This is a genomic window from Acidithiobacillus albertensis (genome assembly GCF_001931655.1).
GTDB lineage: Bacteria > Pseudomonadota > Gammaproteobacteria > Acidithiobacillales > Acidithiobacillaceae > Acidithiobacillus > Acidithiobacillus thiooxidans.
The window spans coordinates 722,214-779,884 of sequence record NZ_MOAD01000001.1 but is presented as its reverse complement, the minus strand read 5'-3'; the positions used below and the strand labels follow the sequence as shown (position 1 = coordinate 779,884).

Annotated in this window: 60 protein-coding genes and 1 pseudogene; 34 read left to right on the top strand and 27 right to left on the bottom strand. The window is 51.1% G+C overall.

What is annotated here, in order from left to right; all coding sequences use genetic code 11:
- The first annotated feature begins 32 nt into the window (after nt 1–32).
- The 12 genes from BLW97_RS18945 (at nt 33) to BLW97_RS04045 (ending at nt 10,787) form a co-directional block, all read left to right on the top strand.
- A complete protein-coding gene (locus BLW97_RS18945) occupies nt 33–314 on the top strand; it encodes a hypothetical protein (RefSeq protein WP_143214839.1) in 282 nt (93 codons plus the stop codon).
- Entirely contained in the window at nt 305–670 is a 366-nt protein-coding gene (locus tag BLW97_RS19365; protein ID WP_075322416.1) for a hypothetical protein, read from the top strand. The genes BLW97_RS18945 and BLW97_RS19365 overlap by 10 nt, the downstream gene beginning before the upstream one ends.
- Before the next feature lie 104 nt (nt 671–774).
- A complete protein-coding gene (locus tag BLW97_RS04090; protein WP_075322415.1) occupies nt 775–1,446 on the top strand; it encodes a VirB8 family type IV secretion system protein in 672 nt (223 codons plus the stop codon).
- 12 nt (nt 1,447–1,458) lie between these two features.
- On the top strand, nt 1,459–2,595 hold the full coding sequence (locus BLW97_RS04085) for a TrbG/VirB9 family P-type conjugative transfer protein (RefSeq protein WP_075322414.1): 1,137 nt from the start codon (nt 1,459–1,461) through the stop codon (nt 2,593–2,595).
- The gene (locus tag BLW97_RS04080; protein ID WP_075322413.1) at nt 2,588–3,556 is read left to right on the top strand and encodes a TrbG/VirB9 family P-type conjugative transfer protein; all 969 of its coding nucleotides are present in this window, start codon (nt 2,588–2,590) and stop codon (nt 3,554–3,556) included. Before BLW97_RS04085 ends, BLW97_RS04080 begins: the two co-directional genes overlap by 8 nt.
- Nucleotides 3,553–4,875 (top strand): TraB/TrbI/VirB10 family type IV secretion system protein, encoded by a 1,323-nt coding sequence (locus tag BLW97_RS04075; protein WP_075322412.1) that lies wholly within the window; start codon nt 3,553–3,555, stop codon nt 4,873–4,875. The genes BLW97_RS04080 and BLW97_RS04075 overlap by 4 nt, the downstream gene beginning before the upstream one ends.
- A 12-nt stretch (nt 4,876–4,887) precedes the next feature.
- Nucleotides 4,888–5,178: a hypothetical protein gene (locus BLW97_RS04070; protein ID WP_075322411.1), complete on the top strand. Its 291-nt coding sequence runs from the start codon at nt 4,888–4,890 to the stop codon at nt 5,176–5,178.
- Nucleotides 5,178–7,271, top strand: a complete 2,094-nt coding sequence (locus tag BLW97_RS04065; RefSeq protein WP_075322410.1) for a DNA topoisomerase 3 — start codon at nt 5,178–5,180, stop codon at nt 7,269–7,271. Before BLW97_RS04070 ends, BLW97_RS04065 begins: the two co-directional genes overlap by 1 nt.
- A 141-nt stretch (nt 7,272–7,412) precedes the next feature.
- Nucleotides 7,413–7,670: a hypothetical protein gene (locus BLW97_RS04060; RefSeq protein WP_024893847.1), complete on the top strand. Its 258-nt coding sequence runs from the start codon at nt 7,413–7,415 to the stop codon at nt 7,668–7,670.
- Nucleotides 7,670–8,254 carry a lytic transglycosylase domain-containing protein gene (locus BLW97_RS04055; protein ID WP_075322409.1) on the top strand — a complete coding sequence of 195 codons (585 nt, stop codon included), beginning with the start codon at nt 7,670–7,672 and terminating at the stop codon, nt 8,252–8,254. Before BLW97_RS04060 ends, BLW97_RS04055 begins: the two co-directional genes overlap by 1 nt.
- Entirely contained in the window at nt 8,251–8,436 is a 186-nt protein-coding gene (locus BLW97_RS04050; protein ID WP_075322408.1) for a hypothetical protein, read from the top strand. The genes BLW97_RS04055 and BLW97_RS04050 overlap by 4 nt, the downstream gene beginning before the upstream one ends.
- Nucleotides 8,433–10,787, top strand: coding sequence for a type IV secretory system conjugative DNA transfer family protein (locus BLW97_RS04045; protein ID WP_075322407.1), 2,355 nt, complete (start codon nt 8,433–8,435; stop codon nt 10,785–10,787). Before BLW97_RS04050 ends, BLW97_RS04045 begins: the two co-directional genes overlap by 4 nt.
- Nucleotides 10,788–11,458: 671 nt before the next feature.
- Here the strand turns inward: BLW97_RS04045 and BLW97_RS19730 are convergent.
- The 5 genes from BLW97_RS19730 to BLW97_RS04015 form a co-directional block, all read right to left on the bottom strand.
- Complete coding sequence (locus tag BLW97_RS19730) at nt 11,459–11,743, bottom strand: hypothetical protein (RefSeq protein WP_207650547.1); 285 nt, start codon at nt 11,741–11,743, stop codon at nt 11,459–11,461.
- Between the two features lie 51 nt (nt 11,744–11,794).
- The gene (locus tag BLW97_RS19725) at nt 11,795–12,067 is read right to left on the bottom strand and encodes an alpha/beta fold hydrolase (RefSeq protein ID WP_207650546.1); all 273 of its coding nucleotides are present in this window, start codon (nt 12,065–12,067) and stop codon (nt 11,795–11,797) included.
- A 42-nt stretch (nt 12,068–12,109) separates the two neighbouring features.
- Nucleotides 12,110–12,463, bottom strand: coding sequence for a GNAT family N-acetyltransferase (locus BLW97_RS04030; protein WP_242947689.1), 354 nt, complete (start codon nt 12,461–12,463; stop codon nt 12,110–12,112).
- A 124-nt stretch (nt 12,464–12,587) separates the two neighbouring features.
- Nucleotides 12,588–14,111 carry a transposase gene (locus BLW97_RS04020; RefSeq protein WP_075322405.1) on the bottom strand — a complete coding sequence of 508 codons (1,524 nt, stop codon included), beginning with the start codon at nt 14,109–14,111 and terminating at the stop codon, nt 12,588–12,590.
- A gap of 164 nt (nt 14,112–14,275) precedes the next feature.
- Nucleotides 14,276–14,833, bottom strand: coding sequence for an FMN-binding negative transcriptional regulator (locus BLW97_RS04015; protein WP_242947687.1), 558 nt, complete (start codon nt 14,831–14,833; stop codon nt 14,276–14,278).
- A 26-nt stretch (nt 14,834–14,859) separates the two neighbouring features.
- On the opposite strand from BLW97_RS04015, the gene BLW97_RS04010 reads away from it, so the two are divergent.
- From BLW97_RS04010 to BLW97_RS04000, 4 genes are all read left to right on the top strand, one after another.
- Nucleotides 14,860–15,321 carry a lysozyme inhibitor LprI family protein gene (locus BLW97_RS04010; RefSeq protein WP_075322403.1) on the top strand — a complete coding sequence of 154 codons (462 nt, stop codon included), beginning with the start codon at nt 14,860–14,862 and terminating at the stop codon, nt 15,319–15,321.
- Between the two features lie 255 nt (nt 15,322–15,576).
- Nucleotides 15,577–15,999 (top strand): lysozyme family protein, encoded by a 423-nt coding sequence (locus BLW97_RS18940; protein WP_143214836.1) that lies wholly within the window; start codon nt 15,577–15,579, stop codon nt 15,997–15,999.
- Nucleotides 16,000–16,028: 29 nt separating this feature from the next.
- Nucleotides 16,029–16,877 carry a hypothetical protein gene (locus BLW97_RS04005; RefSeq protein ID WP_075322402.1) on the top strand — a complete coding sequence of 283 codons (849 nt, stop codon included), beginning with the start codon at nt 16,029–16,031 and terminating at the stop codon, nt 16,875–16,877.
- A gap of 307 nt (nt 16,878–17,184) precedes the next feature.
- Complete coding sequence (locus tag BLW97_RS04000; protein WP_075322401.1) at nt 17,185–17,688, top strand: hypothetical protein; 504 nt, start codon at nt 17,185–17,187, stop codon at nt 17,686–17,688.
- A gap of 595 nt (nt 17,689–18,283) precedes the next feature.
- On the opposite strand, the gene BLW97_RS03995 is transcribed toward BLW97_RS04000, so the two are convergent.
- Complete coding sequence (locus BLW97_RS03995) at nt 18,284–18,652, bottom strand: DUF3617 family protein (protein ID WP_075322400.1); 369 nt, start codon at nt 18,650–18,652, stop codon at nt 18,284–18,286.
- Nucleotides 18,653–18,849: 197 nt separating this feature from the next.
- On the opposite strand from BLW97_RS03995, the gene BLW97_RS03990 reads away from it, so the two are divergent.
- From BLW97_RS03990 to BLW97_RS03965, 6 genes are all read left to right on the top strand, one after another.
- Nucleotides 18,850–19,569 (top strand): hypothetical protein, encoded by a 720-nt coding sequence (locus BLW97_RS03990; protein WP_158025110.1) that lies wholly within the window; start codon nt 18,850–18,852, stop codon nt 19,567–19,569.
- Between the two features lie 444 nt (nt 19,570–20,013).
- Nucleotides 20,014–21,018: a 3-oxoacyl-[acyl-carrier-protein] synthase III C-terminal domain-containing protein gene (locus BLW97_RS03985; RefSeq protein WP_075322398.1), complete on the top strand. Its 1,005-nt coding sequence runs from the start codon at nt 20,014–20,016 to the stop codon at nt 21,016–21,018.
- Entirely contained in the window at nt 21,012–22,010 is a 999-nt protein-coding gene (locus BLW97_RS03980) for an NAD-dependent epimerase/dehydratase family protein (RefSeq protein ID WP_075322397.1), read from the top strand. Before BLW97_RS03985 ends, BLW97_RS03980 begins: the two co-directional genes overlap by 7 nt.
- Nucleotides 22,011–22,051: 41 nt before the next feature.
- Complete coding sequence (locus tag BLW97_RS03975) at nt 22,052–22,837, top strand: MBL fold metallo-hydrolase (protein WP_207650545.1); 786 nt, start codon at nt 22,052–22,054, stop codon at nt 22,835–22,837.
- The gene (locus BLW97_RS03970; RefSeq protein ID WP_075322395.1) at nt 22,834–23,976 is read left to right on the top strand and encodes an ATP-grasp domain-containing protein; all 1,143 of its coding nucleotides are present in this window, start codon (nt 22,834–22,836) and stop codon (nt 23,974–23,976) included. Before BLW97_RS03975 ends, BLW97_RS03970 begins: the two co-directional genes overlap by 4 nt.
- Entirely contained in the window at nt 23,973–25,094 is a 1,122-nt protein-coding gene (locus tag BLW97_RS03965) for a hypothetical protein (RefSeq protein WP_075322394.1), read from the top strand. The genes BLW97_RS03970 and BLW97_RS03965 overlap by 4 nt, the downstream gene beginning before the upstream one ends.
- Nucleotides 25,095–25,128: 34 nt before the next feature.
- Here BLW97_RS03965 and BLW97_RS03960 read toward each other — a convergent pair whose 3' ends face one another.
- Together BLW97_RS03960 and BLW97_RS19720 are read right to left on the bottom strand one after the other, a co-directional pair.
- The gene (locus tag BLW97_RS03960) at nt 25,129–26,415 is read right to left on the bottom strand and encodes a F390 synthetase-related protein (protein ID WP_075322393.1); all 1,287 of its coding nucleotides are present in this window, start codon (nt 26,413–26,415) and stop codon (nt 25,129–25,131) included.
- Nucleotides 26,415–26,642 (bottom strand): hypothetical protein, encoded by a 228-nt coding sequence (locus BLW97_RS19720; protein ID WP_075322392.1) that lies wholly within the window; start codon nt 26,640–26,642, stop codon nt 26,415–26,417. The genes BLW97_RS03960 and BLW97_RS19720 overlap by 1 nt, the downstream gene beginning before the upstream one ends.
- Nucleotides 26,643–26,724: 82 nt before the next feature.
- Between BLW97_RS19720 and BLW97_RS03950 the strand changes: the two genes are divergently transcribed.
- The 3 genes from BLW97_RS03950 (at nt 26,725) to BLW97_RS03940 (ending at nt 28,770) form a co-directional block, all read left to right on the top strand.
- A complete protein-coding gene (locus BLW97_RS03950) occupies nt 26,725–27,441 on the top strand; it encodes a hypothetical protein (protein WP_075322391.1) in 717 nt (238 codons plus the stop codon).
- 261 nt (nt 27,442–27,702) lie between these two features.
- Nucleotides 27,703–28,293, top strand: coding sequence for a lysozyme inhibitor LprI family protein (locus BLW97_RS03945; protein ID WP_158025108.1), 591 nt, complete (start codon nt 27,703–27,705; stop codon nt 28,291–28,293).
- Between the two features lie 3 nt (nt 28,294–28,296).
- Nucleotides 28,297–28,770 carry a hypothetical protein gene (locus BLW97_RS03940; protein ID WP_075322389.1) on the top strand — a complete coding sequence of 158 codons (474 nt, stop codon included), beginning with the start codon at nt 28,297–28,299 and terminating at the stop codon, nt 28,768–28,770.
- 230 nt (nt 28,771–29,000) lie between these two features.
- On the opposite strand, the gene BLW97_RS03935 is transcribed toward BLW97_RS03940, so the two are convergent.
- The 6 genes from BLW97_RS03935 to BLW97_RS03910 form a co-directional block, all read right to left on the bottom strand.
- Nucleotides 29,001–29,888 (bottom strand): lysozyme inhibitor LprI family protein, encoded by an 888-nt coding sequence (locus BLW97_RS03935; protein WP_075322388.1) that lies wholly within the window; start codon nt 29,886–29,888, stop codon nt 29,001–29,003.
- Nucleotides 29,872–30,705, bottom strand: a complete 834-nt coding sequence (locus tag BLW97_RS03930) for a lysozyme inhibitor LprI family protein (RefSeq protein WP_158025106.1) — start codon at nt 30,703–30,705, stop codon at nt 29,872–29,874. The genes BLW97_RS03935 and BLW97_RS03930 overlap by 17 nt, the downstream gene beginning before the upstream one ends.
- Before the next feature lie 230 nt (nt 30,706–30,935).
- Entirely contained in the window at nt 30,936–31,586 is a 651-nt protein-coding gene (locus BLW97_RS03925; protein ID WP_075322386.1) for a TrmH family RNA methyltransferase, read from the bottom strand.
- A gap of 288 nt (nt 31,587–31,874) precedes the next feature.
- Nucleotides 31,875–32,240 carry a tetratricopeptide repeat protein gene (locus BLW97_RS03920; protein ID WP_278278521.1) on the bottom strand — a complete coding sequence of 122 codons (366 nt, stop codon included), beginning with the start codon at nt 32,238–32,240 and terminating at the stop codon, nt 31,875–31,877.
- A gap of 122 nt (nt 32,241–32,362) precedes the next feature.
- Entirely contained in the window at nt 32,363–33,715 is a 1,353-nt protein-coding gene (locus BLW97_RS03915; RefSeq protein WP_075322384.1) for an IS1182 family transposase, read from the bottom strand.
- 31 nt (nt 33,716–33,746) lie between these two features.
- Nucleotides 33,747–34,391 (bottom strand): tetratricopeptide repeat protein, encoded by a 645-nt coding sequence (locus BLW97_RS03910; protein ID WP_075322383.1) that lies wholly within the window; start codon nt 34,389–34,391, stop codon nt 33,747–33,749.
- 873 nt (nt 34,392–35,264) lie between these two features.
- Between BLW97_RS03910 and BLW97_RS03905 the strand changes: the two genes are divergently transcribed.
- The 9 genes from BLW97_RS03905 to BLW97_RS03865 all read left to right on the top strand — a co-directional run bounded on the left by BLW97_RS03905 (nt 35,265) and on the right by BLW97_RS03865 (nt 46,596).
- A complete protein-coding gene (locus tag BLW97_RS03905; protein WP_010636975.1) occupies nt 35,265–35,501 on the top strand; it encodes an AbrB/MazE/SpoVT family DNA-binding domain-containing protein in 237 nt (78 codons plus the stop codon).
- Nucleotides 35,502–35,924, top strand: coding sequence for a type II toxin-antitoxin system VapC family toxin (locus tag BLW97_RS03900; RefSeq protein ID WP_341465662.1), 423 nt, complete (start codon nt 35,502–35,504; stop codon nt 35,922–35,924).
- A gap of 64 nt (nt 35,925–35,988) precedes the next feature.
- Nucleotides 35,989–37,446, top strand: a complete 1,458-nt coding sequence (locus BLW97_RS03895; protein ID WP_075322381.1) for a DUF3375 domain-containing protein — start codon at nt 35,989–35,991, stop codon at nt 37,444–37,446.
- A 34-nt stretch (nt 37,447–37,480) separates the two neighbouring features.
- Complete coding sequence (locus BLW97_RS03890) at nt 37,481–38,137, top strand: DUF4194 domain-containing protein (RefSeq protein WP_242947681.1); 657 nt, start codon at nt 37,481–37,483, stop codon at nt 38,135–38,137.
- A complete protein-coding gene (locus BLW97_RS03885; protein ID WP_075322379.1) occupies nt 38,130–41,522 on the top strand; it encodes an ATP-binding protein in 3,393 nt (1,130 codons plus the stop codon). Before BLW97_RS03890 ends, BLW97_RS03885 begins: the two co-directional genes overlap by 8 nt.
- Complete coding sequence (locus tag BLW97_RS03880; RefSeq protein ID WP_075322378.1) at nt 41,519–42,736, top strand: DUF3322 domain-containing protein; 1,218 nt, start codon at nt 41,519–41,521, stop codon at nt 42,734–42,736. The genes BLW97_RS03885 and BLW97_RS03880 overlap by 4 nt, the downstream gene beginning before the upstream one ends.
- Before the next feature lie 65 nt (nt 42,737–42,801).
- A complete protein-coding gene (locus BLW97_RS03875; protein WP_075322377.1) occupies nt 42,802–43,371 on the top strand; it encodes a phosphoribosyltransferase family protein in 570 nt (189 codons plus the stop codon).
- A gap of 10 nt (nt 43,372–43,381) precedes the next feature.
- The gene (sat, locus tag BLW97_RS03870; RefSeq protein ID WP_075322376.1) at nt 43,382–45,037 is read left to right on the top strand and encodes a sulfate adenylyltransferase; all 1,656 of its coding nucleotides are present in this window, start codon (nt 43,382–43,384) and stop codon (nt 45,035–45,037) included.
- An 11-nt stretch (nt 45,038–45,048) separates the two neighbouring features.
- Nucleotides 45,049–46,596: an NFACT RNA binding domain-containing protein gene (locus BLW97_RS03865; RefSeq protein WP_075322375.1), complete on the top strand. Its 1,548-nt coding sequence runs from the start codon at nt 45,049–45,051 to the stop codon at nt 46,594–46,596.
- 230 nt (nt 46,597–46,826) lie between these two features.
- On the opposite strand, the gene BLW97_RS03860 is transcribed toward BLW97_RS03865, so the two are convergent.
- The 13 genes and pseudogenes from BLW97_RS03860 to BLW97_RS03800 form a co-directional block, all read right to left on the bottom strand.
- A complete protein-coding gene (locus BLW97_RS03860) occupies nt 46,827–47,252 on the bottom strand; it encodes an RrF2 family transcriptional regulator (protein WP_010636822.1) in 426 nt (141 codons plus the stop codon).
- A gap of 118 nt (nt 47,253–47,370) precedes the next feature.
- Complete coding sequence (locus BLW97_RS03855) at nt 47,371–47,988, bottom strand: hypothetical protein (protein ID WP_010636824.1); 618 nt, start codon at nt 47,986–47,988, stop codon at nt 47,371–47,373.
- Nucleotides 47,989–48,282: 294 nt separating this feature from the next.
- Entirely contained in the window at nt 48,283–49,464 is a 1,182-nt protein-coding gene (gene ccsB / locus BLW97_RS03850; protein WP_065973627.1) for a c-type cytochrome biogenesis protein CcsB, read from the bottom strand.
- Nucleotides 49,465–49,532: 68 nt separating this feature from the next.
- On the bottom strand, nt 49,533–50,396 hold the full coding sequence (gene soxA, locus BLW97_RS03845) for a sulfur oxidation c-type cytochrome SoxA (protein WP_024895118.1): 864 nt from the start codon (nt 50,394–50,396) through the stop codon (nt 49,533–49,535).
- Nucleotides 50,397–50,424: 28 nt separating this feature from the next.
- On the bottom strand, nt 50,425–50,808 hold the full coding sequence (gene soxX / locus BLW97_RS03840; RefSeq protein ID WP_010636830.1) for a sulfur oxidation c-type cytochrome SoxX: 384 nt from the start codon (nt 50,806–50,808) through the stop codon (nt 50,425–50,427).
- A 47-nt stretch (nt 50,809–50,855) separates the two neighbouring features.
- Nucleotides 50,856–52,670, bottom strand: a complete 1,815-nt coding sequence (locus tag BLW97_RS03835) for a cytochrome c biogenesis protein ResB (RefSeq protein ID WP_077218202.1) — start codon at nt 52,668–52,670, stop codon at nt 50,856–50,858.
- A 10-nt stretch (nt 52,671–52,680) separates the two neighbouring features.
- Complete coding sequence (locus BLW97_RS03830) at nt 52,681–53,412, bottom strand: hypothetical protein (protein ID WP_075322374.1); 732 nt, start codon at nt 53,410–53,412, stop codon at nt 52,681–52,683.
- 42 nt (nt 53,413–53,454) lie between these two features.
- Complete coding sequence (gene soxB, locus BLW97_RS03825) at nt 53,455–55,188, bottom strand: thiosulfohydrolase SoxB (RefSeq protein WP_207650544.1); 1,734 nt, start codon at nt 55,186–55,188, stop codon at nt 53,455–53,457.
- Nucleotides 55,189–55,229: 41 nt separating this feature from the next.
- Entirely contained in the window at nt 55,230–55,559 is a 330-nt protein-coding gene (gene soxZ, locus BLW97_RS03820; RefSeq protein ID WP_065973623.1) for a thiosulfate oxidation carrier complex protein SoxZ, read from the bottom strand.
- Nucleotides 55,560–55,605: 46 nt separating this feature from the next.
- The gene (soxY, locus tag BLW97_RS03815) at nt 55,606–56,109 is read right to left on the bottom strand and encodes a thiosulfate oxidation carrier protein SoxY (protein WP_010636838.1); all 504 of its coding nucleotides are present in this window, start codon (nt 56,107–56,109) and stop codon (nt 55,606–55,608) included.
- Between the two features lie 35 nt (nt 56,110–56,144).
- Entirely contained in the window at nt 56,145–56,657 is a 513-nt protein-coding gene (locus tag BLW97_RS03810) for a hypothetical protein (protein WP_010636839.1), read from the bottom strand.
- A gap of 390 nt (nt 56,658–57,047) precedes the next feature.
- On the bottom strand, nt 57,048–57,473 hold the full coding sequence (locus BLW97_RS03805; RefSeq protein WP_075322373.1) for an RrF2 family transcriptional regulator: 426 nt from the start codon (nt 57,471–57,473) through the stop codon (nt 57,048–57,050).
- Nucleotides 57,474–57,487: 14 nt separating this feature from the next.
- A pseudogene (locus tag BLW97_RS03800) lies at nt 57,488–57,671 on the bottom strand (heme o synthase); the annotation flags it as partial.

The window sequence follows — 57,671 nt, the reverse complement described above, 5'->3', positions numbered from 1 at the left end:
AATTTATTTTTAATCATTAACGGTGCCAATCAATGACGCTTCCTGCCGAAGAAACCAACAACCCGATAAAATATAACGAGCAAACAGCGGCAGCAGTCTCTTTAGCTATCTCTCATCTTGTAGACAATAATTACTTAGTGTTAGGGAGCAAGATCAGATCTATTCATGGATGCGTAGTTCACACTTTGATCACATCCGCAAGCCCAGATGATCTAGCAAACATGGAATATAGTTTAACTGAACAACTGGTAGATAAAAATTTAGATTTAGATGGTTTAGCTATTTGCTATTCGGGGAACGACACATGGCAGTAGTCCCCATTGATTTTCTAAATTTCTCTACATCTATTCTCAACAATAACAGTTCAGAAATTATCCGTAGGAATGCCATATCAAGGTCTTACTATGCTGTGTATACAAACGCAATAAACCTTAAAAATAAGTTTGGTTTACCCACCTACAGCGACCATCGAAGCCATTCAGCTTTGCAAACGGCACTTAAAAATCATTCGGACAGAAGACTCAAGCTTTTAAGCGCAAGAATAAAAATCGCGCATAGCAAGCGCATCATATGCGACTACAAACTTGACGAAAACGTCACAATGTCTGATGCTCGCCAGTCTTTGGTCTTTAATCAAAAAATTTTTAATGATATAACATCAATGCTTTAGACACCAAGACTCGGCATCGATCTTCAGTCTCTCCATCCCCTTCAAACAACCTCCCTCCCCTCTGTGCTATACCACAATGAACGATCATCATTCGGAGTGGAAGCATGTCAGAACAACCTGATTATCTGGCCGCACGGCGTGAATGGATGGAGCGGTACGGCTCTTACATTTCCCAGGCGAAGAACTGGCGTATTGCCGCCATCTCTGCCATAGGCATTGCGGCACTGTTTGGTGCCGGTATGGTTTATGAAGCAGATAGAGTGCATGTAGTCCCTTACGTGGTAGAAGTCAGCAAACTCGGGAAAACGGTTGAACTGGCACAAGCCGTAAAAGCCGGGGCTTATGCCCAACCAGTGGTCCGGCATATCGTCTCCCGATTCTCCTGGCTACTCTTTAGCCGGAGTCCGGATACTGCCGTGCAAAAACACTGGATTGACCAGTCTTACGCCTATATCGCCAACACCGGCGAGGCGAGCCTGAATGCATTTTACAGTCGGCACCATCCTTATTCCGCCTATGAAAATAGCACAGGTGGACAGGTCGTCACTATTCAGTCTGCAGAGCCACTTGGGAAGCTCACGGAAAGCGGTGGATCATTCATCATTGATTTTTCGGTTAAGAAATACGGGAAACACGGCGGCATCCACGGTGAACAAAACTGGCAAGGCACTATTACCTACGCCAATGTGGGACCCTCCAACAATCCCAACATACTGAATGGTAATCCCTTCGGGATTTACATTACCCATTTCGCTTTCAGTCGCCAACTGGGATAAGGATATTCGACCATGCACATCCATAAACTCATCCTTCTGGTCCTTCTAGTAGCTGTACCGACCGTGATCTTTTCTGCAAATGCGATAGCAGGCGTGGTAACCCCTGCGGGACTGCCATCTCTTAACCTGGGCGCTCCACAACAGGGTCCAGCGAAAAGCGATACGGCACCCACCAAGAGTGCCGATCAGCAAGCGACCAAGCATCATGTGGTACCGGGTATTCATGGAAAGCAGCTACCGCCCCCGCCGACACCTGCGGAGATTTTCCAGCATGCGATTACCACCCCTCCGGAAGGGCCAGAGTCACAGCGCGTTCACCAACTCGCTGAAGACGCTCTGGCCGCATCCCAACAAAGTAAGGTCAACATCCCCATGTTGCCAGAACATAACGGGGGCATAGCAACGACCAGCGCCGGCGAGTCAGTGCTGGTTTGTGCGCCACTGCATACCTGCGTTATCGCCTTGCCGGATGGCGTAAAACCCGTGACGACTGTGGGTGTATCTCCTGCGGAATGGCAGGTTCAACAGGCGATGGTTGGCAAACAGCCGGAGATTTTCCTGAGTCCGAAATTCAAAGGATTACATCAAAACATTGTCATTGCGGCTACGGACCACAAAAAAGCGGTCAACTATCAGGTCCATCTGGTTTCCGATGCGAACCGATATATTCCGATCCTGAAAATACAGGGCATTGCAGGCCCAGTTACCCGTGCCTGGTCCCCTGCAGAAAAGGCCATGATTCGCGGGCACTCGCCCATGATGACAGGAACATCGCCAATATCCAGGCCGGTTCAAGCCAGCAGCCAAGTGCTGCCTTTACCGCGTGTGCCGATCGAGAAGATTCAGACGGACTGGTCCATTCACTGTGGCGGCGGGGGATGGTTTTCCGAAAGCAGTTGCACGCCGATTCGTCCACTACGTGTCTATGACGATGGAACACACACTTTTATTGATATGCCCAAAGGATTATCCAGCCATGGTGGATATCCGATTGTTCAGGGATTCAATCGGTCTGGGAAGGAAATTGGCATAGACACAGAAATTCGTAACCGCCAGATCGTTGTGAACTCTGTGCCCGCCAGCATCAAACTGCGATTGGGAACCCAGGTCGTCGATATCAAACGTAAAAAGGAGAACGTCGGTGCGTAAAAATCTGAAACCCATTTTAATGTTGGCTGGAATGTTGCCAACCATGGCCTTTGCTGCCCCTCTGGAAGCCCCCCAGATAGGAGGGCAGGGATTCGTGTCAGGCATATCCATAAATACAGCGGACGCCTGGGAAACCACCAAGAATGCGGATAATTTTGTGGGCTATAATCTGCCGCTCAAAATTGAGGAACAATCTCTTTGGAATGCCTGGAAGCATGGGCACATTCGCCAACTGCCGTACCTGGCGCAATCCGATGGTGCTGTGATTTATCCGTTAGGACAGATCACCCCTATACTGCAAACCTGCCCGGGTAATTACTCACTGATCGTGCTGAATCGCGGGGCCGTTCCGGAAAAAATGCTGGGAGCCCCCTCCGGCTTCTGGAATGTGGAGACAGGCGTCGCGGGAGATCATGCCATTATTGCCGTGTCACCAATTTATCCTGGACTGAAAAGCAATTTGCAGGTTATGGCGACCGGCCCTCATGGCAATCTGATCACATACAGCGTGGATCTTACTTCGGGCAAAACCCGATATACCCCCAAATTATCGTTTTATCGTGCGGAACATAGACTGATCAAACGACCGATTCCAATCCTGCTGAAGCAGAACGAAAGTTTGCCACATACTGTCATTGCAGATACCTCTCCGGATGCTGTGCATCTTTCTGTCAATTGGAAAATGCAGTGTGTGACGGGTCGCTGCCAGGACATCATGCCCGTCGTTGTGGCGAACACCCCGCAGAAAACGTTTGTACATTTCCGGCATGCACAAAAAACAGCACCGATGATTCTGCCCAGAAACCGATCTGGTGCCAGTTGGTATGCACCAAGCTATCTTGAAAATGGTGGAAAAACGTTGGTGATAGAGGGGAATCCCTATCAGGTGGATCTTCTGGAAGAAGGCCATAAGGGGATCGTCTCTGAAGTCCGGCTGACGCAAGAAGGGAGTGCAAAATGAGCTTCTTCAGTAGAAAAAACGGAAAGGCATCCAACCCCTCTGCACCCGATAGCAGTAACGAGCCTTCTTTGGGGTCGCCATTGCAGGGTGCAACCCCTATCAATGTGAAGCCGGACGCCAACAAACAAAGTACCCGCATATCCAAGCGAGCGATGTATACCGGCGTTGCCATTCTCGGGCTGGCCGGACTGGGCGGCTTTGAATATGTGCAGCATCATCCGATTTTCGCGAATACCAAAAAAGTGGCCACGACCACAAAAGTAGGCCCTGCCAAGACGCCTGAAACGTCCACGATTCCGGTAAAACACCGACCGTCCAAACCAAAAAACCCCGAGGCATCATCGAACAATAGCAACGATGATTACTCATCTAGCGGGAAAACATCGGGTAAGTCTACTTCAAACCATCAGCCTCCAGCAAAGCCCAAGAAAAACCCTTATGCCGCTCAGGATACGGCATTTCAGGCGACTCTCGGTGAGAGCACAAGCGGAGGGTCAGGATCCAATGCGCTCGGCTGGAAAACGGGCAGCACGGCTTCCCGCACCCCGCTGACCCAACAGGCCAACAAGCCAACGACGTTGCCGGTGGCGACATCAAGCAAAGACAGCAAAAAGAAACGGGAGTCAGACATCTCAAACGACCTGGTCAAGCGGGAAGTCAGTCCCTATGAACTCTTGCAGGGATCCGTCATTCCAGCGGTACTGCAAACGGGCATTAAAAGCTATTTGCCGGGCGAGTTGACCGCCGTGGTGAGCGATAATGTCTATTCCAGCGTGAATGGTGCGAGCCTACTGGTTCCCGCCGGGAGTAAGTTAATTGGCACATACAATACCAGCACTACATTGGGTGTGAATCGGCTGGCAGTCGCGTGGACCCGCATTGAATTCCCGAATGGTACCTACATCAATCTACCGGGTTTCAATGGTGCTGGTGGACAAGGATACAGTGGGTTTTCGGGTGAGGTGAATGACCATACCTGGCTCATTTTCAAAAATGCACTGCTGATGTCCATTGTGGATGCAGGTATGGCAATCGCCTCTCCATCATCCAGTACCAGTGCTACCGGGCAGATATCCGGTAATACGGCGCTTCAGGATAGCGAGCAATCGTTGGCGCAGACCTTTGGACAGGCGGAGTCGCAATTACTGGAAAAGTATATTGATATAGCCCCTACCATCACGATCAAGCCAGGATATGTTTTCCAGGTGGTGGCAACGCAAGATATGGTCTTCCCTGGCCCTTACAATCCGCAAATGCAGACGGGTTCTGGCAAAGTGAAACAGCCGAAACAGCCTACAGAAGCAAATCCCTACAGCTAAGGAAATCACAGGATGTTAGGAAACATATTGGTGCGCATTGAAAATCACGGAATCCCGGCTGAAGAACGTCAGCAGCGATTGTTACGGGCACTGGAAAAATACGATGACGCACAGCTATTGAGCCTCGCCAGTCGCCGTGATCGACAGGAACCAAAACGCGATTTGCGTGCGGTCATGATTGCGCTGCCGCCTGCAGCGATGCAACGCATTCTCCGTCTACCCGACGGAGAATGGCATGTCAGTGTTTCTGCCCTGGTGGATAGACTGCTGGAGCAGAAACCTGCAAGAACAGGGGATAAATAATGCGTTTGTTTATTGCAGAAAAGCCATCTCTGGGTAAAGGGATCGCGGAGTATTTGCCGGGCAGTAAAGCCAAGGGGAATGGCTGCATTACCTGTGGAGACACGGTGGTCACCTGGTGCTTTGGTCATATTTTTGAGCAGGAAGAACCTGATTTTTATACATCAGCTACGGTGCCAACAACGCCAAAAGGCAAAAAGAAATGGCGATTCGATGAATTGCCCATCTTTCCGCAGGAATGGAAGCGCAAACCCAAAGAGGATGCCAAAGGCCAGATCAAGATTATCCGTGATCTGCTCAAAAAGGCAGACCTTGTGGTCAATGCCGGCGATCCTGATCGTGAAGGGCAACTGCTGGTCGATGAAGTGCTGGAGGAATTGGGTTGGAAAGGACCCACACAGCGTATCTGGTTGGCAGCACTGGATGAACAATCCGTCAAAAAAGCGCTGGGCAACCTCAAAGATAATAAAGCATATCGTCTACTACGCGACTCCGCAGAAGCGCGTGGCCGTGCAGACTGGCTAACCGGCATGAATCTCACCCGGGCATTCACGTTACGCAACACCGGATCCGGGGTTTTATCGGTCGGTCGCGTTCAAACCCCGACGCTGGCTCTTATCGTCGCACGCGATGAAAAGATTGAGCACTTCAAACCCAAGGATTTCTTCATTCCGCGCATCCAGGCATCGCCGAATGCCTCTGCGGGTACTGCATTCTGGGCCAACTGGATGTTGCGTGAAGATGCCGATGGCGTGGACGCTGAAGGCTATCTGACTGACAAAAAAGCCGCAGACACGTTAGCCCGCCAGGCGCAAGCAGCAGGTAAAGCCGTGGTCACGGCTTTTGAGAGCAGTGAAAAACAGCAAGGCGCTCCGTTGGGGTTCTCACTGGCCGAACTGCAAAAGACCTGTTCGGCCAAGTTCGGGATGAGCGCACAGGCAGTACTGGATGCCGCTCAGGCTTTGTACGAGACGCACAAGGCGGCGACTTACCCACGGACTGATTGCCGTTATCTGCCCGAAGAGCAGTTGGGAGAAGCAGGTGCCATCGTCCAGAAGCTATCCCGGCTTGGCTTCGCCAAAGAGGCCCAAGGGGCAGATCCTGCGCGTAAGAGTGCAATCTGGAATACCGGCAAGGTGACCGCGCACCATGCCATCATTCCGACAGGTTCCATGCAAGGACAAATGGATGAATCCGTGGCCAAGGTCTATGACCTGATCGTGCGGGGGTATTTAGCCCAGTTCTATCCACCTTTTGTCTATCGGGCGACGAAAGTCGTTCTGGATTGCACGAAAGAATCCTGGGTGGCTACGGCCAAAGTGCCGGTAAAACCCGGTTGGAAGGCTGTTTATGGCGGCAGCCTGCAAGGCACGGGCGACGAAGAAGGGGATGAAGAGTCCGGATCCGGTACCATCCCAGTTCTGCAGAAGGGGCAAACCCTGACTGTAGTCACTGCTGATGTGCAGAGCAAACAGACCAAGCCCCCTGCCCGCTTCAATGACGGCACCCTCATTGAAGCGATGTCGAATATCCATAAGGTCGTGGATGACCCTGAAGCGAAGAAAAAGCTCAAGGAGACTTCAGGCCTTGGCACAGAAGCGACTCGTGCGAATACGATAGAGACGTTATTGACCCGTGGATTCATCGAGCGCAAAGGCAAACAAATCATTTCCACCCAGGCGGGACGCGGGCTGATCCATGTTCTTCCCAAGGAATTGACGGATCCGGTTTTGACGGCTCGATGGGAAGATGCGCTTTCGGGCATATCGGAAGGTCGAGTAAGTCTGGAGCAATTTGAAGCCGCCCAACAGAAGGCCGTAGCCCGGCTGGTTGAAACGGCAAAGACCCTGCAGGTGTCGGTAGGACAGGCACGACCGACCGGTGCGGGTGGAAAAGGTGGCAAGGGCGGCAAACCCGGACAGGGTGGCAAATCGTCCGGTAAGGGGCCGCAATGCCCATCCTGCAAAAAGCCGACCATCACCCTGAAGACCAAAAAAGGCAGCGCATTTTTCAAGTGTGAAGGATGCAGCGCTTGCTGGTGGCCGGAGAAAAACGACCCCAAAAAACTGGGGACAAAATGGGAAGCGAGGAACTGATGCGTCCCCGTTTCAAAAAGAGGGTTGGAAGGCCCTCTTTGCGCATGGCGCTTATCACGCTTTTTCAGACCGGCAAACAGACTTATTTACACGGTATTTGTCGGTTCAATCACTACCGTTAATCGTCACAAGGAGAACAGCATGTTTGGATTCGGAGAGCACGCACAGGAACAGGTTCAGCAACAGTCTTGCCCACGTTGCCAGACAGCTATGCAGTATCTGGGAGATCACGGCATTCGCATGGGTGGACTGACGGGGCTCGGCGGCGCTGCTGCCGGTGCCATTTTCGGACAACTCGCAACGGATGGAGAAGAAGCCTTTGAAAAGAAAATGGCGGTACAGGTCCACGTTTGCCCACAATGCTCGGAAGTGTCCCTGAAGTACCGTGGCGGACTGTGATGCTTGCCGTCCCGATCACGCAGGCTGTGGCGCGATGTGCGCCACAGGTCAATCCCGATACGCTGGCGGCCATCATCCGCGTTGAATCGGGTGGTGATCCACTGGCCTTGCACGACAATAGTAATGGGCGCACCTATCATCCAAAAACCCGGGCGCAAGCCATTCAGATTCTAACAGCGTTAATGGCCTCTGGTGCCCGTGTGGACGTTGGCCTGGGCCAGGTCGATACAGAGAATTTTGCCCGTTATGGATTGACGCCCCAAAACGCCTTCAATGCGTGTCATAACGTCCGGGTAGCGGGAAAAATCCTCACCGTAGACTATCAGTTGGCAAAGATGACCTACCCTGCCGGCCAATCGGCGCTTTATCATACTTTTGAATTGTACAATTCGGGCAACACCAGTGGAGATGCCGGGTATGCCGACCGGATTCTGGCCGCAGCCGGGTATCCGGTTTATCTGGAGGCGCAAGGCAAAACGCCGGGCACCCCAGATACTACCCGGAATAATTTCCCCCAATACCGATGGACAGGCGCCCAAAGTGAATCGCGGTTGCAATCCGTGTCCTGGTCGATCCTGCCATGAAAGATTCAAGCGCCCTGATGCCAGAGCACTGGCAAATGGACAAATCCGTACCAGCAGGGGCATTTGAGAATACCCAAACAGAAAGGCTCTGGGAAGATTGTTGCAATCAGTCTCCAGAAGACCCCATCACCTTGTGGCATCAGCGTAAAAACCAATCCAACATGGGAGAAGACCTCCAATGAGCATACTCAGTGGCAGAAAGCAGCCTACCCCCACCTTGCACCGACCGAACCAGAAACTCCTGGATTACAAGACACAGCGTCTGGCGCGTGGTGGTGGTCTCAAGACCCTGATTGGTGGATTGGCTGCCGGATCCATCGGCGTAGTGCTGGGCACAGCTTATGTGGCGCGGGAGATGTTCCCGCACTACGCTGGCTATGGCGTTTATTATTACCTGGATGCCGGTTTTCTGAAAAACATGCATGCATGGTGGTTCCAGGTGCATGGATGGCGGATCTATAACCCGCTCGAATTCATTCGTCCGTTATTTCTGTTGCATGACAACAATGAACGGATGAAGCTGATTGAATGGATGTTTGGTCCAGGAATGGTCCTGGGACTGGTTACGGGCACGGTGCTGGGCTTCAAACATAAAGATGCCAAGCAGGATGTGATGGAGAACCAGGTGCATGGATCTGCGCACTGGGCCAGCGCCAAGGAAGTTGCTGATATGGCCTTATTGCCTCCGCCCGGCGATAAGAAATCCGTGATCCCTGCAACAGCCTTACCCAGTGACCCCGAGGAGATAACAGCCAACACACCAGCAAGCTGGATCAAGTTCGATTCCAAGCATATCTGCTATGTTGGCGCCTATGTAGAGAAAGGGAAACCCACCTATTTGCAGCATACCGGTGCTGAACACATTATTGCTTTTGCACCTACGCGATCCGGCAAGGGCGTGGGATTGGTCCTGCCCACCTTACTGGATGGCTGGATGGACTCGGCGGTAGTCCATGATATCAAGGGGGAGAACTATCTTTTGACGGCGGGTTATCGTCGTCAGCAAGGTCATCAAATCCTGAAATTCAATCCCGGTGATCCATCTCCCGATGGTTGCCACTTCAATCCACTGGATGCAGTACGCATTGGTACCGACTTTGAAGTCAAAGACACCATGAATATTGCCACCATGATTGTGGATCCGGACGGTAAGGGATTAAACGATCACTGGCAAAAGACCGGTTTTGCGTTACTGACATCCGTGATTCTGCACATTCTCTACGCTTTGCCGGACAAAACGCTGCGAGGAGTCGCCGCCTTTTTGAACGACCCGACACTGAATAGTGTGGATGAAGCTTTTGAGCGCATGTTGACCACGGAACATGATCCTTCTGGTCGATTTGGCTGGAAGGACCTTATGGGCAAGCCTACCAAAGTCCACCAGGCTATCGCTCAGTCTGCGAAAGAAATGATCAATAAGGCAGACAATGAGAAATCTGGTGTCATCTCGACGATGATGAGTTTTCTATCTATCTATCGTGATCCCATCATCGCTAAATGGACGGAAAAATCAGACTTCAACATTATTGATCTGCAGGATGGGGATGCCCCTGTTTCCTTGTATCTAGTGACCAGTCCGGAAGACAAGAACCGATTGAAACCGTTGATCCGACTGGTTCTTAACTTGGTCGCTTCGCAATTCACGTCAGCCGACAGACTGGTTTCCGAGGCGGGACGCATGGTCTGCAAGGGAAAACACCGCTTGTTGATGCTCCTGGATGAATTCCCATCTTTGGGGAAGATGGACATCTTCCAGGATTCCATTGCCTTTTTAGCAGGATACAACGTCAAGCTGTACCTGATTACCCAGGATTATGCCCAGTTGGAAGATGAGGGGCACGGATACGGCAAATCCGGTGCAAAGGCTATTGTGGGTAACTGCCATATCCGGGTGGCCTATGCTCCCAACCAGATTGAAACGGCGGAATGGTTATCCAAAATGCTGGGGACAACCACTATCACCCTGGAGAACGATAACCAGACTTATGACGCGGGCATGCTGGGTACCAATAAGGGTTATTCTACGAGCATTAACTATCAGCCCAGAGCCCTTTTGACCGGTGATGAAGTCATGCGCCTGAGAGGCCCGCTGAAAGAAGGATCGAACATTAAGGAGCCGGGTGATCTGTTGGTATTTGTGGCCGGTTTTGCACCCGTTTATGGACAACAAATGCTGTACTTCAAATTGCCGCAACTGCTGAAGCGTGCGCAGGTCACCTGCCCTGCCACCAGCGATAAGCTGCAGGATGGAAAAGATTACAGCAAGGTCTTTCCGGATCATGGTGGAATTTTACAAGCGCCCCAGCCACCCCCCATGGAAGACGATGATCCGCTGGCGGAGGCAGAAGATACTAAACCCAAAACCGTGGCTTCTACTGAGCCGATCGAGAAGCCTATGGATGACGATGAAATCTCTGAACTGGAAGGGATGGTCAACCAGGCCACGGATGAGGACGGCGATGCATCTGGTGGCAAATATGACACCAGCGAACGGGATACTGATCGGAAACAGATCGGAGGACTGATGGGATGACTACTTTGAACCAGGTTATTGCGACAACATCCTCTTACTTGTTTTCAAAGGCAAGTGCGATCATACACGTTCTGTCTGGCGATCTGCATTGCACGACCGGACATTTGGAGCTAGCGTTGTCTATGCTTGCCCTCATTCTCGTGTCCCTATACGTTTTAAGCGGGGTTCTCGCCATGATAAATGCAGTGCTTGGCAAGGTGGTCGTTGAGGAAGCTATGTGCCCACCATGCGCACGATGGACTAGATCTGGCGCTCAGTCAGATCAATCTGTAACAGTGCGTAGTAAGATAAGTGAAGAGAGTTGTTCTCAACACAATGGCGAGATGGGCTGACATGATTAACCTCCACCACAATCCTGTGGCATTACATTTGACCGGACTGCTGCCCAAACTGCATCATGATGCACAAATGATGCAGTGGAACATCAACGAAAAGCAAAAAAAGATGATTCAATAATACGTTATTGTACTGTTTTTTAATATGTATTTTTATTCTGCGTTTGATTCTAAAAACCATCTTATCCCATTCGCAATGCGAAGGTCGGGAGTTCGATCCTCCTCCGCTCCACCAATTAAATCAATAGGTTACAGCCTAGCAATAACCCCTATTTGCTTTTATGATGCACTTGAGTGCATCAAAAATTGATCGTAACAGGTTGATCATGGCATCATTCACTCCCAGAAAAGACTCGGATGGGCACCTGATCGGGTATCTGGTGCTATCAGCAACGCCTGATCCTGTACACTCATTTTTTCTGCAAGCTTTGCGATAAACCGCTCCGGATTTTGGCGTACACCCCACATACTCAAACGCAGCACCAGAGAGAACAACCAAGGACTGCGACGCGCGAGCGTAAACAGCAGATGGTCCTGACGACGCAGCGCAGAACAGATTTCCGGAATATCCACAGGCCCCAGACTGCTGACGATATGGGCTGCGGTTACACGATCCGGCATTGTCTGTGCACACGCTAGGGCGTAAGGCCCACCTCCTGAAAATCCCAAAACCTAAAATGAATCTATACCCAAATAATCCGTGCAGTCACTCACTGTTGCGGTGACGTCTGCCATGCTTAATCCCTGACAACGCGATGACTCGCCATAACCCGGCCTGTCTATCGCAATCCAGTGCACATTTTCCAATAAGGCAGCCGGTAACAAATCCAACTGGAAGCGTGAACCGGGGGTGCCATGAAAGAAGAACACCGGCGGATCACCTGGATTTCCGTGCTCTTGATAAGTAATAGTCCGTCCTGTTTTTGTAACCAATGATTGCTTCATCGCTTATTCGACTCCCCTCATATTCGCCAATTAGCCCCCTGATCACAATGATTTGACAAAATGATGTCCAAGCACCTGATAATCCATTCGCTCATAAAAACGGCGTGCCGAATGGTTGGTGACGTATGCATCCAACACCATGATTTTGCAGCCTTGCTGACGAGCATATTGTTCTACCCAGTCCATAAGCTGCCGTCCTATCCCAGAACCGCGATATGCAGGGTCAACGACCACGTTGTCCACATCCAGATAACGACCACACCAAAAGCGCGTTCCCAGCCAAATACCCGCCACCCCGACACAATCATCATCCGAAAAAGCGGCAACACATTGATAGCCTTGCTCAACCATATCCTGAAGCCGTGATCCCGGCTCCGCCGGGAATACAGAGAACATCCACTGGCGGCCCTTCGTCCAGTGTGGTTGTCGGGTAAAAGCGCATACCCGTCGAACAAGCCACTGATTCCCGGGTTTTCCAGAACAGGTGGATCTCGCAATCCGATAAACCTAGAAAAAGCAGTTACGGTCCGACAAGGGCTGGGAAAGCCCCGGGTGGCACCCATGGTTTTTGGGTAATTTGGGCGACGATGTAGCTGACAAGAAGGTCCCAAGGATTTGCTCCCAGCAACCGCTCCGCAGTCTGCTGGATGGTCTTTAACCCATTGCAAATATTTTCGATTCCGCGTTCGATCTTTTTTTGTGCGGCGTGCATCGGGATCAAATACAGATGGGTCTGTCCCGCGTGTTTGGTGCTCCGGCCGATGGCGGACAACAGTAATGGGTGACTGGTGATAGCCTCCTTCCGCATTTCCGGGAAGGCCAGCCGGGTGTACCAACTCCACCAGTTATACACCAGTCCCATCGCCCGGGCAGAGAGTCGGCAACGCGCCAGATCCCGGGTGGTGTAGCCACCCCATCCCCATTGATTCTTCAGTTCATCAAAGCCGTTCTCGGCATCTGCCCGGTCACGATACATCTGTGCGACACTCAAAACGCCGTCGGAGAGATCGGTCACCAAGACGGCATATTCATAAACCTTGGTCTGGCGTCGGTCCACAAAGGCAAAGGCCAGTTGACCGCGCTGTTCCTGGGTGGCGATCAGGTTTTCTTTCAGCAAGCGCCGCAGGATCACGACCCGCCGATCTTGCTGCCATCCAGCCAGTTGAATCCGATCCTCACGGCCTTCCCAGCCTTGTCCCGCATCTACCCAGTCCCGACGGGTGAAAACCCGCTGCAGCAGGCGCTTCACACGCGGGGACTGGCGCAATTTGAACAGGTACGGTTGCTGCCGGGACTCCATTTCCCGAATCACGGCGTCATTGCCAAAGCCGCAGTCGCCACGGACCAGATAGGGACGCTGTTCAGCACGCAGGGCATCCAGGACGCGATTCAAGCCGGGCTGGGCATGATTGGACGCGGTGGTATTTCCCGCCGTGACTTCCACATCGAGCAGCAGACGCAGATTGCCCATCCAGTAGGCGTGATACGCATGGGACGGTCGTCCAGGCTTGTGCGGATTGTAACCCACTTCTGCCCCTTCCTGACGCCCAAACAGGGGCTTGACGGTGGTGTCGATATCGAGAATCCAGGGGGTCTTGCAGGCCTCTACCACGCTTTTGAGCAGATGCTTGCGCATCCATTCCGTCCCTTCGGCTTCGGGGATTTTGCCTAACGCCCGGCGTAGGGCATCTTCACTGACGATCTTGTGCATCCCCAGAATATTGGGACTCACGCCATCACTGCGTAACGCCGTGACGTGGGCATAGCGACGGTGACCCGCCAGAATAGAGAGGAACAAGGTCCCCAGCATGTCCCGTTTCTGTGGGGCATTGGGGCTGGTGTAATGCAAGGGACTCTCTTCCACCCAAGTGTCAAACAGACCCGTGGTCTCCAGATAGGCGGCAAAAAACACCATCTGGCCCATGGGCGTTGCCGCAGATTCCTGGTCCCAGGATACCTGAATACGACCGCCCAGGGTGTCTACTATCATGGTCTGCACCGCCGCCGGAATAGCCTTCTGCGGGTGTTTTTCTGCTTCACCCATCGGGTGAACCTCCATCATCAGGAAAAACCTCATCCTATCAGATGGATAAGGTCATTTCAGCAGGGGAAACTGCTGTTTTTAGGATAAAGCGGCAAACATCTCATAAGGTCCGGCCAGATCCAGCAGTTACAGTCCGGGAAACACTAAAAAGCCTACCGTCAAATTCATTGGGAAGACCCATTTTTACTGCCTTCCAGGCGGGTCCGAACCTGTTCGGCCATGGCTTCTGAGTCCGGTTGATGGCACTGCTCAAGATGTGTCAGCACACTATCTCGGTTAAGACGTGGCTGGTTCTGGCTGACTTTCCACTTGCCCTGCCAGCGGGTGATGGGAATTTCTATCCCCACTACCTGCTGAATGAGCTGTTCCGTAAAGTCATGGGGGGCATCCTCCACCTGCCAGGGCAAAGGCAAATTCTTTTCCTGCTGCGCCGTGAGCGCAGACATCTGTTGTCGTATCCACGCCGGATCATCCCGGACCTGCAGAGGGCCATAGGCATGGATCACCACATAGTTCCAGGTGGGCACCACCTTGCCGGTTTCTGCCTTGGTCACGTACCAGGAGGGGCTGATGTACTGTTCTGGCCCCTGAAAGATTGCCAAAACTTCTGCGTTCAAATGGACTTCTTGCCACATTGGGTTGGCGCGGGCGACATGCCCCTGCAGGACTGGTTCCGATCCTGTATCTGGAGCAAGGTACAGGGGAATATGATTGGCCTCCAAACCATGGCCGCCCAGGCCGACCAGCGTTGCCAGAGGATGCGACTGGATACGAAAACAGTCAGCTCACGAAAGACTACAACCAGCTGTTTTCCGTATCCCAGCCCTCTGCCCGACGTCAACTCAGTGCGCAGGAAATCGCCTGGATTCAGGAAAAACGCGCCGCTTGCGGTACGGTGGCCAAGGCACAGCATAGTACCCAGGGTCTGGGCTGCCTGATTCAGCATAGCGACCAGCGCATCGTACAGAAACGGCAACAGGAATACTGTCCCGGTTCAAACGGCTCTCCGGCAGCACCGCCTACTACCTCCACTACCGCACCTACGGCATCCACCACCAGCGCGGTCTTTTTGGCCCCCTGTCCTACTCCGGGCACGAGTGCTTCCGGAGGCATCAACTGGAACTCCATGCAGTCCATTGAGCAATACTTCAAGACGCACGAGACAGCCGCACCCCATCCCGCATCAGCAGCCTGCCCCGCAGGCAGCTGATGCGTCAAAACCTCCGCACTCCCCGAACAACAGGCCGCGCAAACACAGTGCACTCCCGCTGCTGCACCTACGGCTTCGACAACATCAATTTGCACGAAGCTGCCTAAAGGTCAATCCGCAACTGGTACGATCAACAAAAAAGGGATAAAGTTTATTGAAGCACACGAGGGGTACGCCAAATGGCCATATATCGGAGGCAGCAATGGCAATGTCAATTGGGGATTCGGTAATAATAAGGGACTAATCAGTACATCAATGGCAAAGGAGGAGTTCTGTGCAAAATATCCAAACGGACTATCTTTTGCTCAAGCAGGGCATTTTGTCAAAAAGTTCGCTGATGCTAGGCTTGCGACCGTCTTAAAAAATATACATGTCCAACTTAATCAAAATCAGATAAATGCGCTAGCAGACATAATATATAACTTTTATGGATTAAATAGTGCTAATGATAAATTAATAGAAGATATAAATAATTGTTCATTACCTTCAATTATGTCTGGGTCAACTGGATTTTTATTTTATGATCTACCAACAACTATAACGAATCGACACAAAGAAGAGGCGGACCTATGGAACTCCGGAAATTATGGGAATGATACCATCAATAGCGTACCGACAAGTAGATATCTATTTACATCATGCAAACCCTTAAAAAAATCATCACCAAAAAAGCCATAAACATTTATGTTAAGAGAAGGGGTCTGCCAATGAAATTCAGCAAGAAAATCTCCCTGTCATTAGCAATGCTGATTATTATTGTCGGTAACATTTGTACAGTATACGCTTCTAGCATTGATACACCAAAAATTATTACGTCTACCACAGCCCTTTCCGAAACGATAAAAGCAAACGCTTTTACTGATAATTCAAAAAAATATAACCAACTTATTATTGGCGGTAAAGGTGAAATATCATATAATCCACTTTCTACCGAATCTATCAAATATGATAGTAAATACTACCAAGTTTTGTTGTTTTCTAGCTATAAAAAAGACTGCCCGGCCTTTGATCCTGCCATCATAGGCGGAAGCGTTTTTTTATGGAACAAAGATCGGTGGAAGCTAATCAGCGTTCAGCCACTAATAATGAAACTTGGTCAATATTGCCAAATAAACAAACCCAAAACAGTAGCGCTTGGGCTAGGCCATGTAGGCTTTTTATTTGTAAATAAAGGATGGAGCACAGGAGTATATAGCAAAAGCGCTGTTCTTGTTGCGTTTTCAACTTCGTTTCAGCGCAACCATCAGATACGAGTTGCGTGGGCAGATAAGGGTATTTCAGGGGCATGCAAAGGGGAGTCTTGTAAAATGCAAGGAACTTCTCATTATGCATTTCATGGAAAAATTTCATTTGTTAAAGTTCTTGGAAAATCATGGTATAATGTGCATATCAAAAGAATAGGAACCTGTCCAGATTGGAAAAATGCGAAATTCGATAAAGTGACCAAAAGCATTTCCGTGAATATCGTTCATTGCCCAAGTTCCGTGACCGTCAGCCTCCCTGTTCTAAAATATTTAAAAGAAAATGCCTTTTCACCACAGTTTCCTTGGGGATAATAAATTTTGGTAAATGCTCAAGACTCCAGCGCACTGCGCGTTCCTTTGATGTAAAACCGTCGTGAGTTGTCGGGAGTCAGCGGAGGTGTCCAACCAATTTTTGCCCAAGTATTGATTTCGCAGAAAACAGGAAGTTATACAAACACTGCAAATGCAATAAAGAATAGAGGATTCGGAGTGCCGAACCGAGAACGACGAGAATCAAAGATATTTGATTCATCAACCCCCAACGTGCGCAATCATAACAACGCATCAGATCTGTGTGAATGATATGCGTAAATTTTCAATTTACCAGAAAGGAAGCGGGATGAAAAAATCTATTTTTACGATTTCTATAACGTGCTGTTTGCTTTTTTATGGAACCAGCAATGCTGATGTCATTAAGCCAGGATGGTGGAGTACAGGGCATGGCTTTGGGTATTGCGTTGAAGCTGGAAATGCCGTTCCAACTCTGCGTTTTTTAGAATTAGAGGTTAGGAAAACTCAAACAGGTGCTTCTCAGTATACGACATGCAATCACGGTAAGTGGCTCACGAATAATACTTATGGCTACCAAGCTAAATTAACCTGCAAGACAATGGGGATAAATGGTCAATACGCGACTCAAACATTTAAAGTAACCTTCCACAAGAAAGATAAAAATAATTTCTATGTTAAAATAAACGGAGAATATTTTACAAAATATAAATCAACCAGAAAAAAATGTATAATTAGTAAACATCCCTGGGCTTACACCGAACTTAACCCGGGCGTTCCTATTCCATTACGGCGTCAGAATATGCTACTAAAAAAATTACACGGCGGCCAATAAAAGATGAAATTATTGTGAAAAGAGATATTACCGGTGATCATTTTCTGACAAATAGACAACCAAAATGTCAAAGCTAATATTTTTTTGCAGTTCAGGTATGCCTTATTTCCGCTCTGGTTGCGCCATACTATCCTAAAACAAAACAGGAACCTGATTATAATAACTGGAGTAAACCATTCTCAAAAGCTAACATTGATGATAAGACATGTATTGGGAAGGTGGTCAAGCTTAAGAAATTTGTTAGCGCTCTTTTTGCGGTTCCACCGCAAACTGCAAAGGAAATAGCTGTGCAAAACGGCCAGGCCCATATTTTGCCAATCCGCGTCGGGTTACCCGCAGTACTGATTCCGCCTCCTTCCTAGCCAGTGGTCAGGCCCCCATTCCTGTGAGCACAGGTCACAGTGGTGTTACTATTGATACGTGAATTGATCTCGGCGGCGTGATAGCGAGCCAACCATTTGGTAATGGAATGACAGTCGCCAAACATCCGCGTAGAACGATTGAAAGCATACCTAAGATTGCAAGGGCGGACTGCATTATTCTACCTAGACGCCGCCCGTTGACCCTCTTGTCAACCCTGCGCTTCGGGGAATCATCAGCCACCGTGGCGACAAGCCCCTACGTAACGCCCAGTTACCGTGTCGTTGATTGGAAAGTCATAGCCATCCGCATTTCCCTGCCCCGTGATGGTAGACTGAAAAGCACGCCCCGCATCAGTTACCGCCAGATGAACCGTCATGTGCATATGCGCAGCACCACCCTGCGGTTGCTTCGAAAGGCAGTTTTCCTGAAAAACGGCCTGCCCGTCCCCTTCGATAACTGGTACCCCCGTAGTCGTACAGGTTGATCCCTGCTTTGACATCATCCAGGAGGTAAAGGCCTGACCGTGATTGCAGACGGTATAGGTATCCTTGATGCCCCGTCCGGTGGCAATGCTTGTCTCTTTCCATTCGCCGCGTTTCATGTGCGGCAATCCTTGCGCGAACGCCCCCGTTGAAAACGCTGTCACACAAGCGATCAGTACTATTTGACGAATACGCATAATTTCTCCGAAACTGAGTCATAAAAAACAAACGGACCACTATTTTCCCGTGCTACAGGAAAGGTTGTCCAGTACTACCCACCGAATTTTGGAGGATATCCATGCACATGAAGGTCAAAATGATGCTGGCAGGCGTGACCGCATTGGCGATACTATCTGCACTGCTGGTCCATGTTGGATTAGCGCATGCGCGTTCAGCAGCCGCCGGAGACTTTCCTGGGGCTTACGGATTTCGACCCGGCGAATGGCAATATATCACGACCACCAAGAGTCCCTTGCTCGGCACCTCCCGAACTACTTCTATGCGGTGTTCCCATAGCCTCTATCAACCCCAGGATACGGCCCACGCCACACTCACCACCCCCGGTTCCTCTCCTGGGACTGTGCATTGTGTGACGTCGCATCCATCCCTGCATGCGACCGTGCGGAATTGCAAGACCATTTCCATCGGGAATGAAAATGCTACGAAAGTTACCGATGTAATGACGTCTCACACGCAATACACTGGGAACGGCAAGCATTTCCAGATGCAGGAACACTTCAGTTGGGTCGACAATGGACAACTTTTTGAATCAGGTATAGTGCACGGCAAATGGTTGAGCAAAACCTGTCTGGCCCATCAGCCAGCATCCATCACGAAACAGATCAGCCCTTCAAAACAGATGCAATGGCTTGCAGCGCAAGAGGCACAATCCAAGGCTGAGGCAGCCCAGATAAAAAAGACGTTACCAGCGGAAGAAGCGCAAGCCAACGCGAACATTGCTACCATGAATGCTCGCATCGCCAAATTGGAGGCAAAGGATGCTCGCGCGGGCATTACCATTCCCGCATCACCTTGATTGGCTACTCTTCTGCTTGATACATCCGGATAGCAGTCGGTCTTGCAGCTGTGGTCTTTCGTGGCATTCAATCGCTCGGGCCCAAGGTCCATTAAATACTACCGTCAGGCGTTTTGAAAAAAATGAAATTGTTGGCAAATGCGAGGCAAGAGTTTAGCCTGTCAGGCAGGATCAATTCCTTGAGTGGCCAGCAATCTGTCTTGCCTCGCTCCGAGGATAATCCGAAAAGTACCAGTTTGTACTAACTGGTTTTAAAAACGTAAGGTAGTAAACGAATGACGTTTGATAACGTGGAATTTTCAATCAATATGAAAACAATAGGATGACTACAGACAAACACCGAAATCCTGCGAGACTGGAAACGTCACCATCTAAAATCATGCGTATCAATTCACGCCTCAGCGTGGGTTGTGCAGATCATCCTTAAGCAAAAAGGTAGGGAGCATGGTCGAACCCAAAGGCTTTCGTGCTTTCGGCATCGCGGGCAGCGCCGTTTATCTTCCTCGCCGAGAAGTTTCAGCCTGTGAATTGGCCAGATATGCCCAGATTAACGAACACGCAGTCCATCGACGTTTCCGCATTGCCAAGCGCCATTGGGCGAATGCAGAGGAAACAAGTTCTGCGATGGGCGCTCTGGCCGCGCAAGGTGCTTTGAAACAGGCGGGCTGGCGCGCCAATGATCTGGATGTGCTGATAGGTGCCTGTGGCGTGATGGAGCAGCCAATCCCTGGCACATCTGTACTCATTCAACGCCGCTTAGGGCTTGGTAATACAGGAATCCCTGCGTTTGATATCAATGCTACCTGCCTGTCCTTTCTAGTAGCTTTCGACCGCGTGCTGGCAGGATTTGCACTCGGCGAATGGCAACGTGCATTGATTGTCTCGGCAGACATAGCTTCAGCGGCCCTCGACTTTGCTGCGCCTGAAACCTCTCTGCTGTTTGGCGATGGTGCAGCGGCCTTCGCGCTAGAAGCCAATGGCCCGCACAGGCGTCTCGCCTATCGTTTTGCGACCTATGGTGAAGCAGCTGATACCTGTCGCTTAGAAGCGGGCGGCACGCGCCTGCGCCCGCATGAGGATCTCGCCGGGTTTCTCGCACGGTCTCGTTTTGTCATGGATGGCCGTGCCGTCTTTCGTGCCGTTAGTCATATCCTACCGGATTTTTTGGCCAGATTACTTGCTGACGCAGGAGTTTGTGCAGAAGCACTCAATCTCGTTATCCCCCATCAAGCCAGTGCCGCCGCACTGGAACATCTCAAGCGGGCGATTCCGCAAGGCCACGCCAAAACCATCGATATCTATGCTGATGTGGGAAACCAGATTGCCACCAGCCTACCTTTTGCGCTTCACCAGGCGCGCCAAATGGGGCGCGTCAAAACAGGCGAAACTGCTCTCATGATCGGCAGCGCTGCTGGCGTTTCACTGGGTGGGGCAGTTATAAGATGGTAAAGCCATCCATACTCGTGACAGGGGCCACGGGCGGACTCGGGCGGGTATTGGTTGCTGAGTTATTGGCGCGGGGGAACAAAGTGATCGCCACTGGGCGCAATCAACGCATTGGAGCGCTGCTCGAAGCGACCGGTGCGCAGTTTGTACCCGCTGATTTAGCCCACGATGATCTGTCGCCCATGATGCATGATGTCACTAGTGTGTTTCACCTTGCAGCCCTTTCGGCACCTTTTGGACGGACACAGGATTTTATATCCGCCAATATCACCGCTACTGAGCGACTCCTGGATGCATCCCGCAAGGCCTCATGTAGCCGTTTTATCTTTACGTCGACGCCATCTATTTATGCACAGCCGCAAGATCAGATCGCCATCACCGAGGCTACCGCTCTGCCAGTGAAGCTTGCCAATGGCTATGCTCATACCAAGCTGGAGGCCGAGCGTGCAGTGCTCTCAAATCATTGCAGCTCCATGGCCTGCATTGCGCTACGACCGCGTGCGATCCTTTCACCCTGTGACACCGCGCTATTGCCCCGTTTATTGCGTGCGGCAGAAATGGGCGTAATGCCTTTGCCTTATGCTGGCCGGGCGTTGATCGAACCTACCGATGCGCGCGACGTAGTGGAGGCTCTGCTGGCTGCGCAGGCAGTTGCGCCCGAAGCGGGCGGGCGTGCCTATAACATTTCGAGTGGAACTGCGGTTTACCTGCGTGATTTGCTCACACATCTGTTTCAACATCTGGGGAAGGATGTACACTTATTACCCGTTCCGCGCCGCGCACTCCTGGCTGTCGGCACTTTGCTTGAGCATCTCTCTATTGCCTCGCGGACATCCGAGCCACCGATCACGGCCTATGGTGCACTTATTCTGGGCTGGTCCCAGACCTTCGATCTCACGGCCGCACGTACAGCACTGGGTTGGATACCGCGTCATCATCCGTTTGATTCCATCCAGTGGGCGCTGTCTGAAAGGCCATTATGCGACAAGTCATAACCCGCGCATTTAATACCGGCAAATGCCGGCACCCGCAAATAATGACTATGCGCGGAGGCACCTGGCGCGTCGTGGATTTCCCCTCGATAGCCACGTTGATCCTGCATCCCGAGGAAGGCCCGATCCTGTTCGATACTGGCTACGATCCCTCTTTTCTAACTGCTACGGAGCCTTTTCCTGAGCGATTTTACCGCTGGACCACCCCAGTCGAAATTCGGGAACGGCACGATGCCGCCAGCCAGTGTCGCGCTGCTGGTGTAGATCCCAACGAAGTACGTCATGTCGTCGTTTCGCATTTCCACGGCGACCATGTGGCAGGCCTGCACGCGTTTCCCAGAGCTACAGTTTACTGCGCCCGTAGCGGGTTGGAAGATCTTCGGCGATGCTCGCGGTTTGCCGCTACCCGGCGCGGCTTTTTGCCCAATCTGTTGCCTCCCGACCTGACCGTGCGCACAAGTTTTTTCGAGGACAGTGCGCGAGTTACACTACCCTCAAGCTGTGCGCCCTTTGAATATGGTGTCGATCTCTTGGGTGATGGATCCCTGCTAGCCATCGAACTACCCGGCCATTGCCCGGGGCATTGGGGTTTGCTGCTCAATGATGCACATTGGGGATTGCATTTTCTCGTTGCCGATGCCGCATGGTCGAGCGATGCTATCCGGCGTAATACCCCGCCACCGGCGATCACGACAGCCTTTCTGGGAAACACTCATAGCGTACGGACAACACTTGGGAAACTACATTTACTGCAATCCTGCAATCCCGAAATACGTTTGTCTCCTTCCCATTGTGCGGAGCGCGCTGCCGAGATCGGAACAGCGTCATGAAGGTGCTGATTACGGGTGCACGTGCCCCTGTCGCCATTGATCTTCTTCGGGCGTTTCGGGCAGCTGGAGATGTGGTAGAACTTGCCGATTGCATTCACCCTTGGGCAGCATACACATTACGTCCCTCCGCAAAAATTCACCGATATCCTGCACCGGCGCGGGAATTCGACGCTTTTGCAACGACGATCACCGAACTGGTTGAGCGGCACGAGTTTGAACTGGTCGTGCCTACATGTGAGGAGGTTTTTTGGCTGGCGGCTGCAGCAGCGAGAGGGCAATGGGGCAATCGCCTGTTTGCGCCGGATCTGGGCTTGTTGAGGCGACTCCATTCAAAGCTCGAATTCCCTAGGCTGCTCACTGAATGTGGTTTGATGGCTCCGCAAACCCAGTGTCTGGAAGGTCCACCTGATCCTGAACAATTGCCTCCGCTGGAATCGCTAGTATTCAAACCGGAATTTTCGCGTTTTGGCACCCACACGCTGATAAGTCCGCTAGCAGCATCATTAACACGGGTGAACGCGTCTTCATCCCTTCGCTGGGCGGCGCAAGAAAAGATTAATGGTGTGGAGATCTGCAGTTGGGCAGTTCTAAATCACGGCAAGATAGTAGCCCATGTGACCTATCGCCCGCGCTGGCGGTACAGGCATACTGCTGCTTATGGTATGGAAGCTATTGATTGTCCTGCAGCAGAGGCCGTGGCGAAACGTATTGGCGAGATGACCAGCATGACCGGTCAAATTGCTTTTGACTTCATAATCGACCACAGCGGGCAGGTTTGGCCGATTGAATGTAACCCGCGTTCAGTCAGTGGCCTACACTTCTTCGATGCCGACGCGACCCTGGCCAAAGCGATTGCCTGTGGGCGTAAGGTACCTTCTCCCGCCAGCGGTCTGCTACGCCATATGACACCAGCCATGGTTTTTTTGGGTATACCCTCTGCTATTGCTGCAGGACGACTTGGCGTATTGTGGGCCGACTGGTGCAAAGGTTGTGATGTCATCGCACGGGGCCACCCACAGGTAGGTCTGGGAAGCCTGATTGATGCAACCTATTTTGCCGGACTCGCACTGGTTAAGCGGATGTCACCAACAGGTGCAACCACCGATGGGATTGAATGGAACGGCCAGGCGATACCATGACCTGCCACCTGATCGAACATCCCGAAGATTCTGGCATGCATAGCTTGTCCGCAGACTATGCTTCCGCCTTTGCAAGGGCAGGCACGCACCATTGGATCGAAAATGTTAGTTCGCGCATGCTACTGGCGCAATGCGAGGGACACGATCTTCCCGTGACAGTGGATAATGGTGGTTACGGTCTGTCTTATGTTGCCAATCCGCACAGTGCATATGCGCTTTATGCAAAACGTGAAATCGAACTGGTGAAGATGCGTCGTGGGCGATCGATAGCGCTGGGAAGCATAACCCTGCTTGATGGCTTGCTGCGATGGGCAGGTATTGCGAAAATTGTTCACATCGACAACTGGCTACTGTCTACCAACTTGCATGGGGCGTGGCAGGGCGAAGGCCTGACAGCGCTGCGTAATCTACTGGTCCGAAGGTTTCCAGAACACTTTCTGGCACTACGCTCGCTCGACGCCTGGTCATCTCCTGACCTGCTCAAACAAGTACGTGCGGATGGTTGGCTGCTATTACCTGCAAGACAAATCTGGGTCGTGGATGATCTCGCCCGTCAATGGAGAAATCACAACAATGCCGCCAATGACCGTCGCGCGCTGGCCCGTTCGGGGCTGAGCATCGAGAAACCAAAAGCACTTTTACCCACTGATGCAGCGCGTATCGCAGCTCTCTATCGCCAGCTGTATGTACAGAAATATTCCACGCTCAATCCAATATTTACTTCTAACTTTGTAAGTCTGACGCAACACAACGGTTTGATGGACTATCGTCTTGCACGAAATTCACGCGGCGAGATCATGGCAGTAGCAGGCATGTTGGTGCGCGATGGCATAATGACCCCAAGTGTGGTTGGTTATGACACTTCCCGACCGCCCCGGGAAGCACTATACCGCATAGCCTATTACCTGTTTTGTGAAGCTGCAGAGGAGGCGGGCTGGCGGCTCCACGCATCGGCAGGTGCGGCTGATTTTAAAAGGGCACGTGGTGCGCACGGGGTGATTGAATATATGGCCATCCATGCCAGCCATCTCGCTGCTCCTCAGCGTGCAGTGATTCATGCGCTTGCAAGCATCCTTGAGCGCTGGATCGTGCCAATGATGCAAAGGGAGGGTTGGTGATGGCATGGCCTACGCCAAGCCTGAACCGAATGACCTATGGATTCAGTGTCTGATGTCGGAAAACTCGTCGTAATTTGTGATCGAAAGCTGTTTGAATTCCGAAGCTGCAGGAGATGCTCGGAGCGACACCCAGCACTGACAGGCGCGTTGCAAGCATTGTTGTGACAGCGGTGACAACTTTGGCCTCTGTTGGGTCTGGCAAGTACACAATCATGGCATTGGGTGCGATTTGTACCACGCGGAAATCACTGATTGATGGGTGTGCATCGACGATAGCATTGCGCAACACATCAGGCGTGATCAATCTTAAGCGCCCACTGGCATCAACGAATTCCAGACAATCGTCCCGCCGCCCTACAATTCGTCGTACCGGCTGGTAAACAGATCCACAACGACAGTCTGAATCTTCGAGTTCCATAAGATCGTTCATGCGGTATCGGATCATCGCCTGTGCGCGTCGAGTGAAATCCGTTACGACCGGAGACATCAGCCTACTGCCTTCAGCGACGGTTTCCCATTCAAAATGTACGACATCTTCGGCAAGATGCAGCGTGCCGTGCTTGCAAGACACCGCAAACAACCCTTCTGTAGCCATGTAAATTTCTCGTAATGGGCGACAGCTTTTTGACTCAATCGCAGCACGATCCAGTGGGTCCAGAACCTCAGCAGCACTAAATAGTTGGGCATCTGGTAAGCAATTTTGGTCAGCCAGCCAGCGTAAGACCTTTGGAGGCGCGACTATTGTATCCGGCCTGAACTGCACCAAATCCTGCGCCCAACTTTCGACACCAAGCGCAAGGTCAAAGAAGCGCAAAGTAATCTGGCCACTTTGCGATGCAGTCTGATAGAGAGCCGCCAGGTTCGGCATGACCAAGGCCACCCGGTGACTGGCCCAAAGGGCATCTGGTAAGGCTTTCGCGAGAATTGTGCCGAGCCAAACGAACCGCTCCCTCTCGGAAATCAGGTAGTAGCCGCGATTACCGCTCGTTCCTGTGCTGTGGCCAATGTAGTAATCAGCCAAACGTTGTTTACCTTCGACCAGGGCAGCCCGTATTTCCTCCGTTCGAAGCCTGGCCAGATTTAACTGGTCAAAATGATCAATCGATATCTGCTTTTCGAGCTTTGGCCAACGCTCAAAAGGAAGTTCATGTGAGGAGAAGTAATATGGGAAACTTTTTTTTGCGTGCTTCTCCAAAACCCGCAACTGTTTGATATGATAGCGGTGGATAGTGCTGCGGCTACTTAGGTGTATTTGTCGCCACAAAGTTACCACGAAGGCTCGCATCAGGGTGTGAGCGTGTTTCGCTCCAGGTTGGAACATTAATTGGGAACCTCTAAAACAGAACACAGTACGACGCGGATCTCAAAAATCAACAAGCTGTCATGTACAGAATTTTGCCTTGTTGCCAGCGCCAGTGCAAACCACGCTCTTCGACTATTATTATTGGCACGGGAATATTCTGGCACTTGTACCAGATATAAAAGCAGATGATTGGAATGGCGTGGTTGCAGATCTTCATGCAATGCAATCGAAATACCCAAAGACAAACGATTTCCACAAGAGATATAAACTCGAGGCAAGTAAAATCCAATTATCCATCAGTGATGGCTCTCTCAAGGAGTATGCGCAATGCTTAAAGAAATGATCGTCGCCATTAGTTTTCTGGCGACATTATTGGCTACACTGCCCGCCATGGCTGGCGACAACACCCAGAAGACACTATCGAATTCAACGATGGCACCCATATCAGAAAAAACCTCGATGCTGGATATGAGCGCCGATAAAACGCTAAAATTGATCCAGGATGCAGCAGATTTTGTGGGTAAAACGTTTTATATTTCAAACTCATCCTGCCTTAACTCAAATGTAAAAAATACACAAACAGAACGGCTTAGTGATGCCTTGTACTACGAAATGCAACAAGTCTCTGGGAAATGGTCCCGCATCGTTCACGGCATTTCTGTCGAAGGTGGAAGCATCCTGGGCCAAGCTATGTGTACTGGATTCGTCGTGCGGAACGCTCGACATCGGGTGCTGACGGTGGGTGATATATCCGTTGGGGTTATCGGGGTGAATGACGGAAATCCACTTGACGCAACCGACCCAAACGTCGTCCAAGTTTTTTACAAATCTCGTACTGATCTTCAGACAGCGCTCCCGCAGATCAACGGGTTCGCTCGGTTTTATATCAAAAGCTTTGATAACCCATCGTCTCCGGCAACAAATCCGCCACCAACATTCATCGAGACACAGTATGACCTGGGACGATGTAGCGCGGACAAGACGGGAAAGCACATTGATGTTGAGACCTGCCCCAAACAAACAAGGACGCTGCCCGTGAATTGATACTTGCGGGATGAGACGCTCCCAGTGTTTGCACTGACAACTACTCAGGCGGAGCGATTAGTATTGTCAGCGTGCAGGCATCATGGAGGGGTCTCGCCAAGGGTCTGATGCTGCTTTATCCCTGCAATAAGAATCCGGGCGATTCAGAATGCCGGCTCCATAGACACGGGAACCCGGCGCAAGAACCGATTGCCGCGCAGGACTGCCTGGGTCACTGCAGCAGTGCTATCCTCTCTCGGTATCGCTTGGGGAGCACCGGTCGTGCCAACATCATCTGGATTGCAAACATTGCGGCAAGTCTATGACTATGAAAACAGTCAGCTCACGAAAGACTACAACCAGCTGCTTTCCATATCCCAGCCCTCTGCCCGGCGTCAACTCAGTGCGCAGGAAATCGCCTGGATTCAGGAAAAGCGTGCCGCTTGCGGTACGGTGGCCAAGGCGCAGCAAAGTACCCAGGGTCTGGGCTGCCTGATTCAGCATACCGACCAGCGCATCGTACAGATACGGCAACAGGAATACGGTCCCGGTTCAAACGGCTCTCCGGCAGCATCGCCTACTACCTCCACTACCGCACCTACGGCATCCACTTCCAGCTCGGTCTTTTTGGCCCCCTGTCCGACCCCGGGCACGAGTGCTTCCGGAGGCATCAACTGGAACTCCATGCAGTCCATTGAGCAATACTTCAAGACGCACGAGACAGCCGCGCCCCATCCCGCATCAACAGCCTGTCCCGCAAACGAGTGCTGCGTCAAAACCTCCGCACTCCCTGAACAGCAGGCCGCTCAAACACATGTGCCCAGAGGGCCGCTTCGAGATCAATTAGGCAAAGAAATCAAATTTGCGAGGTGATGCATGGAGATAGAAGAGTTCCTGAGATTAATATCGGAGACGTGGGAACATGTTTATTCCTACGATTTTGACACCTGGTTCTCATTTCTGCTTTACCACATCTGGGGGGATGTCGATTATATCGAGGTGGACAGCAAAGGTGCGCCCGTCAGTCGACCAGAAAAGAAAACATTGATGCTGGCCATTATTGACCGCCTGCTCAGCGAAGGAAGAATCGTCTTCGATGACCCAAATATACCTTACAAAACCTTTAACTTTAAGGTTTGGCACGTAGACAAGGGTGTTATACTGAAATACCTGGACGATGAGTGGCCGGATATGAACGACCCCGATTATGACGACAAAATGACCATCCTTTTTCTCGCCAACAATTGGATTGCCTGGATTGATCTCACCGGAGAAACGGACAAAGCCGGGCGTCCTGGTGCACTCTGGTGTGATGGCTTGAAAATGGCTGCCCCTGGCGAATGGTCATGAGTGTTACGCCTTATGTTTTCGGTGATATTCTGGGGCGCCTCACTCTCTCCTGGGCGTTGGTAGCTTTCAGCTATCTGTCAACCAGCGTTATTTGTTAACCAAATTTCAGAATTGCGTTTTTACCACCCATATTGCGGAATATAAACCATTATCTAATTGACACCGCTTATATGGGCTGTCATCTTTTTACCAAATTATCGTGACTGCTTGCGCAAACTCGCAATATCGAATCACTTTATTTCGCATTTTCCGGACTTTAAATGGTAGGTACCGTATTCGTCAGCATCAAAAGAACCATATTTACCTTTTTTTAATAATATCAACTTCTCTATTACATAGCCGTTATGAATGTGAATTACCCCGCTACCAACGTTACCCCAGCCGACATCATTAAACCTAAATCTAAGCAGGTTTTTATATTTTTTGTACTTTACTTTACCGGTGCTCAGTAAGTGGCCAGTCCACGAAAAGTATATACTTGACTGTAAATCTTTGGATTGCTTATTTATTGTAAGGCATCCAGTAACCCAACCGGTTTCACCTTGACTTAGGGAAACCTTATCATTTAGTGCATAAGTTTCATTCCATGATTGGCTTTTCTGGTGGTTGTTATTATGAATAGAATTGATTGAGCTTTTAATCGTGTTTTTTCCAAAAAAATACCAGTAGCTACTCATAATATTTGCTGTTTGCTGTTTTGTAAGCTTTGCTAGACAACCGTATTTAACCATAGGTTCCATACTGCCGCCGCAAACCTGATGTATCTCCATTCTACAGTAGTTATCACGATACTTAAGCCACGATAATTCTGCTTTAAGCAAATACGGATGATGCCCGGATGACATCAACAAGTCGTAAATAGAATTCAATTTTTTGTTAGCTTTCCTGTACTCTGCGTAAGCACAATAATCCAGTTCACTTTGGTTATCGTTTTTGATTAACCTTCTGCCGCAAATTTTTTGAGAATAAACCGGAAAACCCCCGTCGTTGAATCTGCAATGCAAGGGAGCCAAGTGAGGGGACATTGACGCCAGAGAATCATTACAAAACAATAGCGTTGTCACAACAAATAAAGGTAGTATGATTTTTATCATTTTTATTTTATGCGCATCCACCATATTGATATTCTGCTAAATCATTACCGAAAAGTGATCCATAATTTTTTTCCGGTTTCATCCCAAGCTTGAGTAGTAACGTGTTTACAAAACTAGCGTCCTGTTTATACAGTTTACATAAGCAGGAGTAGGACGTACATTTTCTTTTTTTGGAAATCCAGACATTTTGGCTCTTAATAACTGATGGTTTATACTTACTTCCAATTTTATCAATCAATTTCCTGTAATTGTCATCCAGATCAAGGTCTATCCTTGATAGCTCAGAACTGGTACACACTAATATATTGGCAACATTATGGACATCTGCACATGAAAAACCTGGGCCATTTAACCTTGTTTTCTTTTGTGATTCAAAATATCCTCGATAAATCGAAACATATCCGCCCGATGGATCTATTATCAGTTTTTTTACATAAAATGATGAGTTGCAATGATCCATGTAAATGGAAGGACTTTTAATAGCCAGTTTACTCCATGAATCAATCTTGAGAGATTCTCCTTGCCAAGCACCACACTGACCCTCAATATTGCCAGTATTGAGATGAGGCCAAAATGTCATCCTTGCCCCTCCGCAGTAGAATCTTTTTCCAGCTTCTTCTGAGGCGAATCCATGTTTATTGTATGAAGTCCAATCGAATCCGTTTCCAATATTTTTATAGCCCTCTATTGGCTTATATTTTTTACCATCTGGCTGGTTACCTTCCGAAATCTTATTCATTATATACGCGATCCCATGGTGGCATTTATATAAAATGTCGCTTTTTGCGGTCAACGGTGATATTGCGGCAACAATGATTATTAATGATTCTATAAGTGTCATTTTTTTTAAAATGCATCTCATTGGGTATACGATTCCTCTTCTTTTAAAGTACACAATCTCAGGGCACTTAAAACAACTATAATATAGCCGCATGGAGCGAACAAATTTGCATTCTCTCCACTCCTTTTAAGCGATGACACAAATTATCTATCATTCTTGCGATAACATCTATGGATTTTGACGTTCATATCGGATTTACGGGGAAAATCTCCTTCTCTATCTATTTCTGTTTAAGTTAAGCCGGTAAAATTACCGTTCGGCAAATCAATCTTCTCACGTTTTTTTGCAGAAATCTTTGCACGCAACTCGTCCTGAAAAATGCGGCGCTGTTTGGTGATCTCATACAGCACAATGCCGGAGGAGGTTCCCAGATTGAGACTCTCTACAATACCGGCCATGGGGATGTTGATGCATAGCTCGCTCCGCTCCAGTGCGACCTGACTGATGCCCCTTCCCTCGGTTCCGAACCATACTGCAAGCTTAGTGTACTTGGTGTAATCTGCTTCATGTAGTACGACGTTCTTACAGCCCTTTGTATGTGGAGAGGTGACCACTGAGACATACCCATTCTTCTCCAGATGATCCAGGCAACTCTCAGTGTCGTTGAATTTCTTGACGAAGCTCCATTTGATAGCAGAGGCAGAAACTGCACCGAGCTTGGGTTTGTCACGCATGTCTTGCCAGTCATCTGGCAGCATTGCCCTGCTACTCACTATGTACGCTTTTTCCACGCCAAGCGCATTCACATTACGAATGACTGTGCCGACATTTCTAATGTCTTCCGGATTTTCTATCACCGCAATTAGATTCTTGCAGCGTGCGAGTTTGATTTTATCAGCGCGCGCACGGAGGCTCGGCCGCGATTTCTTTGTCTCTTCCATCTTTGCTGAAACCTCTATTGCTGCTGTCTAAGGACTACAGAAAACCGCCCCATGAGCGCCAAAGGGATAATGATGATACGAACCTGCATCCAAATTCTCCTTTGAATATATAAATTGCATATTTTCAATAAGTTATAATAAACATCCTTCAGCATAGAGTGGAGGTCTCGCTGTATACGGAAACCCCCGCTGCAGCCGTTATGGTAAAAGTCTAAAGACGGACACCGGATAATCTATCAGGATGTCCCATGCTTCATTCACAGAAATCATCGCTGAGGCGCGACAATCCTATCCGTGCCCAGCCTCAGCAACTTTAATACGATGTTGCGCTATTTTCCCCCACTGACCACCTTGTGCAGCTGCTTTCTTCCACCACGTTATGGCGGTCCTCGTATTCTGCGGCACACCATGGCCGTGGTAGTAGGCATTTCCTAGTTCGTTTTCCGCTCTGGCATTCCCCTGAGCGGCCGCCTTCTCGTACCAGTAGTCCGCCTTCGCATAGTCCTGCGGCACCCCTTGGCCGTCGTGGTATGCACGCCCTAGGTTATTTTCCGCCTTGGCATTTCCCTGATCGGCCGCCTTATAGTACAAGTAGTCCGCCTTCGCGTAGTCCTGCAGCACCCCTTGGCCGTAGTAGTAAGCATCCCCTAGCAGCCCGTCGGCTTTAACCTCGGACCACTGCCAAATTTCGTCCTGATTTTTTTGAAATCGCTCATTTTGCGCTGATTTCAGTCATTATTGCCCTGTTTTTTGCGGTTTATCTGCATTTTCCTGCCCTACAGACGCAATACGGCCATGCGTTTTATGTTCCACGCCAGGCAGACCAGACTCCATTCTCCCTGAACCTGACGCAGGCCACGCAAGGAGAACTGCCGGAATCCCATCACCGATTTGATAATCCCGAAGACTGGTTCTACCGTTTGTTTGCGCAGGCGGTAAACGCTTCGGCCTGCCTGCGTCTTCAGACGATGCATCATCGCCTGCATAGGGGGGGCGTTTTCCGGGAGGGCTTCCGGTTCTGTATGCCGTTGCCGCCAGTCGGGATGGTGTTCTTCTCTGGCCACGGCAATGAATGGGGTAATCCCCAGCGCTTCGCAGGCCTCCACATTCTTTTCGCTGCAGTAACCCGTATCGGCCACCAGCGCTTCTATGGGTCCCAGTTGCGCTGTTTGTGCCTGGAGGGTTTTCAGCATGGGGATGACCTGTTCCTTGTCATTGGGGGCCTGGCTGACTCCGGTGGCTACCACCAGCATCGTCTGGTCATCTACGGCGGCCTGGGCATTATAGGTTTGTTCAAAGCCACCGCCTGAGACCGGCATGATGCGGGATTCTTCATCGGTGAGATTAATCTGGTCCTGCGCTTTAGGCACCGGGTCCGGTGCCTGGGGGGCTTTGCCTCGGGGCTTTTGTCCCAGGGCTTCCCGTTCGGCACGGCGCGCCATTTTCATGTCGTAATGTTCTTTCTCTTTGGCATAACGGACCTGCGCCCGCTCGGCAATCTTCGCCTTGGCCACTGCCATCACGGCCAGCCGGTCTGTGCGGCGCTGGATCTCTTCGGGCAGATTCACGCCCTCGGGAATTACAGACTGATCCGCTTGTTCTGCCAGTGCAAAGAGTTCCTGTACTTCGGCCTGGAGATGACGCTCCATCTGTTCGATATGCCCATGGGACAGGGCTTGATGTTTGGAAGCGTTGGCGTGGATCTTGGTGCCATCCAGACACACCCGGCCGATCTTCAGCAGTTTCATCTCCTGTGCCAGTTCCAGCACCTGCACGAACAATCCTTGCAGTTCGCCCAGAAAACGGCGACGGAAGGTGGCCAGGGTATCGTGATCCGAATGGCTGCCGGCCGCGAGGTAACGGAAAGCCACGGAATCATAGGTGGCTTGTTCCAGTTTACGGCTGGAAAAGACCCCGTTGGCATAGCCGTAGACCAGAATCGCCAGGAGGGTGGCCGGGTGATAGGCCTTATGGCCACGACCTGCATATTGTTGGACCAGCAGCGAGAGATCGAGCTGATCAATAACTTCCACAATAAAGCGGGCCAGGTGCCCTTCCGGAAGCCAGTCGTCCATGGAGGGAGGCAGAAGATAATCAGTCTTGCGGTCAGCATTGAGGAAGTGGGCCATAAAATCACTCATCACATTGAATTATAAGTAATTATACGATAATTCGACGCAAAGGGAAAGTCCGACAGGCTCCTAGTTTGTTTTCCGCTCTGGCATTCCCCTGAGCGGCCGCCTTCTCGTACCAGTAGTCCGCCTTTGCGTAGTCCTGCGGCACACCATGGCCGTGGTAGTAGGCATTTCCTAGGTTATTTTCCGCCTTGGCATTTCCCTGATCGGCCGCCTTCTCGTTCCAGTAGTCCGCCTTCGCGTAATCCTGCGGTACGCCTTGGCCGTAGTGGTAGGCATACCCCAGGTTAAATTCCGCCACGGCATACCCCTGAGCGGCCGCCTTCTTGTACCAGGAGTTCGCCTTCGCGTAGACCTGCGGCACCCCTTGGCCGTAGTAGTAAGCATCCCCTAGTTTGTTTTCCGCTCTGGCATATCCCTGAGCGACCGCCTTCTCGTACCAGGAGTTCGCCTTCGCGTAATCTTTTTTTGCAACCAAATACCGACCCAACCACGTTTGTGCTACAGCATCCCCATACTTCGCCGCAGATTCCAGCTTGGCTAAGTCTGTAGTGTTTCCATTGTATGCGGCTATCACCAAATGTTTTGCTTGCATATTAGTCAGCGCATAAGTATTGCCCATTGAAAGCAGCCCCATGAGCACCAACGGGATAACGATACGAGCCTGCATGCGGTTTTCCTTCGCGGGTATAAATTCCATAGATTTGCACAAAAGGTTACATAAAGATTAGCTTTCAGCCTAGCGTGGGGCCTCAGCGGACACGAAAAACGCCCGTTGCATTCGCTACTGCGCGACCGCACGACAAGAGGACAAGGGCCTGTGATCAAGCAGGGCGTAACCTACCCAGCGGCGGCCAACTGCCAAGCAGCGCTGGTGATTAGCCAGTTTTCAGCAGAAACCAGCGTTTGGATGGTTCTCCATTAAGAACCTCAGCATTTCGCTAATGCACCCAATATTTCAAGAAATTAATGATTGATATTCCGCGATATGGGGTGGTAAAAACCTGATGCTGAAAGTTGATTAATGAATGACGCTGATTAACACAACATAACGGTGCAACACGGTAAAAATAGTTGTTTAATAAGATTTTTTATTAACCGTGCATCCTGTCGAGCATTTGTTGGAACAGTAAAAGCATCCGAACTCGAATCAGTGGACGCTGTAATTCGGGATGCCGCAGAACAGGCTAACCGGGCGTGCCCGCCTTTACTGCATCATGATGCACAAATGATGCAGTGGAACATCAACGAAAAGCAAAAAAAGATGATTCAATAATACGTTATTATACTGTTTTTTAATATGTATTTTTATTCTGCGTTTGATTCTAAAAACCACCTTATCCCATTCGCAATGCGAAGGTCGGGAGTTCGATCCTCCTCCGCTCCACCAACATTCCAAAGCCCGGACATGCTCCGGGCTTTTTTACGCCCGCGAAGGGCCAGCAGTGGCAGGGTTTCACGGGCGCTGCGAATTTTCGGAAATTGCCGTTGTGTCTTGGAAGTATTACAATCGCCGATACCGTAATACGTCAGGAGTCATCAAATGGCAACCACACTCACCAGCAAGGGACAGGTCACCATCCCCAAGCAGATTCGCGACGCACTGAATCTCGCGCCAGGCTGCTCTGTTGATTTCGCGGTCAATCGCGAAGGCGATGTCGTTATTCACAAGGTCGGTGCCCGGCCCAGCCGCAAGCCGGATCGCTTCGAGATAGCCCGTGGCAGGGCCGACGTAAAGTGGCGCACCGATGAATTGATGGCCCTGCTGCGCGGTGAATAACTGATTCTGCTGGTCGATACCAATGTGCTGGTCGACGTTCTGGAGGACGATCCGGAATGGGCGGACTGGTCCATCGGCCAGCTACGGGCGCAGTCCAAAATTCATCGCCTGGTCATCAATCCGATCATCTATGCCGAACTGTCGTTGACGTTCTCGACGGTCGAAGCCCTGGATCGCACTGTCGCTGAACTCGGTCTGACGATGCTCGAGATTCCCCGGCCCGCGCTGTTCCTGGCTGGCAAGGCCTTCGTGCGCTACCGCCGGATGGGAGGAAAGAAAAACAACGTGCTTGCCGACTTCTTCATCGGCGCCCATGCTGCCGTGGCTGGCTGCCCCGTGCTGACCCGTGACGGGCAGCGATACTCCACATATTTCTCTGGGGTCAGTCTGGTAAGCCCGGCATCCGGGACGGGCAAGCAATGAATTCAAAAAATCATACTGGAAACTTGCCGATATTGTTTAAGTACGAAAATGAGGTTTGTAATACTTGGTAACTCTCGACTACGCCACCCTTGACGTCCTGCGTAACCATCACCCTGCATGGCGGCTGTTGCGTTCAGATCATGCACCGCTGGTAGCGAGCTTTTTGCATCGGGTATTCGTAGTGCCCAATGAGCGGGTGATGGCAGCGGCGGATTTGGCCGAAGCACTGGAAGATGAGTTGTATGCCTTACGCCTGCATCTGGGTGAGGCTGCATTCCCCAAGCCTGCACTGGAATACCTGAACGACTGGGCAGAACCCGATAAGGGCTGGCTGCGCAAGTTCTACCGCACGGGCACAGACGAGGCGCAGTTTGATCTGACCCCGGCTACTGAAAAGGCTATTGCCTGGTTGACGCAACTCAGTGAACGGCAATTTGTCGGAACCGAATCGCGCTTGCTTACCCTCTTTGACCTGCTCAAGCAGATGAGCGAGGGCAGCGAAGCCGACCCTGCCAAACGCATTGCCGAGTTGCACAAAAAGCGTGACGCCATTGATGCCGAGATTGCAAAGGTGCTTGCGGGTGAGGTATCACTGCTGGATGACACAGCGGTGAAGGACCGTTTTCAGCAATTCATGCAGGGCGCACGCGAGTTACTCACCGATTTTCGCGAGGTGGAGCACAATTTCCGCCAGTTGGACCGCCGCGTGCGTGAGCGCATTGCGCTATGGGAAGGCAGCAAAGGGGCGTTGCTGGAAGAGATCATGGGTGAGCGCGATGCTATTGGTGATTCCGACCAGGGCAAGAGTTTCCGTGCCCTTTGGGATTTTCTGTTATCCAGCCGTCGGCAGGAAGAATTGACCAATCTGCTGGATCAGGTACTGGCACTACCCGCTGTGGCGGAACTGAACCCGGACACCCGGACTCGCCGGGTACACTACGACTGGATGGAAGCTGGTGAACAGACCCAGCGTACCGTCGCCGCCTTGTCCCAGCAATTACGCCGCTTTCTGGATGACCAGGCCTGGCTGGAAAACCGCCGCATCATGGATATTTTGCATGGTATTGAAAGCAAGGCACTGGCGCTCCGCAGCATCGCTCCGACCGGCACGGTGATGGAAATGGCTGCAGCCAGCGCGGATGTTGTGCTGGCGATGGAACGGCCACTGTTCACTCCGGCCAGCAAACCAATGATTACCGAAATCATCCTCCAGGCTGGCGATGAAAACATTGATCCCTCCAGGCTTTTTGAACAGGTCGTCGTCAATAAGGCCCAGCTAACCCGTCATATTCGCCACGCTTTGCAAGATCACACCCAGATCAGCTTGCGTGAACTGATCACTAATCAGCCCTTGCAACAAGGGCTGGCTGAATTAATTGCCTACCTGCAATTGGGCAGTGAAGTGTTCAGCAGCGTAGTGGATGAAGACACGACTGAATCCATCCGCTGGCAGACAGCGGATATGGAAGGGCAAACACTTATTCGCAGCGCGCGACTACCCCGCGTGATTTTCATGCGCTGAACAAGCATCGAGGCAAGAAATGGAAGTGGAATATTTGAACATAATCCAGGCTACACCGGCTGCTCCGCCTGCTGACTTGTCGGTGCTGTTGATTGGCCTGCTCAAAGGCGTGCTTTACCGTGAAAATGACGAGCGCCAATGGGCCGCACTGTTGCAGCTGCAAGTGCGGGTGCGTGATTATGTGGCAGTGCTCAATCTCGACCTGGTGCTGGATGAGGCTGAAGGCTATGCCTTCCTGAAAAGCCGCCCCGAACCCACTGAGGATGACCCCTCCCCGCGTTTACCACGTCTGGTGGCCCGTCGACCATTATCATTTGCCGTAAGTTTACTGCTTGCCTTGCTGCGCAAAAAACTGGCCGAATTTGATGCTGGTGGGGGTGATACGCGACTGGTCCTGTCCCGCGATGACATCGTGGATCTGGTGCGGGTATTTCTGCCCGATGGCCCGAATGAAGCCAGGCTGATTGACCAGATTGAAACCACCATCAACAAAGTCGTCGAACTGGGCTTTCTACAAAAACTCAAAACGGCTGGTGGCGCTACCGCTGGACCAGCCAATTATGAGGTGCGGCGCATTCTGAAGGCCTTTGTAGACGCCCAATGGCTGGCCGAACTGGATGAACGTCTGGCCAGTTACCAGGGGCAACTGGCTGGCAAGACCGGCAGCAGGGAAGAAATTGATCATGAATGAGCCACAATTATTGGACCTCGACTTCTGTGCTGATGACACCTTGTCAGGATTCCGGCTGACCAGGCTGGAAGTGTTTAACTGGGGCACCTTTGACAGCAGGGTCTGGACGCTACAACTGGATGGCAAAAACGGGCTGCTGACCGGTGATATCGGTTCGGGTAAATCCACCTTGGTGGATGCCATCACTACCCTGCTGGTACCTGCCAACCGGGTCGCCTACAACAAGGCAGCCGGAGCAGACAACAAGGAGCGCACCCTGCGCTCTTATGTGCTTGGGCATTACAAATCCGAGCGCAATGAGATTACCGGAGCAGCCAAACCAGTGAGCCTGCGGGACCAAAATAGCTACTCCGTCATTCTCGGCGTATTCCAGAATGCCGGCTATGCCCAGACGGTGACACTGGCTCAGGTGTTCTGGATGAAAGACGCCCAGCGGCAGCCCGCACGGTTTTTTCTGGGCGCGGAAGGGGCGCTGTCCATTACCGCCGACTTCGCCCAATTCGGATCGGACATCGCTCAATTGCGCAGAAATCTGCGCGCCAAGGGCGCAGAATTACAGGACAGCTTTCCTCCCTATGCGGCATGGTTTCGTCGACGTTTCGGTATTGAAAACGATCAAGCGCTGGAATTGTTCCACCAAACCGTATCGATGAAATCGGTAGGTAACCTGACGGACTTCGTCCGTAGCCATATGCTGGAACCCTTTGCAGTGGACCAGCGCCTACAAGACTTGATCAGTCACTTTGATGATCTCAACCAGGCCCATCAGGCTGTACTGAAAACCCGCCAACAGGTGGAGCTACTCACGCCGCTGATCGCAGACTGCGTTCGCCACAAGGCCATGCAGGCTGAGGCCGACAGCTTGCGGGCTTGCCGGGAAGGTCTGCGCTCCCATTTTGCTGGCCTGAAACTCGGACTGATCGACAAACGCCTGAGTTCGCTGACAGAAGACTGGGATCGGGTGGATGCCCAGATACAGAAACTGAGCGCGTTACATGAAGCGCACGGTCAGCAAGTGGATGAACTGAAGCAGGCCATCAATGCCAACGGTGGAGATCGACTGGAATGGCTGTCCAGCGAAATCCACAAGAAAGAGAAGTCGCGGGATGTACGCAAAGCCAAGGCTGCCCGTTATGCGGAACTGACCGCCGTACTGGGCGAAGCACCCGCCAACGAGGCCGCCGACTTCGCCGTACAACGGGGCAAGTATCAAAGCTGGCGGGAGGAAACCCGCAACAGCGCTGCCGACCTGCAAAACACCCTCACTGAATATGGCGTAACCATGCGCCAGGGCAAGCAGGAACATGCCCAACAAAGCCTGGAAATCGACAGCCTCAAACGGCGGCGCAGCAACATCGATGATCAACAGATCCAGATTCGTGATGCCCTATGTGCGGCTTTGAATTTGAATGTGGATGACATGCCTTTCATCGGTGAGTTGATCCAGGTGCGTGACGATGAACGCGATTGGGAAGGCGCAGCCGAACGCTTGTTACGCGGCTTCGGTCTGGCGCTGCTGGTGCCGGATGTACATTACAAGGCAGTGGCAGAGTGGGTGGATGCGGCCCATCTGCGTGGCCGTCTGGTGTACTTTCAGGTGCGCGCACGCAAGACCGCTGAACTGCCGGACCTGCACCGGAATTCCCTGGTCCGCAAACTGACCATGAAGCCCGACTCGCCCTATTATGACTGGCTGGAGCGCGAACTGGCCCATCGCTTTGATGTGGCCTGTTGTAGTACGCAAGAACAGTTTCGCCGTGAAACACGTGCCATCACTCGCGCGGGGCAGATCAAAGACCCAAGTGGCCGGCATGAAAAGGACGACCGTCACCGCATTGATGATCGCAGCCGCTATGTGCTGGGCTGGAGCAATACTGCGAAGATCGCCGCACTGGAGGCTAGACGTCGCCAGCTTGAGGCGCAACTGGCTGAAATTGGCAGTCAGATTGCGTCCATCCAGAAAGAACGTGATGCGCTCAATGATCGTCTTGATGCCCTGACCCGTCTTGAGGAATTCACTGCCTTTGATGAACTGGATTGGGCCAGCGTCGCCACCGAGATCGCCCAGATGGTGGATGAGCGCCAGCGGCTTGAATCCGCGTCGGATGTGCTCAAACAGCTCAACGACAACCTGCATACCCTGCTGAAAACGCAAAAAGAGACGGGGGAAGCGCTGCAGGCAGCCCGCGAAAAACGTGCCAAAGTAGAGCAGCGGCGCGCCGATGCGCAAGCGTTGCGTCAGCAAACCGAAGCACTGCTGGAGGATACGAGCATCGACGACAGCTTGCAGGCAAAACTCGAAGCCATGCGTTCTGAAGCGTTGGGTGAGCACCAACTCAGCATTGAGTCTTGTGATAATCGTGAGCAGGATCTACGCAAATGGCTGCAGGACCGACTCGATGCCGAGCAAAGGCGACTGGCAAACCTTGCTGAGAAAATCATCAAGGCCATGGTTTCCTTCAAAGAGCAGTTCAAGCTCGAAACCGCCGAGATCGATGCGAGTCTTGAGGCGGCTTTTGAATATGAAAACCTGCTGACCCAGTTGAATCGTGACGACCTGCCGCGTTTTGTGACGCGCTTCAAAGAACTGCTCAATGTCAACACCATCAACGAAATTGCCAATTTCAATGCCCAATTGGCCCGCGAGCGTGAAACCATCAAGGAACGTATTGCCCATATCAACCAATCGCTGAGTGAGATCGACTACAATCCCGGCCGTTACATCGTGCTTGAATCACAGCCCAGTCCCGATACAGAAATCCGAGATTTCCAGCAGGAATTACGCGCTTGCACCGAGGGTACCGTCACCGGTTCGGACGACAACCAGTATTCCGAGACCAAGTTCCTGCAGGTCAAAACCATCATCGACCGCTTCCGGGGCCGAGAGGGTTTGTCGGAGCAGGATCGGCGCTGGACCAGCAAGGTTACCGATGTACGTAACTGGTTCCTCTTCGCTGCCAGTGAGCGCTGGCGGGAAGATAACAGCGAGCACGAGCATTACTCGGACTCCGGCGGTAAGTCAGGCGGGCAAAAGGAGAAACTGGCCTATACCATCCTGGCAGCCAGTTTGGCCTATCAGTTTGGCCTGGAATGGGGCGCAGTGCGTTCCCGTTCTTTCCGTTTTGTGGTCATTGATGAGGCCTTCGGGCGTGGTTCAGATGAATCTGCCCAATATGGCCTGAAATTATTCCAGCAACTCAACCTGCAACTATTGATCGTGACTCCGCTGCAGAAAATCCACATTATCGAACCCTTTGTTTCCAGTGTGGGATTCGTTCATAACGAGGGCGGGCGATCCTCGCAGCTCCGCAACCTCTCCATTGCAGAATACCGGGCGCAGAAAGCCGCCATGACCGCCCAATCTGTGCAGGTGTCAGTGCCGTGACCTGGACTGACCCGCAGCAATTGAAAAAGCAGTTGATGCGGGTCTGGGAACGCGGAGAACTACTGCGCGACGCAGTGACCGGCAGGGAGCGTTTTCCTTTACGCCTGGCTCTCAAGACCCCCAACTCAGCGGACATCACCGATCATTTTGAGGCAGTGCGCGCCTGGGCCACCGAATTGGCATCGACCAAATTCGTGCGGGTGGAGTGGCAGGCGCTTCGCCATCACGTTCAGGGCACGCAGAACTTGCCAGCTTGCGTGTGGGTCGAGACATTGGAAGATGCACTGAATTGCCTGGGCAAGCGCAAAGATTGGAACTGCTTTATTGAGCAGGTTTCCGTCACCCGGCAAACCCATCCCGCCTTGCTGCCCTGGCTGGAAAGACGCCCTCTCCAGGCGCTGGCGCTGTCCGCCGATTGGCCCCGTTTGTTGGCTGTGGTGACCTGGCTGGCCGAACATCCCCGCCCTGGCATCTACTTGCGGCAAGTGGATTTACCCAACGTACACAGCAAATTCATCGAAAATCATCGCGGAGTGCTCACCGAGTTACTCGACCTGACCTTGCCAGTAAATGTGGTTGACGTCAGCAAAACCGGCATCAGCCAGTTTGCTGCCCGGTATGGCTTTCTGGAAAAACCAACGCGCATTCGCTTTCGCGTGCTGGACCCCAGGATTTGTATCTTGCCCGGTTTGTCATCCCCCGACGTGACGCTGGATGCGGACAGCTTTAGTCGCCTGGATCTGGCTGTGCAGCGGGTATTCATTACGGAAAATGAGACCAACTTCCTGGTCTTCCCACCAATGCAACATGCCATCGTGATTTTTGGTGCAGGTTATGGTTGGGATGCATTGGCTCGTAGTCATTGGTTAAACAATTGCAAAATCCATTATTGGGGAGATATTGATACCCATGGTTTTGGCATTCTGGATCAGCTTCGCGGCCACTTTGACCATGTGGATTCTTTCCTGATGGACAGGGCCACGCTGGATGCCCACGCTGCCTTGTGGGGCTGTGAGGACAAGCCCTTGCGGATTGACCTGCACCGACTCACAAGCGCAGAGCAATCCCTCTACGATGACCTGCGCGACGCGCACATTCGCCCTGGACTCAGATTGGAACAGGAACACATCGGTTTCCAGTGGCTGACTGACCACCTTCAACAACTGGATGAAATGACCACACCCAATCCTGGTATTTCCCCTGATCAATATTAGCCTGATCACCCTGGCAACTACCCACCCCCCTCCCCCTGTGGCAAAATGTCGCAAAAGGAGCATCCATGAACCCCACAGATTCACATTTCAACAGCCATCCTCTCAACATCAATGGGGTGCAGCGTCACCTTCCCCTGTTCAAGGTACAGCCGGATTTAGCCATTGCTGTCCTCAATATTCTTGGTGATACCGAGCTCACCGAAGCTGCGGCTGCCGCCCTTCAGCAGCGCATGGCGGATATTGATTTTGATGTGATTGTCACCGCCGAGGCCAAGAGCATTCCACTGGCTTATGCACTGTCCGTGCATAGCGGTCGCCCCTATGTGGTGCTTCGCAAAAATTACAAATCCTACATGGGTGAGGCGTTATCGACCGAGACACTGTCCATTACCACCGGCAAAACCCAGACCCTGTACCTGGATGCCAAGGACCGCGCGGCAATTCAGGGCAGGCAGGTAGCCTTGGTGGATGATGTGGTGAGTACCGGCTCTACTTTGGCAGCCATGCGCACGCTAATGGCTCAGGCTGAAGCCGAAGTCGCTGCCGTTGCCGCCATTTGCACCGAGGGCAATGCAGAGCAATGGGCAGAAGTCATCGCGCTGGCCCACCTGCCCGTTTTTCCACTAAGCGCCTGAACGCCTTCCCATGAAAAATAATGCCGTACATGTACTGACGCTGCGCCAGCGTTGTGATCTTGAGTTGCTGCTGACGGGCGCATTTGCGCCACTGACGGGCTTTCTGGATCAGGCCGACTGGCAATCCGTGGTGGAAAATATGCGCCTTCGGGATGGTACACTTTGGCCCATCCCTGTTGTGCTGGATGTAGATGATGCTCTGGGCAGCACTTTGCGTGCGGGTGACCGTTTGCGCCTGGAACGCAGCGACGGCACACCACTCGCCGCCTTGACGGTCTCGGAGTGTTATCAACCGGACAAAAAACTGGAGGCCGAGGCAGTTTATGGCAGCACGGACAGAAACCATCCCGGGGTAGCGGAGCTGTTTGACCGGGGTTCCTGGTATGTGGGGGGTACGGTCACACCCTGGGATGCCCAGACGCTCAGCCGGGCTGCTGCGGTGGAGTTTCCGCCTGAATATCAGACTCCCGCGCAACTGCGTGCCCAGTGGACGGGACAGCACCCGGTGGTTGCCTTCCAAACCCGTAATCCTCTGCATCATGCCCACATTGCCGTCACCCGGGCGGGTCTGGAGCAGGCCGGAACGGGTGCCAAACTCTTGCTGCACCCCGCCATCGGGCCCACCAAACCCGGAGACATAGAGGCCGCCTATCGCATGCGGGTGTACCGCGCCGTACTGGATCATTATCCGCAGGGGCAGGCGTTGCTTTCTCCCCTGCCCTTGGCCATGCGCATGGCCGGGCCCCGCGAGGCTCTGTGGCACGCTCTGATCCGGCGCAATTTTGGTGCGACTCATTTTATTATCGGGCGGGGCCATGCAGACCCTGGTGCTTCTGCTGGTGGCCTGTTTTATCCCACTTTTGCTGCCCAGGAACTATTTGCCCGGCACGCACAGGAAATGGGTATTTCCGGCATATTCCTCCCGGAATTCGCCTACTCTCCCACCCGACGCCAATACGTTCCGGTCAGTGAAGCCAATGGTGAAGCCCTGGCAGGCATCTCGGGGACCGAATTGCGCCGCAAGCTCGCCAACCGCGAGGAAATTCCCGAATGGTTTTCTCCCCCGGAGGTGATCAGAATTTTGCGTCAGGCTTATCGTGGCGCGGATCGACGCGGGCTGGTCATCTGGTTTACGGGCCTTTCCGCCAGTGGCAAAAGTACGCTGGCGGGGATGTTGGTGCGACAGCTCGAAGCGGAGGATGAACGTGCGGTAACCATGCTCGACGGCGACATTATCCGCCGTTTTCTGTCCAAGGGCTTAAGCTTCAGTCGCGACGATCGCGATGAAAATATCCGCCGTATTGGTTTTGTGGCCAGTCTGGTGGCACGCCACGGCGGCATTGCCGTGGTAGCAGCCATTTCTCCTTATCGACAGGCACGCGCTGAAGCCCGACGCCTGGTGGAAGAAGCGGGCGGGCTTTTTCTGGAGGTGCATGTAGCGACGCCCCTGGCGCTCTGTGCCGAACGTGACCCCAAGGGGCTTTACGCCAAAGCTTTGCGCGGAGAAATCAAAGGATTTACGGGCGTAGATGATCCCTACGAAGAACCCGAACACCCGGATTGCGTGGTGAATCACGCCCAGCAGGAGCCTGCAGCAGCCCTGGCAGCCCTGATGGATTTGCTGCATCGTTCCGGAGCCGTGAGCGACCACGTTGCCGGGCGCTGAATTCTCACCGCATGGATACCCTGCAACTTGCCGCCGCTGCGCAATTTTTCCAGCAACAGTTGGCTGGACAAAGCATCCATAAAATCAGTGCGGCAGCAGGTGGCCTCCATTTATGCACAGGCAAGCAGACCCTGGTCTGCTTGGTTCAGCGTACACCGCTGGGGCTCTGGCTGGCTCCAGACAGTGCTACAACAGAGGAACAGGGCCATCATTGGAGTGCCCCCCTTCAGCAACAGCTTAAAGGCTTTCGGATAGAGCGGATTGCCGTTCCCTGGGCTGACCGGATTGTGCGCATGGACTTCAGCCGGATGCATATCAGCAAGCGGGTAGATCAGCTCAGCCTCATTGCCGAGTGTTTCGGAGGGCGCGGCAACCTGGCTCTGCTGGATGCCCAGGAACAAATTCGCTGGGCCTGGCGTTGGGATAGTCTTGACGGCCCGACCGCACCCCGTTTCCTCCCGGGAATTGTTTACCATCCACCAGAATCTGCTCGTCTGTTTGAAGAATCCCGGTCTGATCTGAGCATCTGGTTACAGTGTATGGCACCACGCTATCGCCCTGACGGTTCGACAGCACAAGCGTTCATGAAGGAGCAATGGGCTGAGCGTTCAGCTTCCAGTTCCTGGTGGCAAGCCAAAACCGAAGCAGGGCAAAATCTGCTTTATCCCTTATGCTTGCCGGACGGCCCGCCCATGCAAGCCAAGGCCCCGGAAATTGCCCTGCAACTCCCGGCATCCACTCTTACTCGGGCGCCATCGCCAGCGGAACACGCGCTCGCCACAGAGAAAAATCGCCTGCAGCAACGCATCCAGAAAATGCGCCACGATCTGCAGCAGTGGGAAGCCCCCGAATACTACAGGACATTGGCCTTTGCCCTGTTTGCCGTACCGGACTCCACCGCCCGAGCCGCCAGCATTCAGGCTATCGATCATACCCATGGGGATGGCAGGTTGCTGGAGATCGCTGTCACACCAGGCAAGTCGCTGCACCAGCAAGCCCAGAAATACATGAAGAAAGCCCTGCGCAGCCAACGTGCCGTTCAGAAAATTCAGCAGCGTCTGCAGGACAGTGAAAAGCTGCTCGACGAATTGCTGTCCAAGGGACAGGGCGCACTCCCGCTGGCGCAAAGGCTTCCGCAAACGCAAAATGCACCCGTTCGACATAAATGCCAGGAGCGAACAACGCGCCGGTTGGCAGAGCCTTTTCACCACACGATGATTGCGGGATTCGACATTTTTTGGGGAAATAATGCCCGGGAAAATGATCGCCTCACCTTTCGTTTCGCCAAAATCTGGGATATCTGGTTTCATGTGCAGGACCTGGGCGGAAGTCATGTGATTCTCCGCCGGGAAAATGCCAGTACCCTGGTCCCGGAACCGGTTATTGCAGCGGCTGCCCGTCTGGCCTTGCAACACAGCCAGTCACGGGCATTGAGTGCCGAAGTGGACTGGACAGAAGTCCGACATGTGCAACGTAAGCCCGGCGCCGGACCGGGTCAGGTTATTTACCGCCATTTTCAGACTATTCGGGTACGTCGCGACGCGCACGATGAGGGGTGATCTTAAAAACGGCAGTTGCCGTGGGTGCTTTGCAGCGACTTTTGTTTCGAGCCGTTGTTGTTCTTGGCGAAATCCTGCGCCCGTCAGGAGAGCTGTTTGAGCCCGCAGGGCGAGTTCTCTCCTGACAGCAGGATGAGTCATAGAACAACAGGCGAGGAACAACGGAGCAAAAAGCACCCACGGCAACTGCCGTTTTTAGGTTCATCTGCTCAAGCCGTTCCGACTCGGCATTAAGCCACCTGCATCTTGGAAAAGGTCATTTTTGCCAACTCACAAATGGTCTGGGTACGTAACCAGTCCACTTCCTGACGACGCAAGTCCGTCCACTGGCGGTGCAAAGGGCAGGCCGTTTCATCCGCGCACACCTTCAAACCCAACACACAATGTGGCGATAAAGGATGCCCCTCAACGGCCTCGACCACATCCATAATATTCAGGGATTCAGCTGCGGGAAGCAGCAAAAATCCCCCTCCCCGGCCTTTTACCGATCCCAGAAATCCGCGCTTGGCGAGGCTCCGCATGATTTTGGTAATACACTGAACGGGAACCCCGAGGTAATCGGCGATTTCACGACTCAGTACCGGCTCTCCGCGTTGTTGTGCGGCAATATATATCAGGCCGCGCAGGGCCTGTTCGGTGGCTTTGCTCAATACCATGGGTTTTCCCCTATTCTTGTACATATAACAAGAGCCGCACATCTTACAGTGCAGCTCTTGATGACAATCATCAAACTACTGCAGAAATGACGGATTGTTTTCTGCAGTGCAGGTTAATTCAGGCAGAATGCGCCTGTGCAGAAGCGGATGAGGTACCACCACCCATCTTCAGAAGATTGCGACGCATGGCCCAGGCCATACCGAACATGGCGGCTGCAAATGCAGCTGAGAACCCGATAATGATCCAGTTGTACACGGAAGGACCGGCATCCGGTGCCAGTGCAAAGATGAATTGCAGGGCAACGGCCAAGGCCAGATAAGCCGTAGAACCGATAATCATCACCGCTTCTTTATTGCGCACGTTACGGAGTACCCATATGCCTTCAATCACCCCGACAATCGCCACCCAGGCAAAAATAGTCAGCAATGTGGGTAACAAACTGGCACCCTGTGAAAGAATAATGACCGCAATGCCTGCCGCAATGCCAATGACGGCCTTAATGGCAATCAACACTTTTGGACAGGCGCCACTCCCTTTCTGGGCAAGACGCATTGCCGAGTAACCTCCGTCAAAAAATACATAAATGGCAAAAAACCAAACCAGCAAAGTCATGGTTTCACCAAAAGCGATCAGTGATGCAATTACAAATAATAAGGCGGCAACACCCCTTGCGGCGAGCAACGGCCAGGAGAACAGGGTCAGGCGGGCATGCTGGGTTGATGCTTGTGAATTCATATCGACACCTCTTTTTATCAGAGCTATTACACAGCATCATTACTATCGGAATGAAATATTATTCATTCACATGAGATACTGTTATCTAGTTTATAGCTTATGCATTCCCTGATAACAACAATAAATTTTTTAATAGGATTGTGAATATATGAATGTAGAATAAGCAGTATATATTATTATTATAATATAGTTATTTTTTAGAAGTGCTCTACTGCGGCATTTAGTCTTTTAAAATCATGAGCAAATCATTAGGCAACGCCGACCGGAGCGATGCCTAATATAAACAACAATACCTTACAGCTTGGCGTAAGAATGAAGCCCGCCCAGAAAAAGATCAACCCCAATAAAGCAGAACGTCACCGTAACCAGACTGATAGCCGCCCACCAAGCCAGTTTGCGTCCCTTGTTATGTTGCCCGAAGGACTTGTTGCTGCGCATATGCAAATAAGCCGCATAATTCAACCAGACAATCAAAGCCCAGGTTTCCTTGGGATCCCAGGACCAAAAACCGCCCCAGGCTTTGGCGGCCCACACTGCGCCGAGAATAGTACCTGCCGTGAAAAAGAGAAACCCGAACATCACCATAGAACCCATAATGCGTTCCAGCTTGTTCAAGTCCGGAAGACGACGCACCAAAGCACTTCCGGTACGTTCTGCCCGTTCTCTCAACAAATAAGCAACCCCAACCATGGCAGCGAGATAAAAATTGGCATAGGCAACAAATTCACAGGGAACATGCAGTTTTATCCAGAAGCTCTGCAAAGCAGGAATGACGGGCTGAATCTGATTCTGATGATAGGCGACACCCACCCAGACCAGAAAAATATCGGCAACAAGAATCATCGGCATGGCAAAAGCACCTAGCCCCCGATTTTTGCCTTGGCCTTCATAATACAGGTAAAAAAGTGCCGTAGTCGTACACAAGAGAACCATGGCATCGTACATATTCGTTACCGGAATATGTCCCCAGGACGGATGACCGATGTAAGTTTGCTGCCAACGAATGGCGAGGCCTGCAAAACCCAGAGCTACAGTAATCCAGGCAAAACGATGCCCCCAGTCCCCAGCCGATTGATTACCGCTGAATAAATAACGATAATATCCTATGGCGCTGATCAGTATCGCCCCACTCATCCAGTAAAACATGGCGTTACTTTGGAGCACATAATACAGCAGCACATTATTTGCGGCCGTGTATCCTGACTGATAAAGCGCCACACCAATCGCCGCAATCCCTATAACGGTCAAAAACAGGATTCTGAAGGCCGGCCAGCGGATTCCAAACCACATCAGGCCCACATACCACAGACCCAAAACAATAAACTGCCACATCCAAAAATCGGCCCGAAACAAATACCAGACCAAAAAAGCACCGATGGTCAAAAAAGCCGCCCATAATTGAGCCGCCAGACGCCCCTCAGCACGCATTCCGCCAAAGGTCAGTAGGTGTCGGATTTCAGAGCTTTCGGTAGACATATATATACTCCTGCAGACGCTGACTGATTAATCTGATGGGTCAGCATCCATTTACAAGAAATGAGTTATCAAGGGCGGTAACCAGGCACATTGATTTTGATGCCATTACTGATGTAGGACATAAAATATTCCAGATTGCGATAATTGACGCTTTCCAGTTTTTGCGGCATCGCACCCACTTTTTTGTCACAGCCCTGGAAACGTTTTTCAAAGGTATTGACTGCTCCCCAAGCGGCCCGATAAGTCGGATAATGCGCACTTTGGCCCAACAATGGAGAAATAATCTGGGCTCTCAGATACTTACCAGCATAAGCCACATGACAGGTCGCGCAACTGAAGTTGAGTTGTCCGCGTTTCATGAAGTAATTGGCCTTCCCTTCTTCAAAGGCTTTAACGGCGCCTGGCCCCTGTACTTTGATATCCACCGGCATACCGTTGGACAGCGAAGTAAAGTAGGTATCCAGAGCAATCATGGAGCCGCTCCCATACTTGAGAGGTTGAAGATGATTTTCAACCCGACAACTATTCAAACGCATCTGAGTCGTGACCACCTGACCGGTTTTGTTGTTAAAATACGGATAACTGGCGGCCACACCTTTGCCACCATCCTTAAAGCAGGACGCATAGGTTTTCCCGTCTGGAAATTTTTTCTGCCAGGCGGCCTTACCCTGACTGAGCGTCAGATCTCCCGGATTAAACTGGATGGCCTGCTGATATTGTTGATACATTTCCGGGCTGAAAGCATAACTGCCGAGCGCGTATTTCTGTAAGGACATTTTCGGAAACTGTTCCTTAAAATACTGGTGAAAATCCTTGAGGGTTTGTTCAGGACCCACTTTGGTATTACCCAGGTTCCACCAGTCGATCGCTTCTGCACTCCCTGCGATGCCTACCAGGCTGATCGCGGCAGCAACTATCAATAATTTTTTCATGATTGCACTCCTTTTTGGGATAACGACCTTAGCCCTTTAATGACCATAGGTAATCGGCTACCAACTCCATCTGGTGGTGCGTCAGCACCTTGTTTTTACCAAACTGGGGCATATTGATGTGCGGGATCACTTTTTCAGGGTCATACAAAAAATCTACAAGCTTTTCTTTTGTTTTAAATATGGCTTTAAGGGGCAGAACCGCCAGATCGGGACCTACATCACCCGCCATTTTACCGCCAGGCAACACATGGCAGGCCAAACAATTGCCCTGCGTGCGGTTAAATGCAATGGACTTTCCGGCTGCAATATTTTGCGCATTAGTCATGGGTGCTGCCACAGCGGTAGTTTCAAATCCTATAAAACCAGCAGCGCATGTTATTGCGGCTATGACAACTAATTTTGATGTTTTCATAACGACCTCCTGTTAAAATTCCCAACACTCGTTAAAAAGGTGTCCCTTCATAGTCTCTCCTGTAATTTATCATTCAGTTCCTCCATGTCTCGATGAAAATCTTCTTCATTTCTTGAACTATCCCCAAACAGCTTGAGCCGACGCCCTTTATCATCATCCTCACTCATCTGAATCCAGATACGCCGACGTGGAACATAAAATAAAATGAATATTCCAAAGACCAGAGCGAAACAGGCCACATAAATAACTTTCATGCCAGGGTAACGGGTTATTTCCAGGCCTGCAGACCAATGCAAATCATAATCATGAAATACAGTCAGGAATGGTAATGGATAGGCGCGCAACTCCTGCATGGCTTTCAGGCTGGACTGTAAAAAATCGTCTCTCTCATGCGGCGTTAAGTAAACCTGAGTTTGTGCTTCGGCCTTTTTCAGATTACTGATAAAAACTGTTTTTGAAGCATTTTCACCATTTCTGGCAGCTTGCTCCAGGTCCCCGAGATACCTCATAAACAAGTGGATACCATCTTTTGGCCCCTGTGGAATTGTCAGATAGTGATAAGCACTCGATCCGTTCTCTCTAAACCCAATCAATCGATAGGCTTCACCATGCCGGGAAAAAGCTTTCATGTAGGATTTAAGAATAATCCGGGTATGATCACGATCATTATTCACCAGATAACTCACGGTCGGCCCCATATTGATCATTCCATGATCCGGTCCTGGAGAAAGACCTACAGCTTTACGGGGTATGACATTCTGGGTTTTGAAATCAGTGATGGAAATTGCATATTGTGAACCAAAGGTTTTCAGATGCTCGCCAACACTGGTGGAAATAGCAGCCGGTGGCAACGCTGGTGCAGACAACAGGTAATTGTGCAGGTTTAATTTTGAAGCACTGTCGGAATAACTGGACTGATAAATCTGCACACCATCCACCGACATGGGATGATTGACGCGGACAATACCGGTTTTGAACTTTTTCCCATCGTGATGGTAAAGAGAAATCGTCGAGACAAAATCCTTGGCGAGACCGTTGGAATAATGCGTGACCTTGAAAGCATCCAGTCGCAACATAAATGGAAGATGCTGAACCAAAAAACCATCACCTACCAGCTCAAACATGGCGTTGACGGTTTGTCCAACCGGGATGGTGATAATGCCGCGAAATGCCGAGCTCGTGGACGATAGCCAACTGGACTGCGGAATTTTTGAGAGGGGAAGATCAAAATTCTTTTCAGGATGTACGGTACCCGTCCATTCGGACCACTTCAGGGGAAGATTGGCGTTATACAAAGCACCCGCACAAAACAAAACAATACCCACATGGGTTAACAAATATCCGGTCCGATAAAATCTCCCCTTTTGAGCAAAAATGACTGAGTCTCCGGTGGAGGTCTTGAGCACCCGGGCCTGATAACCAAAATCGCTCAGGGTGGCTGTTGCCGATTGAGCAGACTCTATATCTGATTTTGATGAAAAAGATTCGAACTGCTCCGGCCTACTTTGTAAAAAACTTTCTGATGGGTTGGATTTAACATGACGCATTTCCCGTAGCATGGAAGGTGCATTACGAAATACGCAAACAGTCGTCGAGACAATCAAAAAGGCGACAATCCCCATGTACCATCCACAGCGATAAACATCATACAAATCGAGATTGCCAAATACGGTAAACCAGAAGGTACCGAATTGATGCAGGTAATCTGTATACACTTCCTGCTGCGGCAGAATAGTGCCAATGATTGAGGCTATGGCGACAAATAGCAGTAAATGGACCGCCAGGCGCATGGAGCCCAGAACCCGAAAAATAATCCGGAAGCTCAAGGGCTCGGTAAAAACGCTGGCTTGGGTTTCTAGCATAAATTTTCTCTCACAAGGGTGGTACTTCCTCCTGGCGGGGAAATAACCAGATCTGATATAAACTGATGGCCATACCAACCAATACCAGTGGACAGGACAGTATCCCTCCAATTAATACCAACCAGACCCAATTAGGATCCTGCTTGGTCAGGAACCAACCTGCAAAATCCAGGAAAAAGGCGAAAAACGGTACGCCAATCATCAAAAATTTAGGAACACGCGGAAAACGTGCCTTACTGAATATCCAGCCCGCAATCCAGAAAATGACACCCAATGTGGTCAAATGGATCATACCCATCATCAACATCTCTGAATAAGGCATCCCCATATCCACATGAGCCTTAGCTTTAAGCAGTTTGTATGTACCAATATTTGGCATACCCATGGTGTGACATTTCAAACATGAGCCATTAATTAATGGCTTGACCTCCTGTTCATAATCATTGCGGGTTTCGCCATTGGCAATCCAATGGTTGACGGCCTGCACCATTTTAGGCCGCTCACTGACGGGCACATGCGCCATGGGCATCATGGCTGGTAACATTTCCTGCAACTTGCTGGACTTGCGATTTCCATAGTAAGACATAGCTACATCCTGAACGGATATACCCGGCTTACCATCCAGTCCTGCATGGGTGACATAGGTGTAGGCCTCCGCAACTAGGAGACCCAAACCAACCAGAAAAATGAAACCCGTATGCATGATTTTTTCAGCCATACTGAGATCTGCTAAGCTACGCATAATCGGCTCGACTCCCAATCAAACCCAAACTCATAAAATCTTTTAGAGATCGTATTCTTTGGGAAATGCAATTCCTGGATTACCGGCCATGTTTTTAGTGAGCACCGGTAAGTCACGCGGGTTGGCCGACACGGTCTTTTTAGACCGCAACCATTTGGCGAAAACTTCCCAGACCGGCGTCCCTTCCACCTTTTGCATGGCGCCCCAACCAGCCACTTTATAGCGCTTGTTGGCCTGAACCATTTTGCCACCTACCCGCAAATCGGTAATACGCTTGTCGATGGTTTCACCGGGGTTCATGGTGTATTGGATATTACCCACCCGAATCATATCCCCACCCTGAATATAATAGGGATTGGGATTAAACAAGTTATCGGCCACCTGCTCCATTACATTTTTCAGCTCGGCGCCGGTGTATTCAGTGACAGTCACCTGAGGATAAGTGATGGCCGTCTGCCCCATGACATCTTCCATGGTGATGGTCTCCCCCGGGAGTTTGCAATAACCCCAGCGGAATCCCGGAGAAAACGCCGCTTCACAATCCATTTCTTCACGCAACGCGTCACAGAGAATCTGATCAAAAGTTCCATTGAAATTATCCCGGCGATACAGGAGGCTTTCGGTAACGGCCAAAGGCTCAGCCAGTTTCTTGGCATAGGGTGCACGTACTTTGGTAATATAATCAGCCATTTCCTGGTCTTCCGGAATCATATTTGAAATGATGGGAAGATAATTGAAACGCCAGCCATTGAGTTTGCCTTTACCCACATCCAGATCAAAGCGGGCGAGGAATTTACCATTGGTGCTGGTGTTAATAATCAAGGTATTATTGATTTTTACCGGACGTGGTCCCATGATTTCATGGGTATGCCCACCAAGAATAATATCAATACCATTGACCTGTGATGCCATTTTTTTATCGACATCTGCGCCATTGTGGGAAAGCACCACAACAATATCGGCTTTATGCTTTTGCCGACATTCATCCACCATTTTCTGCATGTGTCCGGGATGAATGCCAAAAGACCATTTAGGAACAAAATAAGCGGGGTTGGCAATAGGTGTAAAAGGGAATGATTGGCCAATAATAGCCACTTTCCGTCCGCTCACTTCGCGAATGTCGTAGGGGTCGAACACGGGTTCATCCCATGGAATCGTAAACACATTCTGGGAAAGAAATTTCGCCTTGAGCTTATGCTTGAGCAGATACTCAACCCGGTCTGCACCATAGGTAAACTCCCAATGGCCGACAAAGTAGTCTTCTTTAAGCAGGTTCTGGGCGCCCACCATATCTTCGGCTTTGGTCCAAAGACTGGTTGCAGATCCTTGCCAGGCATCGCCGCCATCCAGCAGAATGGCTTTTTTGCCCACCTGCTCCCGATACCGTTTGACCAGGGTGGCAATGTGCGCATAACCGCCGATTTTTCCATATTTATGCGCCAGAGTATCAAAATCCATGCAGGATAAAGCATAACCTTCCGGAGTCCCGGCTTTGATCCCATAATATTCGAGCTTCTTATCACCCACCATATGTGGTGTGACACCCCATTCCTTTTGTTCACGCGTGCCAATGTTGGTGCCCGGCTCACGCCACCAAACGGGCAGCAACTGTGCATGGGTATCCGTAATATGGAGTAACGTGACATTACCGTATTCGGGTATTTCATAGGGGTCCTTACCTGAACCCCAGGAAGAAGCAATGGCAGATGGCGATAAAAATCCTGTTGCTCCAGCAATACCCATCATCGCCATGAAATCTCTACGTGACAGATTCATACTCACCTCGCGGGTTATCTTTTGTGAAAACGCTGGTTCATTCAGGCAACAGTGATGGATGCCTTACTTGACCAGACACCATTCGTATTGTCTTTCCAGGTCATTTCCAGCGTACCGCTTTCAACGGCGCGCATTTTAAAAGCCAGATAGGGATTGGCGCTGATCGCTGTACTCCAATCTACATTACAGAGTGGCTTGTTGTTAAAAGTCACGGTGACTGTCTGAATAAAATGCGCAGGAATCAACTTGCCCGCTTTATTTTTGCTCAGCCCCGTAGTCATCGGATTCATGATCAACGAACGTACTTCAACAATTTGTCCTTTTTTGGCGTGTGAAGCCATCCGGATCATTGGATTACCAATTGCTGCCATAATAATTTCTCCTTAATCAATTTTGATGCTTGGAATTCTCTGATATTTATCCGCCACAACCGCCGATGGTTACCTTGATTTCCTGGGGCTTGGAAGACATCATCACGCCCTTATTGGTCCTGGCGACAGCTCTGACCATATCGGTTTTCGCCATCTTGATGCGTTCCTGAAAATAGGCATGACCACTATCCGGCGTAAAATGAAAGGCACTGGCCAATGGCGTAGGATTATGATCCACATACAAATATACAGATTCGATATAATCATCGGCGGTCATGGGATGATCTACATCCACGGTTACCGGAACTGCCGCGCCATTCTCCGCTATGGTTGGTGCGGTCAGGCGGACTTTCGCCGAAGTTTTTACCGAGGTTGTATCAATACTGTCCTTCATCGCCTCATCCAGCTTTTTGGCATCAAATTCCGCTGCAGGCCAACCTGCCACATTGGCGGCATTGGCAATGGCTGGCATCAACACCCCGGAACCGGCTACTGCCGCCATACCCACTGCTGACATTCCCAAAAATTTCCGTCTTTTCATCTGTTCCATTGATCTCTCCTTCTAGCCAAACGTGAACTTACAAATTATTTCCCTGAAAAGTCAGGGATTTTGGTAATCTGCCGAGACATGGGAATACCCTGCAGCACTTTAATCACGGCACTATCAAAAGATTGTGTGATTTTTTTGGAAGCCGGCGTATTCGCAAAGTCAGCCCGTAATCCGTAAACGATGTAACTGTTTTGTCCTTTTGAAAACACATCCAAAGTCAATGGACAACCTGCGGCAGCAGGCCAATCGGCATTCAGCAACTTACTGAAGTCATAGGGATTACAAAATACCAAAGCTTGTACATCGGTAAATTTATGCCGATTAAAATTGGGTATTTTCAGTTGCTTCTGCTGGGATTGAATCAGCTTCAAAATATTGAGATGAAGCACAATTTTATAACCACCATCATGCAAAACGTTTTTGACTTCTGACATGGCCGCTTTCATGGGCATATCGACTTTCTCGATATACACCGGGCTTGCTACCGCAGTGACGAATAAACTTGCACAAACACTCACACTCAGTGCTACCAATCCTCGAAATTTCATTCCGGGCGACCCCTTTCCAATTGTTCACGACAAAAACATCACGTACTGTTGATTTTTCACATCAGCAATCTGATCAAGCTCATCATGGGAGCCGCCAAATCTAAACTGATTAGTCTATAGCAAACTGTATGCCAAACCTTGAAATGCGCCCATTGAGACCCACAAAAATCCCTGATGGCGCCATTTTTTTAATTATTTTATCAAATAGAACAAAAAGTTGATTGTGTATTTATGGTAAAGACATACGGCAGATGTTTCTCTGTAGCACCCCGCAGCACCCCATCCATTCGCCGCTGATTCTTGGTCCAGGACCAGACTGGTCCAGATGGCACAGAACCAGCTAATCTTGGTCCCGATATGTGCACAACCTCCCCATGAACGCATAGGGACCTATGCCAAATTCCCCGGGCTAGCAAACAACACCTGTGCCATAGCACCAATGCTTTGTTGACGCAGCACTTCCATTTCCTGCCCGCGCAGTTGCGCCCACTGACAATGAACCGGGCAGGCAGTTTCATCGGCACACACCTTCAAACCCAACAGACAATGCGGGGTCAGACGCCCTTCCACTGCTTCCACAACATCCAGAATATTCAAACTGTCCGCATTGCGCGTAAGTACAAAACCGCCACCACGCCCTTTCAAAGATTCCAGCAATCCCCGCTTGGCTAATCCACGCATGATTTTGGTTATGCACTGAATTGGCATTCCCAGATATTCAGCTACGTCGCGACTTAATACCGGCGTACCCGGCTTTCGGGCGGCAATATAAATCATGGCCCGCAAGGCGCATTCACTGCTTTTGCTGAACATCATTTGCCAATCCTCTTTTATCCTAAAAGCAATTTGCCCAGAATGAGTGCGGTATAAAGCAAAAACAGATAAGAGATGGAATAAGCGAACATGCTGCGGGCGTATTGATCCATTTCCTGGCCTTCGGGCAGGGCTTTCAGGCGTAAGGCCATGCCCACAAACCAGGCCCCCGAAAGCCAGGCAATGCCGCCGTAAATCCAG

Coding starts and splice junctions, on each gene's coding strand:
- BLW97_RS19730 (WP_207650547.1), bottom strand. CDS start 11,743: ATGCCGGATCGTGTAACCGCAGCCCATATCGTCAGCAGTCTGGGGCCT.
- BLW97_RS04085 (WP_075322414.1), top strand. CDS start 1,459: ATGCACATCCATAAACTCATCCTTCTGGTCCTTCTAGTAGCTGTACCG.
- soxY (WP_010636838.1), bottom strand. CDS start 56,109: ATGGAACAGATGAAAAGACGGAAATTTTTGGGAATGTCAGCAGTGGGT.
- BLW97_RS03925 (WP_075322386.1), bottom strand. CDS start 31,586: ATGGAAGAGACAAAGAAATCGCGGCCGAGCCTCCGTGCGCGCGCTGAT.
- BLW97_RS03805 (WP_075322373.1), bottom strand. CDS start 57,473: ATGATGTTCAGCAAAAGCAGTGAATGCGCCTTGCGGGCCATGATTTAT.
- BLW97_RS03860 (WP_010636822.1), bottom strand. CDS start 47,252: ATGGTATTGAGCAAAGCCACCGAACAGGCCCTGCGCGGCCTGATATAT.
- BLW97_RS19365 (WP_075322416.1), top strand. CDS start 305: ATGGCAGTAGTCCCCATTGATTTTCTAAATTTCTCTACATCTATTCTC.
- BLW97_RS03950 (WP_075322391.1), top strand. CDS start 26,725: ATGCTTAAAGAAATGATCGTCGCCATTAGTTTTCTGGCGACATTATTG.
- ccsB (WP_065973627.1), bottom strand. CDS start 49,464: ATGTCTACCGAAAGCTCTGAAATCCGACACCTACTGACCTTTGGCGGA.
- BLW97_RS04055 (WP_075322409.1), top strand. CDS start 7,670: ATGCTTGCCGTCCCGATCACGCAGGCTGTGGCGCGATGTGCGCCACAG.
- soxA (WP_024895118.1), bottom strand. CDS start 50,396: ATGAAAAAATTATTGATAGTTGCTGCCGCGATCAGCCTGGTAGGCATC.
- BLW97_RS03980 (WP_075322397.1), top strand. CDS start 21,012: ATGGTAAAGCCATCCATACTCGTGACAGGGGCCACGGGCGGACTCGGG.
- BLW97_RS03930 (WP_158025106.1), bottom strand. CDS start 30,705: ATGACACTTATAGAATCATTAATAATCATTGTTGCCGCAATATCACCG.
- BLW97_RS03865 (WP_075322375.1), top strand. CDS start 45,049: ATGGATACCCTGCAACTTGCCGCCGCTGCGCAATTTTTCCAGCAACAG.
- BLW97_RS03960 (WP_075322393.1), bottom strand. CDS start 26,415: ATGTTCCAACCTGGAGCGAAACACGCTCACACCCTGATGCGAGCCTTC.
- BLW97_RS04020 (WP_075322405.1), bottom strand. CDS start 14,111: ATGGGTGAAGCAGAAAAACACCCGCAGAAGGCTATTCCGGCGGCGGTG.
- BLW97_RS04050 (WP_075322408.1), top strand. CDS start 8,251: ATGAAAGATTCAAGCGCCCTGATGCCAGAGCACTGGCAAATGGACAAA.
- BLW97_RS03830 (WP_075322374.1), bottom strand. CDS start 53,412: ATGCGTAGCTTAGCAGATCTCAGTATGGCTGAAAAAATCATGCATACG.
- BLW97_RS03940 (WP_075322389.1), top strand. CDS start 28,297: ATGGAGATAGAAGAGTTCCTGAGATTAATATCGGAGACGTGGGAACAT.
- BLW97_RS03965 (WP_075322394.1), top strand. CDS start 23,973: ATGACCTGCCACCTGATCGAACATCCCGAAGATTCTGGCATGCATAGC.
- BLW97_RS04065 (WP_075322410.1), top strand. CDS start 5,178: ATGCGTTTGTTTATTGCAGAAAAGCCATCTCTGGGTAAAGGGATCGCG.
- BLW97_RS03810 (WP_010636839.1), bottom strand. CDS start 56,657: ATGAAATTTCGAGGATTGGTAGCACTGAGTGTGAGTGTTTGTGCAAGT.
- BLW97_RS03915 (WP_075322384.1), bottom strand. CDS start 33,715: ATGGCCCACTTCCTCAATGCTGACCGCAAGACTGATTATCTTCTGCCT.
- BLW97_RS04000 (WP_075322401.1), top strand. CDS start 17,185: ATGAAAAAATCTATTTTTACGATTTCTATAACGTGCTGTTTGCTTTTT.
- BLW97_RS03855 (WP_010636824.1), bottom strand. CDS start 47,988: ATGAATTCACAAGCATCAACCCAGCATGCCCGCCTGACCCTGTTCTCC.
- BLW97_RS04070 (WP_075322411.1), top strand. CDS start 4,888: ATGTTAGGAAACATATTGGTGCGCATTGAAAATCACGGAATCCCGGCT.
- BLW97_RS04045 (WP_075322407.1), top strand. CDS start 8,433: ATGAGCATACTCAGTGGCAGAAAGCAGCCTACCCCCACCTTGCACCGA.
- BLW97_RS04060 (WP_024893847.1), top strand. CDS start 7,413: ATGTTTGGATTCGGAGAGCACGCACAGGAACAGGTTCAGCAACAGTCT.
- BLW97_RS03995 (WP_075322400.1), bottom strand. CDS start 18,652: ATGAAACGCGGCGAATGGAAAGAGACAAGCATTGCCACCGGACGGGGC.
- BLW97_RS03990 (WP_158025110.1), top strand. CDS start 18,850: ATGATGCTGGCAGGCGTGACCGCATTGGCGATACTATCTGCACTGCTG.
- BLW97_RS04090 (WP_075322415.1), top strand. CDS start 775: ATGTCAGAACAACCTGATTATCTGGCCGCACGGCGTGAATGGATGGAG.
- soxB (WP_207650544.1), bottom strand. CDS start 55,188: ATGAATCTGTCACGTAGAGATTTCATGGCGATGATGGGTATTGCTGGA.
- BLW97_RS03875 (WP_075322377.1), top strand. CDS start 42,802: ATGAACCCCACAGATTCACATTTCAACAGCCATCCTCTCAACATCAAT.
- BLW97_RS19725 (WP_207650546.1), bottom strand. CDS start 12,067: ATGAAGCAATCATTGGTTACAAAAACAGGACGGACTATTACTTATCAA.
- BLW97_RS04005 (WP_075322402.1), top strand. CDS start 16,029: ATGAAATTCAGCAAGAAAATCTCCCTGTCATTAGCAATGCTGATTATT.
- BLW97_RS04075 (WP_075322412.1), top strand. CDS start 3,553: ATGAGCTTCTTCAGTAGAAAAAACGGAAAGGCATCCAACCCCTCTGCA.
- BLW97_RS18945 (WP_143214839.1), top strand. CDS start 33: ATGACGCTTCCTGCCGAAGAAACCAACAACCCGATAAAATATAACGAG.
- soxX (WP_010636830.1), bottom strand. CDS start 50,808: ATGAAAACATCAAAATTAGTTGTCATAGCCGCAATAACATGCGCTGCT.
- BLW97_RS03935 (WP_075322388.1), bottom strand. CDS start 29,888: ATGGTGGATGCGCATAAAATAAAAATGATAAAAATCATACTACCTTTA.
- BLW97_RS18940 (WP_143214836.1), top strand. CDS start 15,577: ATGGCAAAGGAGGAGTTCTGTGCAAAATATCCAAACGGACTATCTTTT.
- BLW97_RS04030 (WP_242947689.1), bottom strand. CDS start 12,463: ATGTTCTCTGTATTCCCGGCGGAGCCGGGATCACGGCTTCAGGATATG.
- BLW97_RS03910 (WP_075322383.1), bottom strand. CDS start 34,391: ATGCAGGCTCGTATCGTTATCCCGTTGGTGCTCATGGGGCTGCTTTCA.
- BLW97_RS03905 (WP_010636975.1), top strand. CDS start 35,265: ATGGCAACCACACTCACCAGCAAGGGACAGGTCACCATCCCCAAGCAG.
- BLW97_RS03975 (WP_207650545.1), top strand. CDS start 22,052: ATGACTATGCGCGGAGGCACCTGGCGCGTCGTGGATTTCCCCTCGATA.
- sat (WP_075322376.1), top strand. CDS start 43,382: ATGAAAAATAATGCCGTACATGTACTGACGCTGCGCCAGCGTTGTGAT.
- BLW97_RS03885 (WP_075322379.1), top strand. CDS start 38,130: ATGAATGAGCCACAATTATTGGACCTCGACTTCTGTGCTGATGACACC.
- BLW97_RS03835 (WP_077218202.1), bottom strand. CDS start 52,670: ATGCTAGAAACCCAAGCCAGCGTTTTTACCGAGCCCTTGAGCTTCCGG.
- BLW97_RS03985 (WP_075322398.1), top strand. CDS start 20,014: ATGGTCGAACCCAAAGGCTTTCGTGCTTTCGGCATCGCGGGCAGCGCC.
- BLW97_RS03970 (WP_075322395.1), top strand. CDS start 22,834: ATGAAGGTGCTGATTACGGGTGCACGTGCCCCTGTCGCCATTGATCTT.
- soxZ (WP_065973623.1), bottom strand. CDS start 55,559: ATGGCAGCAATTGGTAATCCAATGATCCGGATGGCTTCACACGCCAAA.